52 protein-coding genes (2 of these 52 cut by a window edge) are annotated in these 56,568 nt (G+C 68.2%); 17 read left to right on the top strand and 35 right to left on the bottom strand.

Annotation, left to right across the window (positions count from 1 at the left end; genetic code table 11):
- A protein-coding gene (locus ncot_RS08100; protein WP_168617149.1) for an SDR family oxidoreductase crosses the window boundary here: on the bottom strand, positions 1-485 show its 5' portion. Its footprint begins 295 nt before the window's first position; 485 of the gene's 780 nt are visible here — the first part of the coding sequence; the start codon lies at positions 483-485; its stop codon lies beyond the left edge, outside the window.
- A gap of 69 nt (positions 486-554) precedes the next feature.
- Here ncot_RS08100 and ncot_RS08095 point away from each other — a divergent pair, with 69 nt between their 5' ends.
- Together ncot_RS08095 and ncot_RS08090 are read left to right on the top strand one after the other, a co-directional pair.
- Positions 555-1,355 carry a sugar phosphate isomerase/epimerase family protein gene (locus tag ncot_RS08095; protein WP_168617148.1) on the top strand — a complete coding sequence of 267 codons (801 nt, stop codon included), beginning with the start codon at positions 555-557 and terminating at the stop codon, positions 1,353-1,355.
- A gap of 178 nt (positions 1,356-1,533) precedes the next feature.
- Positions 1,534-1,959: a universal stress protein gene (locus tag ncot_RS08090; RefSeq protein ID WP_168617147.1), complete on the top strand. Its 426-nt coding sequence runs from the start codon at positions 1,534-1,536 to the stop codon at positions 1,957-1,959.
- A gap of 75 nt (positions 1,960-2,034) precedes the next feature.
- Here the strand turns inward: ncot_RS08090 and ncot_RS08085 are convergent, their stop codons facing one another.
- Positions 2,035-3,603, bottom strand: a complete 1,569-nt coding sequence (locus tag ncot_RS08085) for an ABC transporter substrate-binding protein (RefSeq protein ID WP_168617146.1) — start codon at positions 3,601-3,603, stop codon at positions 2,035-2,037.
- Positions 3,604-3,863: 260 nt separating this feature from the next.
- Here ncot_RS08085 and ncot_RS08080 point away from each other — a divergent pair, with 260 nt between their 5' ends.
- The 4 genes from ncot_RS08080 to ncot_RS08065 all read left to right on the top strand — a co-directional run bounded on the left by ncot_RS08080 (position 3,864) and on the right by ncot_RS08065 (position 8,523).
- Entirely contained in the window at positions 3,864-4,769 is a 906-nt protein-coding gene (locus ncot_RS08080) for an SDR family NAD(P)-dependent oxidoreductase (protein WP_206065236.1), read from the top strand.
- 217 nt (positions 4,770-4,986) lie between these two features.
- Entirely contained in the window at positions 4,987-6,726 is a 1,740-nt protein-coding gene (locus tag ncot_RS08075) for an amidohydrolase family protein (protein ID WP_168617145.1), read from the top strand.
- Positions 6,727-6,750: 24 nt separating this feature from the next.
- Positions 6,751-7,839, top strand: coding sequence for a TauD/TfdA family dioxygenase (locus ncot_RS08070; RefSeq protein WP_168617144.1), 1,089 nt, complete (start codon positions 6,751-6,753; stop codon positions 7,837-7,839).
- A 27-nt stretch (positions 7,840-7,866) separates the two neighbouring features.
- The gene (locus ncot_RS08065; RefSeq protein ID WP_168617143.1) at positions 7,867-8,523 is read left to right on the top strand and encodes a TetR/AcrR family transcriptional regulator; all 657 of its coding nucleotides are present in this window, start codon (positions 7,867-7,869) and stop codon (positions 8,521-8,523) included.
- Here the strand turns inward: ncot_RS08065 and ncot_RS08060 are convergent.
- The 5 genes from ncot_RS08060 to ncot_RS08040 are packed head-to-tail and all read right to left on the bottom strand — an operon-like array spanning position 8,507 to position 15,080.
- A complete protein-coding gene (locus ncot_RS08060) occupies positions 8,507-9,493 on the bottom strand; it encodes a transketolase C-terminal domain-containing protein (protein WP_168617142.1) in 987 nt (328 codons plus the stop codon). The genes ncot_RS08065 and ncot_RS08060 overlap by 17 nt on opposite strands.
- Positions 9,490-10,383: a transketolase gene (locus ncot_RS08055; protein ID WP_206065234.1), complete on the bottom strand. Its 894-nt coding sequence runs from the start codon at positions 10,381-10,383 to the stop codon at positions 9,490-9,492. The genes ncot_RS08060 and ncot_RS08055 overlap by 4 nt, the downstream gene beginning before the upstream one ends.
- Before the next feature lie 17 nt (positions 10,384-10,400).
- Complete coding sequence (locus tag ncot_RS08050) at positions 10,401-12,164, bottom strand: thiamine pyrophosphate-requiring protein (protein WP_277345804.1); 1,764 nt, start codon at positions 12,162-12,164, stop codon at positions 10,401-10,403.
- Positions 12,109-14,313, bottom strand: coding sequence for an arylsulfatase (locus ncot_RS08045; RefSeq protein WP_168617140.1), 2,205 nt, complete (start codon positions 14,311-14,313; stop codon positions 12,109-12,111). Before ncot_RS08045 ends, ncot_RS08050 begins: the two co-directional genes overlap by 56 nt.
- The gene (locus ncot_RS08040) at positions 14,310-15,080 is read right to left on the bottom strand and encodes an SDR family oxidoreductase (RefSeq protein WP_168617139.1); all 771 of its coding nucleotides are present in this window, start codon (positions 15,078-15,080) and stop codon (positions 14,310-14,312) included. Before ncot_RS08040 ends, ncot_RS08045 begins: the two co-directional genes overlap by 4 nt.
- Positions 15,081-15,371: 291 nt before the next feature.
- On the opposite strand from ncot_RS08040, the gene ncot_RS08035 reads away from it, so the two are divergent.
- Positions 15,372-15,683, top strand: a complete 312-nt coding sequence (locus ncot_RS08035) for a hypothetical protein (protein WP_206065232.1) — start codon at positions 15,372-15,374, stop codon at positions 15,681-15,683.
- The gene (locus tag ncot_RS08030) at positions 15,680-16,501 is read left to right on the top strand and encodes an SDR family NAD(P)-dependent oxidoreductase (RefSeq protein WP_168617138.1); all 822 of its coding nucleotides are present in this window, start codon (positions 15,680-15,682) and stop codon (positions 16,499-16,501) included. The genes ncot_RS08035 and ncot_RS08030 overlap by 4 nt, the downstream gene beginning before the upstream one ends.
- Here the strand turns inward: ncot_RS08030 and ncot_RS08025 are convergent.
- From ncot_RS08025 to ncot_RS08015, 3 genes are all read right to left on the bottom strand, one after another.
- Complete coding sequence (locus ncot_RS08025) at positions 16,489-17,964, bottom strand: AMP-binding protein (protein WP_168617137.1); 1,476 nt, start codon at positions 17,962-17,964, stop codon at positions 16,489-16,491. The two genes, ncot_RS08030 and ncot_RS08025, sit on opposite strands and share 13 nt — an antisense overlap.
- Before the next feature lie 94 nt (positions 17,965-18,058).
- Positions 18,059-19,696 (bottom strand): NAD(P)/FAD-dependent oxidoreductase, encoded by a 1,638-nt coding sequence (locus ncot_RS08020; RefSeq protein ID WP_168619236.1) that lies wholly within the window; start codon positions 19,694-19,696, stop codon positions 18,059-18,061.
- Positions 19,696-20,652: an alpha/beta hydrolase gene (locus tag ncot_RS08015; protein ID WP_168617136.1), complete on the bottom strand. Its 957-nt coding sequence runs from the start codon at positions 20,650-20,652 to the stop codon at positions 19,696-19,698. The genes ncot_RS08020 and ncot_RS08015 overlap by 1 nt, the downstream gene beginning before the upstream one ends.
- Positions 20,653-20,763: 111 nt before the next feature.
- On the opposite strand from ncot_RS08015, the gene ncot_RS08010 reads away from it, so the two are divergent.
- Positions 20,764-21,633: an SDR family NAD(P)-dependent oxidoreductase gene (locus ncot_RS08010; protein WP_168617135.1), complete on the top strand. Its 870-nt coding sequence runs from the start codon at positions 20,764-20,766 to the stop codon at positions 21,631-21,633.
- Positions 21,634-21,650: 17 nt separating this feature from the next.
- Entirely contained in the window at positions 21,651-22,301 is a 651-nt protein-coding gene (locus ncot_RS08005; protein WP_168617134.1) for a PadR family transcriptional regulator, read from the top strand.
- Between the two features lie 102 nt (positions 22,302-22,403).
- Here the strand turns inward: ncot_RS08005 and ncot_RS08000 are convergent, their stop codons facing one another.
- The 7 genes from ncot_RS08000 to ncot_RS07970 form a co-directional block, all read right to left on the bottom strand.
- Positions 22,404-23,180 (bottom strand): hypothetical protein, encoded by a 777-nt coding sequence (locus tag ncot_RS08000; RefSeq protein WP_168617133.1) that lies wholly within the window; start codon positions 23,178-23,180, stop codon positions 22,404-22,406.
- A gap of 147 nt (positions 23,181-23,327) precedes the next feature.
- Positions 23,328-24,557, bottom strand: coding sequence for an acyl-CoA dehydrogenase family protein (locus ncot_RS07995; protein ID WP_240938131.1), 1,230 nt, complete (start codon positions 24,555-24,557; stop codon positions 23,328-23,330).
- The gene (locus ncot_RS07990) at positions 24,554-25,552 is read right to left on the bottom strand and encodes an NADPH:quinone oxidoreductase family protein (protein WP_168617132.1); all 999 of its coding nucleotides are present in this window, start codon (positions 25,550-25,552) and stop codon (positions 24,554-24,556) included. Before ncot_RS07990 ends, ncot_RS07995 begins: the two co-directional genes overlap by 4 nt.
- A gap of 10 nt (positions 25,553-25,562) precedes the next feature.
- Positions 25,563-26,477 (bottom strand): SDR family NAD(P)-dependent oxidoreductase, encoded by a 915-nt coding sequence (locus ncot_RS07985; protein ID WP_168617131.1) that lies wholly within the window; start codon positions 26,475-26,477, stop codon positions 25,563-25,565.
- 41 nt (positions 26,478-26,518) lie between these two features.
- The gene (locus tag ncot_RS07980; protein WP_168617130.1) at positions 26,519-27,601 is read right to left on the bottom strand and encodes a nitronate monooxygenase; all 1,083 of its coding nucleotides are present in this window, start codon (positions 27,599-27,601) and stop codon (positions 26,519-26,521) included.
- The gene (locus ncot_RS07975; protein ID WP_168617129.1) at positions 27,594-28,367 is read right to left on the bottom strand and encodes a CoA-transferase; all 774 of its coding nucleotides are present in this window, start codon (positions 28,365-28,367) and stop codon (positions 27,594-27,596) included. The genes ncot_RS07980 and ncot_RS07975 overlap by 8 nt, the downstream gene beginning before the upstream one ends.
- Positions 28,364-29,218, bottom strand: a complete 855-nt coding sequence (locus ncot_RS07970) for a CoA-transferase (protein WP_277345794.1) — start codon at positions 29,216-29,218, stop codon at positions 28,364-28,366. The genes ncot_RS07975 and ncot_RS07970 overlap by 4 nt, the downstream gene beginning before the upstream one ends.
- Before the next feature lie 100 nt (positions 29,219-29,318).
- Here ncot_RS07970 and ncot_RS07965 point away from each other — a divergent pair, with 100 nt between their 5' ends.
- Positions 29,319-30,353, top strand: coding sequence for a phosphotransferase family protein (locus ncot_RS07965; protein ID WP_168617128.1), 1,035 nt, complete (start codon positions 29,319-29,321; stop codon positions 30,351-30,353).
- A 109-nt stretch (positions 30,354-30,462) separates the two neighbouring features.
- Positions 30,463-31,212, top strand: a complete 750-nt coding sequence (locus tag ncot_RS07960) for an SDR family oxidoreductase (RefSeq protein WP_168617127.1) — start codon at positions 30,463-30,465, stop codon at positions 31,210-31,212.
- 260 nt (positions 31,213-31,472) lie between these two features.
- On the opposite strand, the gene ncot_RS07955 is transcribed toward ncot_RS07960, so the two are convergent.
- The 9 genes from ncot_RS07955 to hsaA all read right to left on the bottom strand — a co-directional run bounded on the left by ncot_RS07955 (position 31,473) and on the right by hsaA (position 41,088).
- Positions 31,473-32,336: an ATP-binding cassette domain-containing protein gene (locus tag ncot_RS07955; RefSeq protein WP_168617126.1), complete on the bottom strand. Its 864-nt coding sequence runs from the start codon at positions 32,334-32,336 to the stop codon at positions 31,473-31,475.
- Positions 32,333-33,406, bottom strand: a complete 1,074-nt coding sequence (locus ncot_RS07950; protein ID WP_240938129.1) for an ABC transporter ATP-binding protein — start codon at positions 33,404-33,406, stop codon at positions 32,333-32,335. Before ncot_RS07950 ends, ncot_RS07955 begins: the two co-directional genes overlap by 4 nt.
- Before the next feature lie 11 nt (positions 33,407-33,417).
- Complete coding sequence (locus ncot_RS07945; RefSeq protein ID WP_168617125.1) at positions 33,418-34,362, bottom strand: ABC transporter permease; 945 nt, start codon at positions 34,360-34,362, stop codon at positions 33,418-33,420.
- Positions 34,359-35,303, bottom strand: a complete 945-nt coding sequence (locus ncot_RS07940) for an ABC transporter permease (RefSeq protein WP_168617124.1) — start codon at positions 35,301-35,303, stop codon at positions 34,359-34,361. Before ncot_RS07940 ends, ncot_RS07945 begins: the two co-directional genes overlap by 4 nt.
- 187 nt (positions 35,304-35,490) lie before the next feature.
- A complete protein-coding gene (locus ncot_RS07935; RefSeq protein ID WP_206065228.1) occupies positions 35,491-36,366 on the bottom strand; it encodes an IclR family transcriptional regulator in 876 nt (291 codons plus the stop codon).
- Positions 36,363-37,892, bottom strand: a complete 1,530-nt coding sequence (locus ncot_RS07930; RefSeq protein ID WP_206065226.1) for an FAD-dependent oxidoreductase — start codon at positions 37,890-37,892, stop codon at positions 36,363-36,365. Before ncot_RS07930 ends, ncot_RS07935 begins: the two co-directional genes overlap by 4 nt.
- 97 nt (positions 37,893-37,989) lie before the next feature.
- Positions 37,990-38,730: an SDR family NAD(P)-dependent oxidoreductase gene (locus ncot_RS07925; protein ID WP_168617122.1), complete on the bottom strand. Its 741-nt coding sequence runs from the start codon at positions 38,728-38,730 to the stop codon at positions 37,990-37,992.
- A 113-nt stretch (positions 38,731-38,843) separates the two neighbouring features.
- Positions 38,844-39,725: an aldo/keto reductase gene (locus ncot_RS07920; RefSeq protein WP_240938128.1), complete on the bottom strand. Its 882-nt coding sequence runs from the start codon at positions 39,723-39,725 to the stop codon at positions 38,844-38,846.
- A gap of 196 nt (positions 39,726-39,921) precedes the next feature.
- Positions 39,922-41,088, bottom strand: coding sequence for a 3-hydroxy-9,10-secoandrosta-1,3,5(10)-triene-9,17-dione monooxygenase oxygenase subunit (gene hsaA / locus ncot_RS07915; protein ID WP_168617121.1), 1,167 nt, complete (start codon positions 41,086-41,088; stop codon positions 39,922-39,924).
- A 165-nt stretch (positions 41,089-41,253) separates the two neighbouring features.
- Here hsaA and ncot_RS07910 point away from each other — a divergent pair, with 165 nt between their 5' ends.
- Both ncot_RS07910 and ncot_RS07905 read left to right on the top strand, forming a co-directional pair.
- Positions 41,254-42,402, top strand: a complete 1,149-nt coding sequence (locus ncot_RS07910) for a Rieske 2Fe-2S domain-containing protein (protein ID WP_168617120.1) — start codon at positions 41,254-41,256, stop codon at positions 42,400-42,402.
- On the top strand, positions 42,402-42,680 hold the full coding sequence (locus ncot_RS07905; protein ID WP_168617119.1) for a ferredoxin: 279 nt from the start codon (positions 42,402-42,404) through the stop codon (positions 42,678-42,680). Before ncot_RS07910 ends, ncot_RS07905 begins: the two co-directional genes overlap by 1 nt.
- 136 nt (positions 42,681-42,816) lie before the next feature.
- Here the strand turns inward: ncot_RS07905 and ncot_RS07900 are convergent, their stop codons facing one another.
- Positions 42,817-44,295, bottom strand: a complete 1,479-nt coding sequence (locus ncot_RS07900) for an FAD-dependent oxidoreductase (protein WP_168617118.1) — start codon at positions 44,293-44,295, stop codon at positions 42,817-42,819.
- Between the two features lie 210 nt (positions 44,296-44,505).
- On the opposite strand from ncot_RS07900, the gene ncot_RS07895 reads away from it, so the two are divergent.
- Positions 44,506-45,078 carry a flavin reductase family protein gene (locus tag ncot_RS07895; RefSeq protein ID WP_168617117.1) on the top strand — a complete coding sequence of 191 codons (573 nt, stop codon included), beginning with the start codon at positions 44,506-44,508 and terminating at the stop codon, positions 45,076-45,078.
- A gap of 88 nt (positions 45,079-45,166) precedes the next feature.
- On the opposite strand, the gene ncot_RS07890 is transcribed toward ncot_RS07895, so the two are convergent.
- The 4 genes from ncot_RS07890 to ncot_RS07875 all read right to left on the bottom strand — a co-directional run bounded on the left by ncot_RS07890 (position 45,167) and on the right by ncot_RS07875 (position 49,017).
- Entirely contained in the window at positions 45,167-46,324 is a 1,158-nt protein-coding gene (locus ncot_RS07890; RefSeq protein WP_168617116.1) for an MFS transporter, read from the bottom strand.
- 6 nt (positions 46,325-46,330) lie between these two features.
- The gene (locus ncot_RS07885; protein ID WP_168617115.1) at positions 46,331-47,203 is read right to left on the bottom strand and encodes a TIGR03619 family F420-dependent LLM class oxidoreductase; all 873 of its coding nucleotides are present in this window, start codon (positions 47,201-47,203) and stop codon (positions 46,331-46,333) included.
- Entirely contained in the window at positions 47,203-47,979 is a 777-nt protein-coding gene (locus tag ncot_RS07880; RefSeq protein ID WP_168617114.1) for an SDR family oxidoreductase, read from the bottom strand. The genes ncot_RS07885 and ncot_RS07880 overlap by 1 nt, the downstream gene beginning before the upstream one ends.
- Positions 47,980-48,129: 150 nt before the next feature.
- The gene (locus tag ncot_RS07875; protein ID WP_168617113.1) at positions 48,130-49,017 is read right to left on the bottom strand and encodes an LLM class F420-dependent oxidoreductase; all 888 of its coding nucleotides are present in this window, start codon (positions 49,015-49,017) and stop codon (positions 48,130-48,132) included.
- Between the two features lie 182 nt (positions 49,018-49,199).
- Between ncot_RS07875 and ncot_RS07870 the strand changes: the two genes are divergently transcribed.
- Both ncot_RS07870 and ncot_RS07865 read left to right on the top strand, forming a co-directional pair.
- Positions 49,200-50,267, top strand: a complete 1,068-nt coding sequence (locus tag ncot_RS07870) for a DUF1214 domain-containing protein (protein WP_168617112.1) — start codon at positions 49,200-49,202, stop codon at positions 50,265-50,267.
- 59 nt (positions 50,268-50,326) lie between these two features.
- The gene (locus tag ncot_RS07865; protein ID WP_168617111.1) at positions 50,327-51,166 is read left to right on the top strand and encodes a TIGR03619 family F420-dependent LLM class oxidoreductase; all 840 of its coding nucleotides are present in this window, start codon (positions 50,327-50,329) and stop codon (positions 51,164-51,166) included.
- A 127-nt stretch (positions 51,167-51,293) separates the two neighbouring features.
- On the opposite strand, the gene ncot_RS07860 is transcribed toward ncot_RS07865, so the two are convergent.
- The 4 genes from ncot_RS07860 to ncot_RS07845 all read right to left on the bottom strand — a co-directional run.
- Positions 51,294-52,724 (bottom strand): ABC transporter substrate-binding protein, encoded by a 1,431-nt coding sequence (locus tag ncot_RS07860; protein WP_168617110.1) that lies wholly within the window; start codon positions 52,722-52,724, stop codon positions 51,294-51,296.
- A gap of 452 nt (positions 52,725-53,176) precedes the next feature.
- Entirely contained in the window at positions 53,177-53,686 is a 510-nt protein-coding gene (locus ncot_RS07855; protein WP_168617109.1) for a VOC family protein, read from the bottom strand.
- A gap of 2 nt (positions 53,687-53,688) precedes the next feature.
- Complete coding sequence (locus ncot_RS07850; RefSeq protein ID WP_168617108.1) at positions 53,689-54,447, bottom strand: SDR family oxidoreductase; 759 nt, start codon at positions 54,445-54,447, stop codon at positions 53,689-53,691.
- A gap of 47 nt (positions 54,448-54,494) precedes the next feature.
- Positions 54,495-56,568: the 3' portion of an arylsulfatase gene (locus ncot_RS07845; protein ID WP_168617107.1), read on the bottom strand. Its footprint extends 122 nt past the window's final position; the window shows 2,074 of its 2,196 coding nt (coding positions 123-2,196); the start codon falls outside the window, past its right edge — the gene reads right to left on this strand; the stop codon is at positions 54,495-54,497.

The raw sequence follows: 56,568 nt of genomic DNA, 5'->3' as shown, positions 1-56,568 counted from the left end.
GGTGAGGCCTTCCAGCCCACCACCGACGCATTGTTGACGATGACGCCACCCTTGCGCGGCAGCATGAGTCGCAGCGCCGCGCGGGTGCAGCGGAAGGTGCCCTTGAGTGTCGTGTCCAGCACCGTGTCCCACTGCTCGTCGGTCATCTCCGCGACGGGTGCCACGCCGCCGACGGCCGCGTTGTTGACGAGCACATCGAGTCCGTCGAGCTGGTCGTCGGCCGCCGCGATCATGGCCTGGACCTCGGCCTCGATCGTGATGTCACAGCCGACGGTGACCGGCCGGGCCCCGACGAGCTTCTCCAGCTGATCAGCAGCAGACTCCAACTTCTCGGCGTTGCGGGCACTGATCGCGAGCCGTGCGCCTTCCTCGGCGCAGCGCAGTGCGGTCGCGAAGCCGATACCCGTTCCAGCCGCACCGGTGACGAGCACCGACCGGCCGGCGAGCAGGCCTCGCCCCGACCCTGTTGCGAAATCCTGTGACATCCCTATGACTCCTGTCGACGTGGTGGGTACACCGTAGCAACTCAACCAAGCGCTTGCTACTCTCATCCCATGGCCCTCACCAGCATCAGCACGATTGCGATGAGCACCTGGGACCTGCCCGACCTGCTCGCCGGCTCGGCCCGCCTCCCGGTGGACCGGGTGTCGATCGGGTCCAGGCAGCTCGCCGCATTCGGCTGGTCCGAGGCCGAGGTTGCCCTCGCCACGTCCGGGCTGCGGGTGGGGTCCATCGGGAGCGGCCTGACCACCCCGGCCTCCGTTGAGTCGGCCACCGGTACGGCGCAGTTGGAACTGGCTGAGCAGTCGATCGACTTCGCGTGCCGCATGGGCATTCCCGTGGTCACCCTCACCACCGGGCCGGCGGGCCAGCTGAGCTGGGAGGACGCGCTCGCCGCGGTCGGCGCACGACTGGCTCCCCTGGTCGCCCGGGCGGTCGACGCCGGCGTCACCCTGACGGTCGAGAACACCCACTCGCTGCGCAGTGACGTGTCGTTCCTGCACAGCCTGCGCGACGCCGTGGAAGCCGCACGCCATCTCGGGGTGGGTGTCTGCGCCGACCTCTACTGCTGCTGGGCCGAGCCGCACCTTGCTGCCACCGTGGCCGACGCACTCGACGTGATCAGGATCGTCCAGTACGGCGACTTCGTGCACGGCACGCTCGACCAGCCGAATCGCTGGGTGCCCGGTGACGGGGACCTCCCGCTCGAGCGACTCCTCCGCGACGTGGTGGAGGCCGGCTACACCGGCGTCCACGAGATCGAGATCCTCGGCCCGCGCATCGACGCCGAGGGCGTCGTGCAGGCACAGGTTCGCGCACTGGACTGGTTGAGGCGTCAGCTGGACAACGCCTGACGCCGGCCGCAGACCACGCGCCGGCACTTCTGGAACTTGCCCCGGACCAAGCACGGCAGGCGTGATCCTGGCCGGCGTCGGGGTGATCGCCCAGTCCTGCAGGATGGGACTTCGCCGCCGGAGGAGGGTCCGCAGGACTAGCGTCCCCGCTCCGAGCGACCTATCCGAGGAGCAGCACATGTCAGGTCTCATCGTCGTCGGAGTCGACGGCAGTCCCACCGCCACCAAGGCGGCCCAGACCGCGGCCGACCTGGCCGCGAGCACCGGTTCCCGGCTGCACGTGGTGTGCGCATTCGACCGTGACCGCGTGGCCGAGGTCGTCGGCGACGGAACCGACCACTGGCTGCTCTCGACGGCGGACCAGGCCGCGACCACGGCGCGAGACGTGGTCCAGTCCCTGGCCGTGGAAGGGCTGGAGGTGACCAGCACCTCCGCTGCAGGCAAGCCCGGCGAAGCGCTGGTCAACGAGGCCGAACGGCTCGGGGCGACGCTGATCGTGGTCGGCAACAGGCGCGTCCAGGGAATTTCCCGGGTCCTTGGCAGCGTCGCGGCGGCGGTGGCACACCATGCGCCCTGTGACGTCTACATCGTGAAGACCATCTGATCTCGCGAGGAAGCCCCTGACGTGCCGCTGGCCGGTCCACCTTCGCAGGTGGACCGGCCAGTGCTTCATCTGCGGCTACTTGGTCATGCTGAGGTAGCGCAGGTTGGCCACACCACCTGCAGCCGGGAGATCGTCGAGCCCCTTGACCTTGTGCGAGGCAGCCAATCCACCGACGCCCTGCAACAGCGGTGCGTAGAGCGCGTTGTCCGTCGCATACTGCACGGCCTCGGAGACCTTGGCTGCACGCTCATCGTCGCTGAGATTCGGGTCCTCGACACCCTGCATCAGCTTCGTCAGCTCCGGCGGGGTTCCGGCCGGGCTCCAGATGGGGTTGGCGAACAGGCGCTGCAGCCATGAGGAGCTGTCGATGGACGGCAGCGACATGTACATGAACTGGCCGGCGTAGTCACCCTGGGCGTACCCGGTGACCTGGGACAGGATGTCCATCGAGCGCAACTCGATCTTGATCCCGATGTCAGCCAGGTTGGCCTGCACGACCTCACCGATCTTGTCGATGTTGGCGCTGTTGTTGGTCAGGAACTCACCGGGAATCGTGAACCCGTCCGGATAGCCGGCCGAGGCCAGCAGGTCCTTCGCAGCCTCCGGGTCGAACTCGTACTGGCCCTCACGCGATTCCTCGAAGCCGGGCAGGCCCTTGGGCCACGGCTGGACGCGGGTCGCGTTGTTCGGCCCGAAGGCCGCGACGATTCCCTCACGGTCGATGGCCATGTTGATCGCCTGTCGCACCTTCACGTCGTCGAGCGGCTTGACCTTCGGGTTGAAGTACATGCCGACCAGGTTCAGCGCGGTGTCCAGGACGACGGTCTGGGCCTGTCCTTCGCTGACGACCGTCGGGTCACCGGTCAACGTGGTGAGGTCGATCTGACCACTCTTGAGCGCGTTGATCTTGGCATCGTCACCGGCGATCCGGTTGATGACCACCTTCGCCACGTTCCCGGTCTTCGGGTCCCACTTCGCGCCCTCGTCCGTGCGCCGGACGTAGACGGCCTGCTCACCGGGCTTGAAGGACTCGATCTTGTACGCGCCCGTCCCCACCGGCTTGCTGGCAAGATCGCCGGAGGAGAGCGCCTTCGGTGAGATCATGATGCCGCCGAGGTTGCTCGCGAGTGCTGCGAGGATCGCGGTCGTTGGCCGTTTCAGGTTCACCCTCACCGCGAGGTCCCCGGTGACCTCGACGCCCGCCACCGACTCCAGCGCCAGTTGCACCCCTGACTTGTCAGCAGCCAGGTAGCGGTCGAGATTGGCCTTCACGGCCTCCGCGTCAAAGGGAGTGCCGTCGCTGAAGGTCACCCCGTCACGCAGGGTGAGATCCAATGACTTCCCGCCCGCGGAGAACTCCCACTTCGTGGCCAGCATCGGCTCGTAGGTGGATTCCGCGCCGACGGTCAGCAAGGTGTCGTAGACCGGCCAGGTCGAGAAGGTCAACTGCCCGGGCTCCGCCGCATCGACCGGGTCCAAGGAGGCGGCCATGCCGTACATGATTCGCAGCGTGGCGTCGGGGTCGGCCTCGCCGGAGGCGGCTGCGTTGTCAACCCCACCGCACCCGGCCAGGAGCATGGCTCCGGCCACGACCGCGACAAGGGCTCCCTTCACCCTGCGAGTTGTTTTCTTCCCGACTCTCATGACTGTCCTCTCTCTGTTCCCCGAGCCACCGAATGTGGGTAAGAGGAAGGTAGGTTCCGGTGGCCGGTCAGGACGACGCGTCCCAGTGACCGGGAACGGACGACGAGCAGGCCCGGCCCCGCGGACCCATCCGTTGAGCGGGATCGTTCGGGGCGCCGTGCAATCGGTGAACTAGAACCGTTGCATGACGCCATCAACGGACATCCCGGCCGAACCACAGCACGCCACCGCCCCGGACTGCGGGAGCGAGGCTGCCTCCGATGACTTCGCAGTCCTGCGAAGCAGCGATGACTGACCCCCGGCAGGCCTTCGGTGGCCGGACCGCTGTCATCACCGGAGCCGGAGGAGGCATCGGTCGTGCCCTCTCCCTCCATGCGGCCGACCTCGGCATGCGCGTGGTCATCGCAGACCTGGACGCCGCGCGACTGGAGGAGGTGCGCCGCGAGCTGTCCGACGTCGGTGCGACCGTGCTGGCCGTGCCCACCGACGTGCGCGACGCCGATGCGGTGGACGCACTGGCGGGGGCGGCACACGCCGCGTTCGGCTCCGTGGAGCTCCTGGTCAACAACGCCGGCATCGAGTCCGTCGGCCGCATCTGGGAGACCTCCCCCGAGACCTGGCAGCGGATGCAGCGGGTCAACGCCGACGGCGTCTTCAACGGCATCCGATCATTCGTGCCCCGGATGGGCGCCAGTCCGCACCCGACGTACGTCGCGAACGTGGCCTCGGTCGCCGCCGTGACCAGCGGAACCATGAATGCGGCCTACTACGCCTCCAAGCACGCCGTCCTGGCGATGACCGAGTGCCTCTACCTGGAGGCCGGTGAACAGTTCCCACGGATGACCGTCTCGGCAGTGTGCCCGGCGGCGGTTCGGACCCGCATCTTCGAGGACGCACTGACCGACACGGCCGACCCGTCGTCCACCGACGAGGTCCTCGACACCATGCGCGGACACCTCCGCGAGGACGGCATCACCGCGGAGGTTGCGGCCGAGCGGATCCTTCAGGGTGTCGCGGACCGCCAGTTCTGGATCCCCACCCACCCCGAGCGGTTCGCGGAGCTCACGTCCAGGAGAGCGACGATGTTGAACCAGCTCACGCCACCGACGGCGAACGTGGCCAAGGAGATCCAGCAACGCGGCAACTCCCCCGCACCCACCGGGTGACCGCCGGTCGGCCGTCGCGTCCGCGCGGGTGCAGGCGTGGACGAGGGGTGAGGTCGAGGTCGCGTAGCGATCGCTTGGGTGCTGATCGCACATGTGCCGATACTCCTTCGTTGATTGAGCAAATGCTGGGTTGCAAACGCTTGCCGTTTTCTAGCCAAGTGGCTAAAGTCAGCTCGACGGGTCTTGCGACCGCAGGATCGTCGAAGGAGAGGCAGACATGACCGACTGGGATCTGGTGGTCCGCAACGGCACCGTCATCGACGGCTCCGGCAACCCCCCTCGACCGGCGGATGTCGCCGTGCGCGACGGCGTCATCGTCGAGGTCGGCACCGTCGTGGGCGCCGCCCGCGAGGAGATCGACGCCCGCGGCCAGCTGGTCACGCCGGGCTTCGTCGATGTGCACACCCACTACGACGGTCAGACGACGTGGGAGAACCGCTTGGTGCCGTCGACCAACCATGGAGTGACCACTGTCGTCATGGGCAACTGCGGGGTGGGGTTCGCGCCGTGCAGGCCCGAGGACCGCGACATCCTCATCAGGCTCATGGAGGGCGTCGAGGACATCCCCAACGTCGTGCTCAAGGAGGGCGTCGACTGGCAGTGGACCACCTACCCCGAATATCTCGACTTCCTCGACACGCGCGAGTTCGACGCCGACGTGTGCAGCTACGTCCCGCACGCTGCCCTGCGGACCTACGTCATGGGCGAGCGAGCCTATTCCCGCGCTCCTGCCACTGCCGATGAGATCCAGCAGATGGGCGACCTCCTCGAGGAGTCGATCCGCGCTGGCGCCTTCGGGTTCGGCACGTCGCAGACCATGTTCCACCGCTCCAGCGATGGCCAGCTCACCCCGACCCTGGCCGCGACCGAGGAAGAGTACGCAGGGCTGGCCGCCGCGCTCGATCGAGCCGGCACGGGCCTCATCCAGTTCGTCATCGAGTACGACGACGACTGGGAACAAGTGCTCGACATGGGCCTGCGCCAGGCCAAGGAGAACAACCGGCCCTTCAGCATGTCGCTGGTCCAGAGCCACGGCAACCCACGGATCTGGCGCACCATCCTGGACAAGTTCGACGCGCACAACGCCTCCGGCGGCACCGGCACGATGCAGATCCTGCCGCGGCCGTTGGGAGTGCTGCTGGGCCTCGAGCTGACCCTGAGCCCCTTCTACTCGACGCCCACCTATCTCGGACTTGCCGACCTGCCGTTGGCCGAGCGGGTCCGCGAGCTCCGTCGCCCCGAGATCAAGGAGCGCATCCTGGGCGAGGTGAACGACCCCGACCCCGACATGGAGATCGGGATGCGCGTGCGCGACTTCGACCAGCTCTACGAGATGGGCGCGGACTTCGACTACGAGCCGGCCAAGGACAGCAGCATCGGCGCGCAGGCCCGGCGCCTCGGCGTCTCCAGCGAGAGTCTCGCCTACGACAAGCTGCTCGACCAGGACGGGAGCAACATCCTCTACCTGGCCTTCTCGAACTTCGCTGACTTCACCCTCGAACCCTGCCGGGAGATGTTGCTCAACGATCATGCCGTCCCCGGCCTGGGCGACGGTGGTGCCCACCTCGGCGTCATCTGCGACGGCAGCATCTACACCCACCTGCTCGCCCACTGGGGCCGCGACCGCCACCAGGGCGAGCGGCTCGAGCTGCCCTACCTGATCCACCTGATGACCAAGCGCTCCGCCGAGATGCTCGGGCTGCACGACCGAGGCGTGATTGCGCCCGGCTACCGGGCCGACCTCAATGTCATCGACCACGACGGGGTCGGCCTGGGACGACCACGGGTGGTCCGCGACCTGCCCGCCGGCGGCCGGCGCCTGATGCAGGACGCGAGCGGCTACACCGCCACTGTCGTCCGCGGGACCGTCGTGACGCGGAACGGGCAGCACACCGGCGCCCTGCCGGGCCGCCTCGTCCGAGGTTCCCAACCCGCGCCCTCCCACGTCCCCGTCTGAACCCACCTACGACTGGAGAGACCCATGACTGACACGCTCAAGGCCGTCGGCGGCCGTTCTGCTTGGCTCGGCAGCACGCTGGACTACCGCACGGACGGCCTCTGGCAACTGTCCACGGACGAGCTGGCCGAGATCGACGCGGCCCTCACGATCCTCAAGGGCCACGGCGAGCTGGACCTGACCGAGATCACCCCGGACAGGTTCCCGTTGCCCCGGGTCGGCGACTTCCTCTCCCGCCTCCGCGACGAGCTCCGGGCCGGTCGCGGCTTCGTCCTGATTCGCGGGCTCTCTCGCGAGGCGTACAGCGATGACGACCTGGCCAGGATCTACTGCGGCCTCGGGGCCCACCTGGGTGAGGTCATTCCCCAGTCGGGCAACGGCGAGATCCTCGGGCACGTGCTGAACGTGGCCGACCTGTTCGACGAGCAGGTCCGCGGCTACCGGTCGGCACAGTCGATGAACATGCACTGCGACGGCCATGACGTCGTCTCACTGCTGTGCCTGCGCGCGGCGAAGGCCGGCGGGGCCAGCCGGATCGCCAGTGCCGCCGCGGTCCACGACCGCATGGTCGAGACCCATCCCGAGCTGGCCCGGGTGCTGTACACCGGCATGCCGGTGATGCGCGGGCAGATGGACGCCGAGCGCGGCGACGGCAAGATCGTCACGTCGGACAACGTCGCCCTGTTCACCAGGACCGATGGCGTGTTCAGCTCGTGCGTCCACGTCGCCCAGACCCGCGACGCCGCCCGGGCCGGACACTTCGACATCACCCCCGAACAGGAAGCCGCACTGGACCTGTTCTGCGAGCTCTCGGCCTCTCCCGAGTTCTACCTCGACATGGACATCGCTCCGGGCGACATCCAGTTCCTCAACAATCGACTGATCGTCCACGGCCGTACGCCGTACGAGGACCACCGCGACGTCAACCGGCGTCGCCACCTGATGCGGTTGTGGGTGAACATCCCGTCGTGGCCGCGTCGTCCGGCCAACCAGCAGGACGTCTACTCGATGGACGACCTGCCCCAGTGGGCCAGGTTCCGCACGCCGTTCATGGAGATGCCGGAGAAGTACATGGCAGAGGTCACCGCGAAGCAGCAACGGGCCACCGTGTGAGGCAGGCACCTCCACTAGGCTCGTGGGATGGCTGAATCCCCCTCCGGCAAGGCTGCGTCCGGCGAGGAGTCGCAGGCGCGCGCACGCGTGGTCCAGCGCCTCGTCGAGGCAGCTCGACCGCTCTTCGCCAGTCGCGGCCCGGCCGCGGTGTCGCTGCGGGAGGTGGCCCGGGCCGCCGACGTCAACTACGGCCTGATCTATCAGTACGTCGGCACGAAGGACGACCTCCTCAAGCTCGTCCTCCAGAGGTCCTCCGAGGACTATGCCGAGCGGTTCAGCCGGGCCGAGAGCACCGACGACGCGATCGGTCTCCTCATGCGCCCCAAGAGCTCGGAGTACGTGCGAATGGTGGCCCGCAGCATCCTCGAGGGCCGTGACCCGGCGGCGATCCTGGGCCGCTCCCCCGCCATGGCCGAGCTCAGCCGCCGGATCGCGGACGACGTCGTGGCCCCGGGGGACGAACACGTCGACTCCCGGGTGCAGGTGGCGGCGCTGACCAGCGCGGCACTGGGCTGGGGCCTGTTCGGATCATTCGTCAAGGACATCACGGGCCTCGACGACCAGTCCGACGAGGAGCTGACGCTGGCCGTCTACTCCCTCGTACGCCGGGGTGTCCTCGCTCCGTCGAGCGAGGACGCCCCCGAACCATCCGCCTCCGAAGGAACGACTACCCGCCCGTCGTGAGCAGCGCCTGCGCCTTCCGGGTCACGCCCTCGACCGTGATCCCGTAGTGGTCCAGCAGCTCGGCCGGAACCCCCACCTCGAGATCGGCGTCCGGCAGTGCGATGCTGCCCAGTCGAGTCGCGACGCCGTTGCGTCCGAGCACCTCGGCGACGGCGGCACCGAGCCCGCCGACCTCACTGTGCTCCTCGACGGTGAGGATCGCCCGGGTCGATGCGGCCGCTTCCAGGACGGCCGCCGCGTCGAACGGCTTGATGTACGCCGCGTCGAGGACTGCGACACTGATCCCCTGCTCCTGGAGTGCCTCAGCGGCTCCCAGTGCGCACCCGACGCCGGCACCGGTTCCGATGATGGTCAGGTCCGTGCCCTCACGCACCTGCACGAACCTGCCACGGGTCAGGTCCGGCACCGACGAGTAGACCGGCGCAGTGGCCTCGCTCACCCTGAGCAGCACCGGTCCCGCTGACTCGTGACTGGCCTCGAGCAAACCCAGCGTGGCGTGGTTGTCGGCCGGCGTCATCACCGTCAGGTTGGTGATGGAGCGGGCAATGGCAAGATCTTCCACGGCGTGGTGGCTGGCCCCGAAGTAGCCCATGGCCAGCCCCGACAGGCGGGTCACCAGCGTGACGGGCATCATCGTGGCAGCCAGGTCGGTGCGGATCTGCTCGGCGCACTTGATCATCCCGAAGGGCGCGAAGGCCACGACGTACGGTCGGAACCCGGAGGCGGCCAGGCCGGCCGCAACCGAGATCGTGTTCGTCTCGGCGATGCCCAGCTCGACGTACCGGCTGGGGTGGCGCTCGCGCAGCTCGGACAGCGCGGAGCCCAGGTCTGCGGAGATCACCACGACGTCGTCGTGGCGGTCGGCGAGCTCGGCCATGGCCCGACCGAGCAGGTTCAGTGATGACGCCTGGCCCTCGTCGGAGAACACGTCCTCCATGGCGGCCGACCGGTCCGTGGTGGTGCTGGTCATGCGGACACCTCCTGCATCCTCGCGCTGATCTCGGCGATCGCTTCATCTCGCTGTTCGGGGGTCAGGCAACCGACGTGCCATGCCCGTGGAGCCTCTTCCATCAGTGAGACCCCCTTGCCCTTCTGCGTGCGGGCCACGACGCACACCGGACGCCCGGACTCCGGTGCTGGCAGGTCGTCGAAGGTGGCCACCAGCGTCTCGACGTCGTGGCCGTCGAGCTCGATGACGTGCCAGCCGAACGCGGCGAACCGGTCGGCCAGTGGCTCGATGCTCATCAGCTCCGCGGTCGGACCGCTGCCGATGAAGCCGTTGGCGTCGACGATCGCGACCAGATTGCCCAGCTGGTAGTGACTTGCGGCCATGGCCGCCTCCCAGACCTGACCCTCGTTGATCTCGCCGTCACCGGTCAGCACGAACGTGCGGTGGTCGGAACCGCGCAGCCGGGCCGCCATCGCCATGCCGAGGCCGACGGAGAGGTTGTGACCCAGAGAGCCGGAGCTGAAGTCCACGCCGGCCGCCTTGCGCATGTCCGGGTGATCACCCAGGTTGCTTCCGATGTAGCCGAAGGTGTCCAGGTCCTCACGAGGGAAGTAGCCGAGGTCACTCAGGATCGGCCACAGGCCGACTGCCGCATGCCCCTTGCCCAGCAGGAAGCGGTCGCGGTCCGCCCAGTCAGGAGCAGAGGGGTCCAGGCGCATCGACCGGTAGTAGAGGACGGAGAGGATCTCCGCGCACGAGAACGTGCTGGAGTAGTGGCCCAGGCCGGCCTTGTCGATCATGTTGATCACCTCGATCCGCAGCCAGTCGGCGCGGACCCGGAGATCCTGCACGGAGGTGGGTCGGGCCCTGTCCAGCCTTGTGGTGGGGCCTGCCATGGGTGCGGTCGTCATGTGGTCGAGTCCTTGTCTCATCGGAAGTTGTCCGGCACGGGCGACATGTAGGAGTCGCCGCCGTGGGTGGAGACCCGCAGCTCCCGGGAGGTGATGAACTCCAGGAGCACGGGACGACCGGCCTCGGTCTGCTCGATGCCCCGCTTGATCGCATCGGCGATGTCGGCGGGGTCGGTGACCTTCTCGGCGTACAGGCCCAGGGACTTGGCCATCGCCGTGTAGTCGCCCGAGATCTCCATGGTCTGGTACTTCGACTGCGACAACCCCATCGCGTTGGTCTCCATCGCCATGTAGGAGTTGTTGAACAGGATCGAGAGCACCGGAAGCCGCTCGCGGACACAGGTCTCGAGCTCGAGGCCGGTGAATCCGATGGCCGCGTCGCCCCACAGGTTCACGCACAACTTCTCGGGGTGCACGAGCTTCGCACCCATCACCAGGCCGAGTCCGTAGCCGAGCTGGGTGGTCTTGCCCCAGCCGAGGTAGCTCAGCGGCGTGGTGCTCTTCCAGAACGGGGAGAGCTGGTCCCGCGGCGAGCCGGCATCGTGCGTGATGATCGTGTTCGCCGGATCCGTCGCCGCGATCAGCTCCCAGATCACCCGGTACGCCGTCATCGGGTTCTCGTCCGAGGTCAGGATCGGCATCCACTCGGCGATCCAGTCGTCGTACACGTCCTTGATCTCGGCCACGACGGACGTCGCGTCCCTCTCACCTTCGACCAGCGCGTCGACGGCGGCCAGCAGCGCATCCAGCGTGAGTGCCGCGTCGCCGATCAACCCGACGTCAGCCTGCACCACGGTGTCGAGGTGCGACGGGTCGAGGGTGGCGTGGATGACGGTCTTGCCGGTGGGCATCGCGGTGGCGAAGTCGGACGGCGTGAAGCTGCAGCCGACACCGAGGATCAGGTCCGACTCCGTGAGGAAGTGGTGCACCGTGCGCGGCACGGCCCGGCCACACGATCCTAGCGACAGCGGGTGGTCCTCGGGGAACGCGCTCTTGCCCTGGAGGCTGGTGGTCACCGGGATCGCAAGCTTCTCCGCCAGCTGCTTCAGCTGCGGCCACGCCTCGGCGTAGTGCACGCCCTGGCCGGCGTAGATGACGGGCCGCTCGGCAGCCACGATCAGCTCCGCCGCGCGTCGTACGGCCTCAGGATCGGGGCCCGAACGGGTGGTGATCACCGGTCGGTAGTCCAGCGGCACCGTCACGTCCTCGAACCACATGTCGCGCGGAATCTCGACGACCACCGGTCCCCCACGGCCGTTGCGCAGCCGGCTGAACGCACGCCGGAAGACGGCGGCGACCTGGTTGGCGTCGTTGAGCGGCTCGACCGACTTGGCGATCGAGCGCAGGCTGATCGTGGAGTTGAAGTTCGGCGCGATGTGCGCCTCGTCGCGGCGATAGCCCATCGGCAGCACCAGGATCGGCACCGACTCCCCGTAGGCCTGTGCGACGGCACCCATGCCGTTCTCGATGCCCGGTCCGTGCTGGGTTGCGTACACCCCGATCTGCTTGCCACTGGTCACACGCGAGATCGCGTCGGCCATGTGCCCACCCGTGCGCTCGGCCCGCGCAATGACGGGTCGGATGTCGGCGTCGGCGGCGTACTCGAACACGTAGTTCAGCGGGTAGCCGCACACCATCTCGATGCCTTCGGCCCTGAGGATCTCGGCGATCGCCGCACCCAGTTTCATCGTTCCTGCCTTCGTGGTTGAGCTGTGAGGTTCTTCGTCATTCGTGGACTCGTGCCAGGTCGGAGTCGTCGGGCTCGAGGAGGCCGGCAGCACCACTCTCGACGTCCACCCGTTGCAGCACCCCCGGCTCCATGGCGTACGGCGGTGCGTAGCCGTCGTCGACCGGGAACCCCGCGTCGAAGCCGATGCGCAGGCCCGGACCGCCGATCTGCCAACGCACGGGCAGGGGTCCGTCGACGTCCAGCTCGACCGCGTCCTCGCCCGGCTGGTGGAGTGCGAACGTGCCGCCACCCTCACGGAGCCGGTAGGTGAGCCGGACCTCCTGTCGCCCCGGGGCGAGCGGCACGGCGGACCGGGTGCGGTGGCCGACTCCGGCGTAGTTGGCGGAGACCAGCATGTGCCCGTCCCGCAGGTACCACGCCAAGCCCTGGGTCCAGTCGCCGATGGCGGCAATGATGCCGTTCGACGGCTCGTCGGGCACCTCGAGGTGCGCGGTCATCGTGAACCCCTCGGTGAGCACGGGGTGCATGAACTCCGACACCGCACCAGGGCCGGGGCGGTAGGACATCCGCGCCGGCTGACGGTGCCCGGCCGGTCGCTCCATCTGGGGTCGGCCGGTGTAGCCGTCGTTGAGTGGCAGCACCTGGTTGCGACCCGCCTCGGTCCACCACATCTGGACCATCTCGCGGACCAGCTCGGGGTGGCTCGCGGACAGGTCCGTGGTCTCCGCGTAGTCCGTGTCGAGGTGGAACAACGCCCAGTGGTCCTCGTCGTACTCATGGCTTCCCGGGATCAGCTCCCGCTCGAGAAGGGGCGTCGGGCCGACGTGGTCCGTACGGATCTTCCAACCGCGGTGATAGAGCGACCGTGAGCCGGCGCACTCGAAGTACTGCGTCTCGCGCGGTGCGGCCACCTCCGGAGCGAGGAACGAGTCGAGGATGCTGGCGCCGTCGAGCGACATCTGCTCGACACCGTTGAGCCGCTCCGGCACCGGCACACCTGCCGCCTCCAGCACGGTCGGCATCAGGTCGGAGACGTGACAGAACTGGTCGCGCACCTCCCCCGGCGTGCCCACGCCGTCGGGCCAGTGCACGATCAGCGGGGTGCGTACGCCGCCCAGCGCTGTGAATCGCTTCCAGAGCCAGAACGGGGTGTTGCCCGCCCAGGCCCAGGGCCAGGCGTACTGCATGTAGGAGTGGTCGCCGGCCATCTCGTCGAGGTTGGCGAAGGTGAGCTCGCGGTTGGCCGCCCGGTCGCGGTGCAGGCCGTGGTAGTTGAAGGAGCCGTCGGGGCCCCCTTCAGCACTCGTGCCGTTGTCCGAGATCAGCATCACGATGGTGTTGTCCAGCGTGTCGGTCTCGCGGAGATGGTCGATGAGCCGGCCGATCTGGGCGTCCGTGTAGCTCAGGTACGCCGCGAAGATCTCCATGCTTCGTGCCGTGACCCGACGCTCCCCCTCACTCAGCTCCTCCCACGGACGGACCCACGGAGGTCGCGGTGTCGCATCGGCGTCCTCGGGAACGACCCCGAGCTCCTTCTGGCGCGTCACGATCGCGTCGCGCCACTCGTCCCAGCCCTGGTCGAAGGCGCCCTCGTAACGGCGTACCCACTCCTCGGGCGCCTGGATCGGCGCGTGCATGGCACTCGCGGCGTAGTAGAGGAAGAAGGGGCGCTCAGGGGTGTTCTGCTGCTGGTCCCGGATGAACCCGATCGCCTCATCGGTGAGGTCCTCCATGAGGTGGTAGCCCTCATCAGGGGTCCGCGGCTGGGGGACGTAGGAGTTGTCCCGCACGAGCGTGGGGGTGCGCTGGCTGGTCTCGGCGCTGAGGAACCCGTAGTAGCGCTCGAAGCCGAGGCCGAGTGGCCACCGGTCGTAGGGGCCGGCCGGATTGACCTCCCAGCGCGGGGCGAGATGCCACTTGCCCGCGGCGAACGTGCTGTAGCCGGCCTGCTTGAGCACCGCCGGCAGGGTTCCCGCGGCAGGCGGGATGGCGCAGGTGTATCCCGGATCAGGTGTGGGGATGTCCGTCAGGTAGCCCATGCCGACCCGGTGGTGATTGCGACCGGTCAGCAGGGACGCGCGGGTCGGCGAGCACAGGGCCGTCACGTGGAACCTGTTGTAGCGCAGGCCGTCCCCGGCCAGGCGGTCGATGTTCGGGGTGCTGATGTCCGAGCCGAAGCACCCCAGCTGGGCGAAGCCGGTGTCGTCGAGGACGATCATCACCACGTTGGGACGCGTCATGCCAGCGCCGCCATCGCATCGTTGGCCAGCACGCCACCGTCGACGTTGATCGTCGCGCCGGTGACGAAGCTCGCCTCGTCGCTGAGGAGGAAGCGCACCACGGCGGCGACCTCGTGCGGCTGCCCCACCTGCTTGAGCATGGTCAGGGCGGACATGTTCGCGGCTCGACGTTCGTCGGCGAGGCTGCGCTTGAGCATGGGGGTGGCGATGTAGCCGGGGCAGACGGTGTTGACACGCACCCCGTCCGGGCCCAACTGGGCCGCCAGCGATCTGGTCAGGCTCAGCACGCCGCCCTTGGAGGCCGTGTACGCCGGGATCGCGCCCTGCCCGATCGTGGCGTTGATCGAGCCGATGGCCACCACTGCCGACCCCGGCTGCGCCCGGAAGTCGTCGGCGAGGGCCGCCACCAGGAATCCGTACGCCGTCAGGTTGACGTCGATCACCCGCTGCCAACCCTCGATGGTCAGGTCCGTCATCGGCGTCGAGTCGACGACCCCGGCACAGTTCACCAGGCCGCCGAGAGGTCCGACCACGGAGCGGGCCTGTGCCAGTGCTTGGTCGAAACCCTCGACCCGACGGACGTCGACCGCCTGTCCGCACGTGGTCACGCCGTACTTCTCACCCAAGGCCTCCGCAGCCGCGGTGACTGCCTCGTGGTCGAGGTCCCACAGGACCACCGGCCGGCCCGACTCGGCCAGTGCCGACGCACAGGCCTCACCGATCCCAGAAGCGGCGCCGGTGACGAGCACGGGCGTCGTGGTGGTCATCGGTCGAGCCCTTCATGAGCGGTCCGAGAATCTACGGGCAGGGAGGGCACGGGAACCTCTTCTCAGCAGCCGCACGCGAGTGCGGGAACGGTCGGTTCGACCCTAGGGAGCGGACCCGTCCGACCCTGAAGCATCCCAGTCAGCGGGAGCCTGACAGCCCGACCCCGGCGGCCGGACCGGAAGCCGGGCCCGCACGGCACTCGAGCCTCTCAGCCAGCGGGAGTCACACGGACAGGACTGGTCGTTGGCGAAAGACTGCCCCCGACACCCCCGAAGACACCAGGAGTCCTCATGAGCGAGCCCGTGGCGGTCCGACCGGACGTCCGACTGGACGACAGTCCGATGCAGCCGGTGACGTGCACGAGGTGCAGCGCCAGGGTCGAGGCCCGCAAGAGCAGCTGGGAGCAGACCACCATCCAGTGGAGTGCCGCGGCGATCACCGCCTGCCAGGAGCGACGGGAGAACCCCGGGGCCTCGGACGGCGTCGGGTTCGCAGGCTGCTCCAGCCTCGCAGAGTCGATCCGGGAGGCAGCCGTGAGCGGCAGCCTCCCGGTCCAGTCCGGCGACCCCCTGCCCGTCAACGACGAAGCAGCTCACCCGTGACCGACCTGACCACCTACGGCCCCTGGGCCGTCATCGCCGGCGGGTCCGAGGGAGTGGGCGCATCGTTCGCGACCCAGCTCGCCGAGGCCGGCATCAACCTGGTTCTGCTCGCTCGCAAGCCCGGGCCCTTGGAGGAGACCGCGGCTGCCGCGCGCGCGAAGGGGGTCGAGGTCCGCACCCTGTCGGTCGACCTCATCAGTCCGGACGCCTTGGCACGGATTCGGACGATCACCGACGATCTCGAGGTCGGCCTCCTGATCTACAACGCCGGCTCGAACACCTACGGCCACGAGTTCGTCAGCGGCGACCTGGCGGCGTTCGGTGCGGTGATCGACCTGAACATCACCGCCCAGCTGGTGCTGGTGCAGCACTTCGGCGCGGCCATGAAGGACCGCGGCCGCGGCGGGATCCTGCTGGTCGGATCGATGTCGGGCTACATGGGCGCTCCCCAGATCGGGATCTACGCGGCCGCCAAGGCATTCGGCCGGATCTTCGCCGAAGGCCTGTGGCTGGAGATGCGCGAGCACGGCGTGGACGTCCTCGAGCTGGTCCTCGGCGCGACCCGTACGCCGGCGATGGCACGGGCAGGGCTCAACTTCGACATCCCCGGCCTGCACGTCTCCGATCCGGAGGTCGTCGCTCGGGAGGGCCTGGACCATCTCGCGGACGGTCCGATCCGTCTCGCCGACGGCAACGGCCGCAACCTCGCCAAGCGCAATGACCTCGACCGCGCCCCGATGCTGATCGCCGCCGCCGAGGCGTCGAAGCGGATGCTCCCCCAGTCCGGGGCTCGACCCCGACCCGATCAGGACGGCTGATCAGCCCGATCTCCTTGTGGCTCCAGGTGCGCGAGCACGAGCTCGCGGGCGGCCGCGCGTGAGAGCTTGCCGGTTGACGTGGTCGGCAACGCATCGACCGCCATCAGGACGGTCGGGACCTTGTAGTCGGCCAAGCGGTCGCGGCAGTGCTCCCGGAGCGCCGCCGGATCGATGACCCGACCGCCGGCCGGAACGACGCATCCCACCAGGCGCTCACCGCTGCGCGCGTCGGGCAGCCCCACGACGATCGCGTCCTCCACGTCGAGGCCCTCCCGCAGGACGTCCTCGACCTCACCCGGACGGATGTTGAACCCGCTCACCATGAGGGTGTCGCTCAACCGGGAAAGGATGCACAGCTCGCCGGAGGCGGACAATCGACCGAGGTCGCCCGTGTGCAGCCAGCCGTCCGGGCCGGGCACCACACTGGCACCCCGGACCAGGACCTCGCCGTGGCCGCCGGGCGGCACGTCGGCCCCGTCGTGGTCGACGATGCGCAGGTCCAGGCCGGGCATCGGGGTCATCAACGGGGTCGCGCCGACGACGTCGGTCACGTCGCCGAACGCGATCGTGCCGTAGGCCTCCGTCATTCCGTAGCCGACGTACCGACGCTCCACCCCGAGCAGGTCGCAGGTCTGGTGGAACCGCTCGAGTGAGACCTCGGCGCCACCGGTCAGCGCCATCCGGCACACCGGTCCGAGCCGACGGCCGTCCACCCGGAGGTCGTGGAACACCGTCGGCGGCGCGAACAGCGCGGTGATGCCCTCGTCCCGGACGGTCTGTGCGATCAGGGTCCGGTCGTAGCGGCCCACGAGGCGTACCGATGCCCCGGCCAGCAAGGCATCGAGCAACACCCCGAACAATCCGAAGCCGTGTGCCAGCGGTGCCACGCCGAGCAGGACGTCGTCCGGGGTGAGCCCGAGCCGGGGGGTGAGTGCGGTGTAGAGGTCGAGCAGCGCGCCGTGTCGCATCGGCACAGACGTCGCCTGTCCGGTGGTTCCCGAGGTCTGCAGCACGACCGCGGTGTCGCTCGGGAGGACGGACGGCAAGCTCACCCCGGGGCCTTCGGTGGCAGGGACGAGCCGGTCCGGCGCAATCACCGGGACCCCGGCGTGCGACCAGACGGTGGGGTCACCGATCACCGCCGCTGGTGCATGCGTGCCGGTCACCCGCACTCGTTCGTCCGGCCCGGCCCGGTGGTTGACCGGGGCGCACACAGCGCCGGCGAGCAGCGTGCTGAAGCAGGCGATCACCCAGTCCACCGAGTTCGGAGCGCTGAGCAGCACCCGGTCACCGGGACGGACCCCGAGCGCGATCAGGGACCGGGCCGCGCGGAGCGCTGCGGCAGCCAACTGAGCGTAGGAGACCGCGCGGTGGTCGTCGACGATCGCGACGGCAGGGCCGTGACGGTCTGCCTGGTGCAGGCAGAGGTCGACGAGGGTCGCCGGTGGCCGGGCCGTTGCCATGCGCCCCATTCGACCACCCCACGTTCCCGGGGTCCCAGCCCGTCCCATTGACCGGTCGCTGTCACGGGGTCGGTCAGGGCTGGCCCCGCGACGCTCATGACCTGCTCGTCAGCACGAACCCCTCGTAGCCGTTCTCGGCAACCTCGGCACAGATGCCCAGGTAGGCACCCATCCCGCCGGTGTAGAGCATGAACTTGCGCGGCTTGCCCTCGATGTTCGAGCCGAGGTACCACGAGTCGGCGCGGACGAAGACTGTGCCCGCTGCCGCTTCGTCGACGTGCGCGGTCCACTTGTCCGCGGCATCCGCACGCGCTTCGATCTGGTCGGCACCTCGGGCCGTGGCCTCCTCGATCATCGCGAGGATCCAGTCGAACTGCAGTTCCGCGTGCATCACCATGTTCGCCAGCACTCCGGGTGACCCGGCGCCGTTGACCAGGTACATGTTCGGGAAGCCCGGCACCTGGATGCCGAGGTAGGTGTGGGGTCCGTCCTTCCAGGCGTCCTGGATCCGCACACCACCGGTACCGCGCAGGTCGATCCGGGACAGGGCACCGGTCAGCGCGTCGAAACCAGTCGCGAAGACCACCACGTCGAGCTCGTAGGACGACGCAGCCGTCTTGATCCCCCAGCCCGTGAAGGTCGTGATCGGCTCGGTACGCAGGTCGACGAGCTCGACGTTGTCACGGTTGAAGGTCTCGTAGTAACCGGAGTCGGTGCAGATCCGTTTCGCACCGAGAGGCTGCCCGGTGGGAATCAGCCGATCAGCGACGGCGGGGTCCTTGACCCGGGCTCGGATCTTCTCCTCGGCGAACTCGCGGGCGAAGTCGTTGGACCCGATGTCGGTGTACTGGTCGGGGAAGGTCTTTCCGAACAGCACGCCTCCGGTCGTCCAGCCCCTCTCGAGAGCAGCGCGGCGCTCCTCGGGTTCGCAGTCCGCGGCCTTGCGGGGATGGGCGACATGGGGCGAGCCGCCGCCGCTCCCTCGTGACTTGCGACGGCGCTCGGGATACTCGGCCTGGATCCGGAGCTGGTCCGCATCCGTCAGCGGTCGGTTCAGGGCCGGGACGCTGTAGTTCGCGGTGCGCTGGAAGACGGTGAGGTGTGCCGCCTGCTCCGCGAGCACCGGCACGGACTGGATCCCCGAGGAACCGGTTCCGATCACGCCCACCCTCTTGCCCTCGAACGTCGGCGGCTCCTCCGGCCACTGGGCGGTGTGCAGCACCTCCCCCTCGAAGTCCGAGACCCCGGCGATGTCAGGGAGGTTCGGGATCGACAGGGACCCGGTGGCGAGGACCAGGTGGCGGGCGAGGATGTCTTCCCCGGCATCGGTGCGGAGTCGCCAGAGCACCTCGGACTCGTCGAAGTGCGCCTGGGCCACCCGGGTTCCCAGCCGGACGTCGCGAAGCAGGTCGAAGCGCTCCGCGACGTGCTCGATGTAGGCGAGGATCTCTGGCTGGGTGGCGTAGCGTTCGGTCCACCTCCACTCCTGCTGCAGCTCGTCGTCGAACGAGTAGGAGTAGTCGATGCTCTCCACGTCGCAACGGGCGCCGGGGTAACGGTTGAAGTACCACGTCCCTCCCACCCCCTGGCCGGCCTCGAGGCAGAGCACGTCCCGGCCCGCGCGGCGAGAGGCGTGCACGGCATAGAGCCCGGCGAATCCGGCGCCGATCACCACGATGTCGCGGATCGCGCCCGGCTCGGGCTGGGGACGGGGCGGGTTCTGGGTGGTCATCATCGTTCTCCTCGTGTCGGTGTCTCACCTGCGGCGACGAGCGTCGCGAGGTCGTGCCAGAGCAGGTCGCGGGCGGACTTCGCCGCGCCCAACCCCAGGATGGTCAGGAAGCCGTGGAACAGTCCGGCGTACTCGCGGTGCACGACCGGCACCCCGGAGGCGCGCAGCGCCTCTGCGTACCGGCGCCCGTCGCCGGCGAGCGGGTCTCGTTGGGCGGTCACCACGATCGCCGGGGGCAGCCCGGCCAGGCTCGTCGACTCCAGTGGAGCGACGTGGTGCGTGGGTGTCCCGGTCCCGTCGGGGAGGTACTGCTCCCAGTACCAGCGCGTCGCGGCGAGTGTGTTGAAGTGCCCAGTGGCGTACTGCTGCATGCTGGGCGAGGAACATGCGGGATCGATCATCGGATAGGCCAGCACCTGGGCCGCGATCGCGGGCCCTCCTCGCTCCCGCGCCATCAGCGGCACCACCGCAGCCAGGTTGCCGCCGGCACTGTCCCCCATCACCACGAGGCGGCGGGGATCGGCACCGAGAGCGAGCGCGTTGTCCGCCGCCCAGACGGTGGCCGCGAGGGCGTCCTCCGCGGCAGCGGGGGCCTTGTGCTCGGGAGCGAGGCGGTAGTCGACGGAGATCACCACCGCGCCGGTCGCACGCGACATCGCGCGAGCGAACCCGTCATGGGTCTCGACGCTGCAGAAGACGAACCCGCCGCCGTGGAAGAAGACAACCAGCGGTCGAGAGTGGTCCACGGATCCGTGCGGGTGATAGATCCGCGCTCCGACCGGACCCGCGGCGGACGGGATCTGCACGTCCTCCACCCGCTCCACGTCGTCGAGGTTCGTCACCGGTGCGCGGCGCGCTGCCACGGACTCGCGTGCCTGGGCGCCCGTCATCTCCTCCACCCGGGGGAAGCCGGCGTTCAGCGCGTCGAGGAGGTCAGTCACCTCGGTGTCCCACATCGTCCCACTTCCTTCCACTCGCAATCTGACGCGACTATACCTATTCGGTATAGTCGCGTTCACAATGATCCTGATGGTCGGGACGGCCTCGGAACAGATGAAAGGAACGCCATGACAGACCTCGCGAAGTGCTTCGGAGAGCGCACGGCTGTGGTGACAGGTGCCGGGAGTGGGATCGGCGAAGCGGTGGCCCGACTGGCGGCCAGCATCGGGATGAACGTGGTGCTGGCCGACCTCGACGAGGACCGGCTCGAGAGCGTGCGCGCTGCCCTGGCAGGTGATGGCCGGCGGGTCCTGGCCGTGCCGACCGACGTACGGGACCCCGAGGCGGTCGAGCGTCTCGCCGAGCGGGCCCACCAGGAGTTCGGCAGCGTCGAGCTTCTGGTCAACAACGCCGGGATCGAGTCGATCGGTCGGATCTGGGAGATGGACCCGGACACCTGGCACCGGGTTCAGGGGATCAACGCCGGCGGAGTCTTCCACGGCATCCGGTCCTTCGTTCCGCGGATGGGCGCGAACCCCCGACCCACCTACGTGGTGAACACCGCGTCCGTTGCTGCGATCAGCAACGGCACGATGAATGCCGCCTACTTCGCGTCCAAGCACTCGGTCCTGGCGATGACGGAGTGCCTCTACCTCGAGGCTCTCGAGTCGTTCCCCTCGATGACCGTCTCCGTGGTGTGCCCGGCCGCAGTGAGCACCCGGATCTTCGAGGACGCGGTCACGGATGCGGACGAGGACGTAGCCACCGGGGCGATGCTCGAGGCGATGCGTGGCCACCTGCGGCACGACGGGATGTCCTCCGACGATGCGGCCCGGACCATCCTGCAAGGGGCGGCCGACGGCACCTTCTGGATCATGACCCATCCCGAGGCGTTCACCCAGATCGCCGCACGTCGGGCCGACATGCTCTCCTCGATGACGCCTCCACAGCCCTATGTGCTCCGGGTGGGCCAAGCCTCGCCGGCCCGGGCTCGCTGACGCGATAGCGTGCCGCCATGGCAGTGACGAATGACGACGAGGACTTGCCCAACCTCAGGACCACCAGCTGGGCGGTGCTCGGACTGCTCTCCTTCGGCTCCGAACTCTCGGGCTACGACCTGAAGAAGTGGGCGGACTGGAGCCTGCGATTCTTCTACTGGGCGCCGTCCTTCAGCCAGATCTACAGCGAGCTGCGCAAGCTCGAGGAGCTCGGCTACGCCACTTCGCGTGTGGTCAGCAAGGACGACGTGCGCGGCAAACGGCTCTACTCGATCACCGCGACCGGCACCCGGACGATGGCCCGGTGGGTCGCTGAGTCCCCCGTCGAACCAGTGGTGCTCAAGCACGGCGTGATGCTGCGGATGTGGCTGGGGCACCTCGGTGACCCGGCATCGCTGCGGGAAGCCCTCGCCGAGCACCGGGAGCTCTCGGAGAAGATGCGTGTCCGGGCAGCAGCCGATGCCGTGGGCGCAGCCGCCGAGCCCGGTTGGGCCTTCCCGGAGCTGGTGCTGCGCTGGTCCGAGCAGTACTACGCCTCTGAGCGCGACCGCACGGACTCCATGCTGGCCGATCTCGATGCGCTCCTTGCGCGTCCCCGACGCTCGCGTCGGCGCGAATCCAGTCCGACGCCCCTCTCCCCCGACCAGCTGCGCCAGCACGACGACTGATCCGTGTTCGCGTCGCGCGAGGACGGACCCAGCGCGCTCGCGGGCACGGGGTACGCCGGTCGGGTTGCGCCGGTCGGGTTGCGCTCACTCAGGCGAGTGAGCTCACCAGTCCTGCCAGGGGATGATCGTGCTCAGCGGCGTGGAGAGCAGCACCTCCGCGACTCCGTCGGCCCCCTCGTCACCGAGGTGGCTGTCGATCGCCGTACCGGTCTCCACGGGGTCGCCGTCGAGGTAGAGCAACCGGATCCGCAGCTCGCCCGGCGCATGGTCGCTGGGGTCGTTGAGGCCCAGGGTCGGATGCCGCTGGGAACCGAGGAAGCTGAACGTCCAGGCGCCGGCGACACCGTCCAGCTCGAGCAGCTCCGGGATCGTCACCCGGTCCTGGCGGGCGAAGTGGTCGTGAGCAGCCGCACCATGGTGGTCCGCGAACCGGGTCAGCGTCAGGTGCAGCCCACGGTTGGGTCGGAACGGCAGAGCGTCAGGCGAGACCAGCACCCGCGGCGCGACGTAGCCCTTGACCGGTGTGAAGAAGGCGGTCAGGGGGCGACGGACGCCGGACAACCGTGGCCCACGGCCCCACTGGTGCGAGGCCTCACCCAGGGCCGTCCACTCGGCGACGCTCTCCTCGTACGGCGGCCGGAACCAGTACATCGCCACGTAGTCGGTCCCGGCGAACTCCTCGGTGGCCCGGTCAGGGCCACCGGACGCGCTGCCGACCTGTGCGCACCTGTCGGTGCGTGCCCACCGGTCACCCCAGGCGACGCCGTCGAGCAGGAGGTTCTCGGGGCGATGGTCCAGCTGGTGCCACTCGTTGTAGGCGCGGTGGCTGCTCTCGGGGGCCAGGTCCACGAAGGAGAAGAACGCACGTTCGGAGAACACGGATACCTCGAATCGGGTCGCCGGCGCCCGTCTGAGCGCCGGTGACCCCCATGCTGGCGGTGCCACCGGCCACTCCGGTCGCTCGTCCCGTGCAGCGGGACCGTCACCTCACCCGGGCCGTGTGAGCAGATCCGGCACGGTCCGGCCTCAACCCACCGGGCTGCGGTGCTTCCTGATCTCCACCCTGGCGACGCTGCGAATGTGCACCTCGTCCGGACCGTCGGCGATGCCGAGGATCCGCGCCGTAGCCCACATCCGCGCGATCGGGAAGTCATCGGTGACGCCACCGCCACCGTGGCTCTGGATCGACCGATCGAGAACCGACCGTGCGATCCGGGGAGCGATCACCTTGATCGCGGCGACCTCGGTGGCCGCACCCTTGACCCCGATCTTGTCGATCAGCCAGGCGGTCTTGAGGACCAGCAGCCGCGCCTGCTCGATCTCCATGCGCGACTCGGCGATCCAGGTCCGCACCACACCCTGGTCGGAGATCGGGCCACCGAAGGCGTCCCGGGACAGCGTCCGGCGAACCATCATCTCCAGGCCCCGCTCCGCCATGCCGATGCACCGCATCGCGTGGTGGATCCGGCCGGGACCGAGCCTGGCCTGGGCGATCGCGAAGCCGGAGCCCTCCTCGCCGAGCAGGTTCTCGACCGGCACGCGGACGTCCTCGAAGATGATCTCGCCGTGTCCGTGCTGGTCGTGGTAGCCGTAGATCGGCAGTGACCTGACGACCGTGACACCCGGGGTGTCCAGCGGGACCAGGATCATCGACTGCTGCCGATAGGTCTCGGCCTCCGGGTCGGTCTTGCCCATCAGGATCAGGATCTTGCAGTTCGGGTCCGCCGCCCCGGTGGTCCACCACTTGCGACCGTTGATGACGTACTCGTCCCCGTCGCGGGTGATGGAGGTACTGATGTTGCGGGCGTCGGAGGAGGCGACCTCGGGCTCCGTCATCGAGAACCCCGACCTGATCCGGCCGTCGAGGAGCGGCTCGAGCCACTCCTTCTTCTGCTCGTCGGTGCCGAACAGGTGCAGCAGCTCCATGTTGCCGGTGTCCGGCGCTGCACAGTTCAGTGCCTCGGGCGCCAGGTAGGGCGAGCGACCGGTCAGCTCTGCGATGTAGGAGTACTCGAGGTTCGACAGGCCGGAGATGTCAGGCAGGAAGAGGTTCCACAGACCACGCTCGCGCGCCTGTTCCTTGAGCTCCTCGACGACCGGAGGCGAGACGTGCAGGCCTTCGGGGCCAGCGGCCGCGCGCTGCTCGGCGTACACCGACTCGGCCGGGTAGACGCAGTCGTCCATGAAACGCTGCAGCTTCACGAGGAGCTCGGTGACCCGCGGAGAGGGTCCCAGATCCATGCTGGAGGTGGTCATTGCGTGATTCCGTTCTGGTTCGAGGTGAGCAGGACGAGCTTGCCGAGTGCTCCGCGGTTCATCACCACGTCGAGCGCCTTGACCCCGTCCGCGAGGTCATGGGTGCCGCCAATGTGCGGACGCAGCAGTCCTTCCTGGTGCCAGTCGAAGAGTTGCGCCATGTTGGCGGCGTCGCGCTCCGGGTTCCGTCGCGCCCACGCGCCCCACAGGACTCCCATCAGGTTGCCCTCGTTGAGCAACAGCCGGTTCATCCCCACCCGGGGGATGTCGCCCGAGGCGTAACCGACGGTGAGGTAGCGCCCTCCCCAGGTCAGACGGCGTACGGCGGCTTCCGCGGCCGCTCCGCCGACGGGGTCGTAGACGACGTCCACACCGGAGCCCCCGGTGATCTCGTTGATCCTCTCGGAGAGGTCGTCGCGGCGGTAGTCGATCAGCTCGTCGGCGCCGTGGGCGGCACACAGGGCAAGCTTCTCGGCGCTCGAGGCGGCCGCGATCACCCGGGCACCGAGCGCACGCCCGATCTCGACGGCGGTGAGGCCGACGCCTCCGGCGGCTCCGAGCACGAGCACGGTCTCCCCTGCCGCGAGCCCGGCCCGGTCGACCAGCCCGTGGTAGGACGTGCCGTACGCGACCGGCATGGCCGCTGCGTCGGACCAGGGCATGGTGTCCGGGATCGGGTGGACGTGCGCTGCTGCCACCCGGGCCTGTTCGGCGTAGCCCCCGATCCGGCAGAACGCCGTCACCCGCTGACCGACGTGCAGGGCAGTCACGTCGGCACCGAGTGAACGGACCACACCGGCGACCTCCGAGCCGGGCACGAACGGCAGCTCCGGCTTGGTCTGATAGTTGCCGGCGACCATCAGCCCGTCGGGGAAGTTCACCCCCGCAGCACGGACGTCGACGACCACCTCTCCGAGGCCCGGCTCCAGGTCGGGCAGCTCGGTCAGCTCGAGGACATCGGGCGTCCCCAGCTGGTTGCAGACCAGTGCGCGCATCGTGTGCCGCTCAGCCGTGCGGGTTGGAGTCGGAGTCGGACCCGGCGGCCTCGGCGCGTGCGCGAAGCTCCTTGTCCAGCTCGGCCACCGTCCAGCGCTCGCCCTTGTCCATCTGCCACTCGTAGCTCCACCCGGCGAACCGCCGGATCTCACCACCCTTGGCGTACCAGACCGATCCGTTCTCCGGGCAGTCCTCCGTGAGCAGCCACGCGACCAGGGGCGAGACGTTGCCGGGGTGGTAGACGTCGAACTCGTCGGGGTCACTCGGAGCGGCGACCATCTCACCGATCTTCGGCAGGTCCTCGGTCATCCGGGTCCGCGCCACCGGAGTGACCGCGTTCGCCCGGACCCCGTAGCGGACCAGCTCCTGCGAGAGGATTCCTGTCAGTGCCGCGATGCCGGCCTTGGCGGCACCGTAGTTGCTCTGCCCGACCGCACCGATCAGGCCGGACGTGGACGGCACGTTGACCAGCGAGGCGCTCGGCTGACGACCGGCCTTGGACTCGTCCCGCCAGTGCGCGGCGAAGACCCGACTCGGCGCGAAGGTCGCCTTGAGCTGGCCCTCGATCACCGCGTCCCAGTCGTCCTCGCTCATGTTGGCGAACATCTTGTCGCGCAGGATGCCGGCATTGTTGACGAGGCCGTCGACGCGGCCATACGTGTCCAGAGCAAGGGCGAGGAGCTCTTCGGCACCGGACATGGTGCGTACGTCGGCGGTGCTCGCCACGGCCGCGCCACCGGCAGCGGTGATCTGCTCGACCACCTCTGCCGCGAACGACGGGTCGCTCCCCCGGCCGTCGGGGCCGGCGCCGATGTCGTTGACCACGACTCGGGCGCCCTCCGCTGCGGCCAGCAGGGCGTGCTCGCGACCGATGCCGCGGCCGGCTCCCGTGACGACGACTACGCGATTCTCCAGTGAAGACATGACGAACTCCTAGGTACGTTGAAGGATTGGAGGTGCAGGAATCAGGCCCCGAGGCGCGCCAGCGCCTGGTTGGCCTCACCGACGATGCGGGAGACCAGTTCCTCGCAGGTGGGAATGTCGTGGATCATGCCCACGACCTGGCCGGTCGCCATCACTCCGGCGTTGACGTTCCCGTCAATCAAGGCGGTCCGGTAGAGCATCGGCGCGTTTGCCGCCATCACCACCTGGCTCCAGGTGAGATCCTCGTGCTTGCGCATGGCCACGCCTTCACGGACCATCGCGGTCCAGCGGGTACCCGAGATCTTGCGGAACTCCCGGGCGTTGCGGCCGGCGCGCAGCAGACGGCCCGCGTTGCCACTCTTCTCCAGCTCGGCGACCGGGCCGGTGCGCACCACCCGTTGCGGCACGCCGTCGACCTGGGTGGTCCGCACGGTGTCGTCGACCGACTTGGTGAGGTAGACCTGCTTGACGGACTCGGCGACCGGTGACTCCGCGGTGAGCATGAAGCGGGTTCCCATCGCGATCCCGTCGGCCCCGTACGCCAGGGCGGAGACGAGGCCACGGCCGTCGAAGTAGCCACCCGCGCCGATGACCACCATGTCGGTGGCGTCAGCGACCTGTGGCAGCAGCAGGCTCGTCGGCACCTCACCGGTGTGCCCACCACCCTCGCCGCCCTGGACGATGACCGCGTCAGCTCCCCAGGAGGCCACCTTCTCGGCGTGCCGGCGTGCGCCGATCGAGGGCATCACGACCAGCCCGGCGTCCTTGCACTTGGCGATGAGAGCCTGCTTCGGCGCCAGCGCGAACGACGCCACCCGGACGCCGGCGCTGATCATGAGGTCGATGCGCCTCTCCACGTCCGGCTGGTTGGCACGGACGTTGACCCCGAACGGCTTGTCGGTGCTCGCCTGGATCTGGTCGATGGCTGCCGCCATCTCGTCGTAGGAGAGCAGTCCCGCAGCCAGGATGCCGAGTCCGCCGGCGTTGGCGGTCGCGGCGGTGAGCCTGGCGTCGGACACATTGCCCATCCCGGTCTGGACGATCGGGTACTTCACGCCGAAGAGCTCGGTGGCACGGGTGCTCAGCGCCGGGTGAACCTGCTCATTCAGTCCGAGATCACTCATTCGGCACCTCCTTGTTGCGAAGCCCCCGCGGGTCGATGACGTCGCGGATCAGGGCCAGCTCCTCATCGGTGGGCAGCCTGGTCTCGGGAACGTCGCCGTCGACCTCGAGCTCGAAGCCGGTCGCCTCGCGCACGTCGTCGATGCTCACGCCCGGGTGCACGGAGACCAGCCGCATGGCTCCGGAGTCCGGGGCGAAGTCGAGCACTGCCAGGTTGGTGACCACCTTGCGGAGGTCGTGGTGGCGGCTCGCCCCGGTGCCGGCCTTGGCCGCCGAGTCGGTGCCGGCTCCCGCGACCATGTCGACCTTGGGGACGAACGTCCGGGGGCTGTGACTGGCCGCCCAGTAGCTGGTCGGGTGGTAGACCGTGTTGCCCGGGGCACCTCGGACACCGACGAGCTGCACCGAAGGCTTCTCGTGGTCTCCCAGTGCGGAGATGTTGACGTTGCCGAAGCGGTCGATCTGGACCGGGATCATGATGATGTGCCTCTTGCCGCTCCAGACCACGTCGAAGACGTTCCGGAAGGGCGACCATGCCTCGACAACGCCGTCGGCCGGGCTGCCCACGGGCCAGGTGCCCTTGACGAAGCTCGACTCGCCGTCGGTGAGCATCAGGTCGGGCGAGAAGGTGTGCCGGGCCAGCCGCAGCCCGATGCTGGGGATCGTGCCGAACGCGCTGGCGAGGATCTCACCGTTGTCGCGGAACACCTCGGCGCACGCGACCGCGCAGACCTCAGCCCGGGTGGCGGAATTCGATGACTGGCTCATGCCGACTTCTCCTCTGTCTCACGGGCCGCAACGGCCTGCTGGTAGGAGGCCTCGTCGCCGGACAGGTAGGTGTCGACGAAGTTGGTCCAGGCCTCGGGGCTCTTGGCGGCCGCCGCGTACTCACGTTGGAACGACTCGTCGGTCCCGTAGTCGGGAACGCACGAGGTGAAGTGTGCCCCGTTCGGCGCCTCCACGACCCCGTCGACGTAGAGCCGCCGGATCGCGACGGTGACGGGGTGGTGCTCGGCGGTCAGCTGCTCGGTCGGCACGATCTTCTCGCACGAGACGAACGTCTGCTCGGCGGCCATCGCGAACAGCTCGTCGAAGTAGGGGTCAGGTCCGAGGAACTGGGCGTTGCCCGCGGCATCGGCACGGTTCATGTGGATCAGGGCCGCATCCAGAGGGATCGCCGGCATCGCGACCAGTTCGTCGCCACTGCCGTAGGGGTCCGCGATCGTCCGCAGGGACGGGTTGGTGTCCATCACCAAGGTGCCCAGACCCCCTCGGGTGGGCAGGAAGGGCAGCCGGGTGGCGGCGGCCTGAAGGCCCCACTGGAGCATGCCCTCGTCGTACTCCGCGACCTCGATCGAGCCACTCTGTCGCGCGGCCCGGAAGTGTGGGTCGAGCGGGATCGAGTCCAGGGTGACGAATCCGAAGACGACCTTGCGGACCTTGCCGGCTGCACACAGCAGGCCGACCTCGGGACCGCCGTACGCCACCACCGTGAGGTCCTTCAGGTCCGAGCGCAGGATCTCTCGCACCAGTGACATCGGCTTGCGGCGCGAGGCCCAGCCGCCGATCCCGATCGTCATGCCCGACCTCAGTCGGCCGACGACCTCGGCCTCTGTCATCCGTTTGTCCGCCATCATCTCTCCTATGTAGCAAGCGCTTGATTCCGAGATACAGTAGCGTGGTTCCCGCATTCGTCAAACCCCCATCCCAGGAGTCCCCGTGGATCACGACCCCGCCGGTGTCCCCGGCATCGACCTCGACCGGGTGACCGAGTGGCTGGCGCCGCGTCTCGACCTGGTGACCCCCTTGTCCGTGCAACGCCTCGCCGGCGGCCGGTCGAATCTCACCTACCTGGTGACCGACGCCGCCGGGCGTCGAATCGTGCTGCGTCGACCCCCACTCGGGAACCTGCCCCGAACCGCCCACGACGTGCTCCGCGAGGGGCGCCTGTTGCGGGCCGTCGGTGACGGCGTGCCCGTGCCACGGGTACTCGCGGAGTGTGCGGACCCGGACGTGACCGGTGCACCGTTCATCGTCGTGGAGTTCCTCGACGGCACGGTGCTCCGCGACCCTGAGTCGGCCGAGTCGTTCCCCGAGGCGAGTCGGGCTGCGGTCGGTCCCGCACTGATCGATGCGATGGTCTCGCTCCACGCAGTCGACCCGGCGCGCCTGGGCCTTGGCGACCTGGCCACGCGCCGAGACTACGCCAGCCGCCAGCTGCGCCGCTGGGACGAGAACTGGAGGCGCACCCGGACGCGTGAGCTGCCCGACCTCGAACGCACCCACACCTGGCTGGTCGCGCATGCCCCCGAGCAGCGCGGATCGAGCATCGTGCACGGCGACTTCCGGGTGGACAACTGCATCCTCGGGGACGACGGACGGGTGATCGGCATCCTCGACTGGGAGCTGACCACGATCGGAGACCCCCTGGCCGATCTCGGCCAGCTCCTCGTCTACTGGGCCGAGCCGGACGACGACTTCACCGCTCTGCACAGTCCCCCGACCGTCGTTGCGGGGTATGCGACCCGCGACCAGCTGAAGGAGCGCTACCTGGCCGCCACGGGCGCCAGCGCCTCGGACGTCGACTTCTTCGTCACCTTCAACTGGTGGAAGACCGCTTGCATCGTCGAGGACGTCCACTCCCGAATGCTGCGCGGAGCGATGGGCGCCACGGACCGTACTCCGGAGTCCTTCGGGGACCAGGCACGCTCCCTGGCCGCGAGGGCACTGCGGGAGACCACGCGAACCGCCTGAGCCTCAGGAGCTTCGTGCCCCACCCCCGTCCCGACCATCGGGACTCCAGCGAGGACGAAGGCCCTGAGGAACGAGGGTCGTCCTGGAAGTTCGACGAGAGGGAGATGCGATGGAGCGCTTCGAAGGCAAACGAGTGCTGCTGACCGGCGCCGGGTCCGGCATCGGCCGGGCGACCGCCGTCCGACTGGTCCGGGAGGGCGCGTCGGTCGTCGGGCTGGGTCGTAACGAGGAGGCGCTCGCGGGGACCGCGACGCTGGTGCCGGACACCGGCCGGTTCCGGTGGCTGCCCGCCGACCTCTGCGAGGAGACGGCCGTGGTCGATGCCGTCGCCGGGGCTGCGGAGCTCCTGGGAGGCCTCGACGTGGTCGTCAACGTTGCCGGCATCACCGAACCGATGCCGGCTGACCAGCTCGACCTCGGCCATCTCCGTCATGTCTTCGCGACCAACACCTTCGGACCGATGCTGGTGTGTCGGGAGGCCCTGCCGCACCTGGCCGACGGCACGGGCGTGATCGTCAACGTCAGCTCGACAGCCGCCACCCAGGCAGCTCCCGGCATGACGGCATACTCCGCGTCGAAGGCCGCTCTGCTGGCCTATTCCGGGAGCCTGGCCATCGAGCTGGCCCCACGCCGGATCCGGGTGGTCACGATCTCGCCCGGAGGCGTCAACACGGCGATGTTGCAGGGCGAGATCAAGGCCCTCGACACGAACTGGTACCCACGTCTGGCACCCCCCTGGGGGCAAGTGGGAGAGCCCGAGGAGATCGCAGCTACGATTGCCTACGCGGCCTCGGCTGACGCCAGCTATCTCAACGGCACCGAGATCCGGCTCGACGGCGGAGCCCGCAGCACCTGGTGACTCCCCCCGCGGAGAGCTGCCGGTGGCTGCTCCCCGGTCGATGACTCCGGTCGATGGCCGGTCGATGGCCGCGGGCGTGGGGCCGGGCGCGGGGCCGGCACCCGCAGGAGTCGCGTCTCCGTCGCCCCGCACCATTCGTGCAGCCGTGCACGACCCGTGCCGACCGCGTCGCGGAGGTCGGCACGGGCCGAACGATCGAGGTTTGTCGTGGACAGCGCCGCGGACGGGGCGCACAGCGGTCCCGGGACCGCGAGGCTGCCTCAGCCGACCGGATCCGGGGAACGCAAGGTGGTGTCGCCGTCGAAGCGGCGCTGGCGCGGGCTCCGCCCGGGGATCGCGGAGAGCAGCTCCTGGGTGTACTCGTGGCGGGGATCCTCGAACAGCTGGACTGCCGAGCCACGTTCCATGATCTGGCCGCGACGCATCACCGCGACCTCGTCCGCGATCAGTCGGACCAGCCGCAGGTCGTGGGAGATGAACAGGTAGGAGATGCCACGCTCGGCCTGGAGATCGTTGAGCAGGTTGATCACCTGTGCCTGGGTCGAGACGTCGAGGGCTGCGACGGGCTCGTCGCACACGATGAATGCCGGGTCGGTGATCAGCGCACGAGCAATGGCGACCCGTTGCAGCTGCCCACCGGACATCTCGTACGGGAATCGCTCCATGTGGGCGATGTCCAAGCCCACCCGACGGACCATCTCCTTGGCCTTGGCATGGCGGACGGAACGGGAGTCGTTGGTGTGCACGAGAAGCGGCTCGGCGACCGAGTCCTTGATCAGCATCCGTGGGTCCAACGAGGTGTACGGGTCCTGGAAGATCATGGTGGCCCGCGAGCGCATTCGCCGCAGCGCGGAACCGGACAGCTTCCCGATGTCGGTGCCCAGCAGGTTGATCTCCCCGGCATCGGGTTCGATCAACCTGAGCACCAGTCGCCCGACGGTGGACTTGCCGGCGCCGCTCTCCCCCACGAGCCCGAGCGTCTTGCCGGGGGCGATGTCGAGATCGACGTTGTCGACGGCCCGCAACTGGTGCGGGTGCCGTCGCAGGATCGTGGCACGGCGGCCGTAGATCTTGGTCAGTCCGCGGACCGAGAGGGTCGGTGCGGGCGGCGGTGTGGTGGTCATGTGGTCACTCCCGGGAGCTCGAGCTCGTCGATCCGTGCGCAACGACTGGACTGGACGGGTGACACCTGGTGCAGCTCGATGGGCTTCGTGCACACCGAATCCACCGCATGGACGCAACGCTCCTGGAATCGGCACGTTGCTGGGAAGAGGTGCGGGGCCGGCACCATGCCCGGGATGAAGCCGAGTGGCTCACCACGGCGAGTCGGCTCCAGCATCGACTGGAGCAGCGCACTGGTGTAGGGATTGCGTGGTTGGTGGAACAGGCTGTCGACGTCGGCCTCCTCCACGACCTGACCGGCGTACATGACCGAGACCCGATCACACATCTCGGCAACCACACCCAGGTCGTGGGTGATCAGCAGTACGCCGAGTCCCAGCTCGGCCTGGAGCCGCCGGATCAGCTCGAGCACCTGCCGCTGCACCGTGACGTCGAGCGCCGTGGTCGGTTCGTCGGCGATCAGCAGCATCGGGTCACATGCCAACGCCATGGCCAGCATCACCCGCTGGCACATGCCCCCGCTGAACTCGTGGGGGTACTGCGTGACGCGGTGGGCCGCCTGTGGGATCTCGACGAGCTCGAAGAGCTCGATCGTGTGCTGCTTGGCCCGTTTGCGGGACCAACCGCGATGCCGCCGCAGCGACTCCGCCACCTGGTCCCCGACCGTGAACGCGGGGTTGAGACAGCGCCTGGGCTCCTGGAAGATCATCGCGGCCTTCACGCCTCGGACGTCGCTGAGCTGGCGTTCGTCCATCGTGGAGATGGTCTCGCCCATCACCTCGACCTTGCCCCGCTTCACCCGGGCGTTCTTCGGCAGGAGTCCCATCACCGAGAGTGAGGTGACGGTCTTGCCCGAACCGGACTCACCGACCAGCCCCACGATCTCGTTGCGGCAGACACTGAGGTCCACACCATCGACAATGGTCACCCAGCCGTGCTCGGTGCTCACCTCGACGGTCAGGTCAGTGGCCCTCATGACCACTTCGCCTTCCGGACTGCTCAGGGCGTCGTCGGCATCGCGGTCATCGCCGTGCGGTTCGTTGCGCGGGGCGGACCCGTTGCGCGTGTCCATGGAGGTCATCCTCATCTCCCGTCCGTGGTCTGCCGGCCGAGCGCGTCTCGCAGGCCGTCACCCAGCAGCGAGAGGGCCAAGATGGTGATTGCAACCATCACGGTCGGCGGATAGATCAGATAGCTGCTGGTGGTCAGGTTCGAGGAGGCCTCGTTGAGCATCAGGCCCCAGGTCGCCTGCGGTGCGCGGGCGCCGAGTCCCAGGAACGACAGGCTCGCCTCGGCGACGATCACGACCGAGGCCGAGAACGACGCCTGCACCAGCAGGGGTGGTGCGACGGCCGGGAGGATGTGGCGCCACAGGATCCGCCAGCTCGTGCAACCACTGGCCCGGGCGCTCTCGATGTAGAGCTCACTCCGCGCGGACTGGGTCGAGGCTCGGACCACGCGGTAGAAGCTCGGCGCGATGAGAACCGCGATCGCCAGCATCGCGTTGCGCAGGCCCGGGCCCAGGATCGCAACGATGACCACTGCGAGGATCAGCGGCGGCAGGGTCATCAGTGCGTCGATGACCCGGCTGAGCACCGCATCGACCCACCCCGCGAAGTAGCCTGCGGCCACCCCGAGCGGGACACCAATGGCAAGGGCCAGGCCGACGGCTTGCAAGGAGGCGAGCAGGTCCACCCGGGTGGCCACGATCAGCCGGCTCAACACGTCGCGGCCCAACTCGTCGGTGCCCAGCCAGTGATCGCCGGAAGGACCCATCAGGCGCAACGACAACGACACCTTGTTGGGATCTTGCGGTGCGAGCAGATCACCGAAGATGGCGACCAGCACCAGCAGGGCGAGCACCACCATCGAGGTCACCGCGACCTTGTTGCGCAGCAGCCGCTTCAGCACGCGGCTGCGCTGCCAGGGACGGACCCTGCTCCCGCGGTCGGGAGGAGTCGCGTGGTCACGCGGCGTGAGGGCCTCGTCGTCCGGGGACAGCGCGCCGATCGGTTCGGGAATCGTCATCGGATCCTCAATCTCGGGTTGAAGTAGCCGTAGGAGGCATCGATGACCAGGTTCACCACGGTGACCAACACGGCCACGAGCAGCACCAGCCCCTGCAGCGTGATCAGGTCACCGTTGAGGACCGACTCCACGCTGACCGATCCCAGTCCGGGGATCGCGAAGATCCGCTCCACCACCACGGCGCCGCCGAACATCGAGGTGAACACGAGCCCCAGGACGGTCACGACGGGCACGGCCGCGTTCTTCGCCGCATGCTTGCCCACCACCATCCGACGTCGCAGGCCCTTGGCCCGGGCCGTGCGGATGTAGTCCTCCTCGAGCGCGTCGATCAGGGCACCTCGCACCTGTCTGGTCAGCAGTGCGGCAGGAATGATCGCCAAGGACAGCGCCGGCAGCGTGCTGAATTGCAGCCATGGTCCGATTCCGGCCGACATGTTCGCGTATCCGGTGGCCGGGAACATCGGCGACATGATCGCCAGGAACAGGACCAACAGGACCGCTGCCACGAACGGCGGGACCGCGAGCAGCAGGTTCGCGAAGGAGTTGGTCAACCAGTCAAGGACACCGCCCTTGTTCAACGCTGCGATCGTGCCGAGACCGACCCCGAGGACCAGCGCGAAGATCATCGCGAGCAGCACCAGCGATGCCGTGATCGGCAGCCGGAACATCAGGTCGGAGATCACCGACTGGTGGGTCACCGGGGAGATGCCCAGGTCGCCCTGCAGGGCATTTCCTCCCCACTCCAGGTAGCGAGTCAGGAACGGCCGGTCGAGGCCGAGCTGGTGGTGCAGCTCAGCGAGACGCTCGGGCGTCGGATTGTCCCCGGCCAGTGCGGCCGCCGGGTCGGTCGGCGAGAGCTCCATCAGCGCGAACACGAAGAAGGTCACCAGGATGATGGTGGGCACGGCGAGCAGGAGACGCTTGCCGATGAACTGAATCATGAGAACTCGCCATCGATGTCGGCCGTACTACTCGTGACGGCACTGTGCGGACAGGATGTCTGCGGCCAACCCCCGTGCCGCAGATCGAACATAGTTCGCCGGATGTGGCCCACTTCACGCGATCTCACTGACCGGGAGCCGTGCGCGGGGCGGCCGGACCACAGGTCTCGGCGAGGATCGCGCACGGTCAGATCCAGTCGGATCCGACGGACAGCAACGAGTCCATCGCTTCGGGAGACCAGCCCTGTTCGGGGACCAGGGTGGGGGCGGCCCGTCGGGCACGTTGGCCGGCGCGTTGGGGGTAGAGGTCGAGGGAAGCCTGCTTGGCCGCGTGCGCCACCAGCGGTGCGACCCGCTCCAGATGGACCCCGCTGTCGCCGCACAGCGAGATGCTGCCGACAGGGCCTTCCGGAGAACGGATCGCCGCGGCGACACAGGCGACATCCGGGAAGCACTCGCCCCTCTCGAACGCCAGTCCGCTCCGTGAACGAATGCGAGCCAACTCCTGGTGCAACGTCGAGATCCGACAGATCGTGCGGTTGGTCAGCCGTCCCATCGTGCCCTCCAGCTGGAGGTCGACCTGCTCAGGCGCGACCCAGGCCAGCATCGCCTTGCCCAGCGCCGTGGAGTGCGCCGGAGCCCGGCCGCCGACCCGGGAGGGGACCTGCGTGGCGAACCTGCCGCCGACCTTGTCGAGGTACAGGATCTCGGCATCGGCCAGCACCGCGAGGTGGACCACCATCCCCGTCCGCAATGCCAGGTCGTGCAATGCCTCCGCGGTCGCCTCGCGCAGCCGACCGTGCCCGCTGTCCCCGCCACCGAAGGCCAGGGAACGTCCGCCGAGGCAGTAGCCATGAGGCGTCTGCGCCAGCCAGCCGAGACGGACCAGGTCGACCAGGATCCGGTGCGTGGTGGAGCGCGGCAGCTGGGTCTCGGCGCACACGTCCTCGAGAGTGCGCCGTTCTGCCCGCATCGCGAAGCACTCCATGATCAGCGTCATCCGGTCAAGCATCGATTGGGGCGCAGCGGGCGCCTCTTCGGGAACGACGGTGAGTGTGGTCATCGTGATCCTCCTGCGTGAGTCGGCTGACCAGCTTGTCCGGTCATGGCCGTTCGAGTTGATGCGTTCCTGCCCGCGATGCGACCGAAGGCGAGCGCGTCGCCGATGTGGAAGCCGCCGTCCTTCCCCCAGCTGTAGGTCGAGCTCACGCTTCCTGCTGCGAAGAGTCCCGGGATCGGCTCACCGAAGGGGTCCAGGACCCGACAGTTCTCGTCGCGTCGCGGACCTCCGTTGGTCCAGCCGAGCATCGGCCCTGAGGTGAAGGCGTAGTACGGGCCCTCGCCGAGCGCCTCCAAGGTGTCGGCACGGCGTCCGAACTGCTCGTCCTCGCCGTTGGCACAGGCCGCGTTCCAGCGGGCGACCGTCCGGACCAACACGTCAGGATTCACCTCGATCTTCTCCGCAAGCTCCTCGAGCGTCTCCCCCCTGTGGATCCAGCCGTTGTCGATCTCGACACTGTTGTCGGCACTCCAGGCGTAGCCGTCGACCAGCAGGCTCCAGCCCACCGGAAGCATGTCGGGGTTCGGCGAGATCGGACCGGACAGCCGGGTCGCCTCGTCGAAGACGACATGCACTCGGCGTTGCGGGACATGCTCGTACTGGCCGTTGACCCAAGCCGTGCCGTGACCCGTGCGGGGCAGCTCGTCGACGCAGCGCTTGCCGTCGGTGTCGACGTGGATGAAACCCTGACGGAAGGAGAAGCGCGCATACATGCCGCTCTCGTGACCGGGCACACGAAGGCCTTCGATCGCCATCATGTTGTCCATGTGCCACAGATCGGCACCGGCCTTCATCGCCATCTTGTGGCCGTCGCCGGTGTTGCCCGGCGATCCCCACTGGACCGAGTGCGGCAGGCGGAGGAAGTCGCGAACCATGTGGGGGTTCGCCTCGAAACCACCCGTCGCGAGAACGACGCCGCGCCGCGCTGCGATCCGCAGCGGGGATCCGTCCTTCGCGGTCGCCTCGACCCCGATGACCTCGCTCGTGTGCGGATCCTGGACGAGGGTCTTCGCGGGAGTCGCCATCCGGACGTCGATGCCGCGCTCCTCGAGACCGCGTGCCAGCGCCTTGAAGAGCCGTGAGTTGCCGAGCTTGCCGTCCACCGCGATCTGGCCGCCGTAGACATCGCTGCCCTCGAGCTCGGGGAACTCGACCGGCATCCCGGCGCCGTCCTCGAACGCCCCCCGGACCTGGTCGGTGGTGACGCCCAGCTTCTTCTCGACCCATTCGGTGTTGTGACTCGTCTCCTCGGCCCAGGCCTTCACCACGGGCTCGGAGACCGGATAGTCACCACACAGGCTGCGCAGGTAGACCGCGGCCCGCTCGGGGTCGACGTTGTGCCACCAGGCGCCACCGGAGACCCGGGTGTTGCCACCCTCCCGGCCAGGGGGCATCTTCTCCAGGACGATCACGGAGCACCCGGCCTCGTGGGCTTCGATGGCGGCAGCGCTTCCTGCCGCGCCCATCCCGAGAACAACTACGTCCACCTCGACGTCCCATGCCAGGTCGCCGTCTGTCGTGCTCGTCACGCTGGTGCTCACATTGCTCTCCATTTCAGGTGGCCTCACCGGTTGGTTCGACCGTTGCGGGATGTCGGCGGGGTCGTCGCCCACCAGTTCGCGCCTCTCAGGACGATTGGCCGCCGTCGATGACGAAGTCCTGACCGGTGCAGTAGCTGCTCGCGTCGCTGGCCAGGAAGGCGATCAGCGCCGAGACCTCCTCCGGCCGGCCTGCTCGGGCGATCGGCTGGCTGGCGACGGAGCCACGCCCGGCGCGGGTCTCCTCGCTGATCATCTGGGTGTCGATCGCTCCAGGACACACACAATTGACACGGATGCCGTGGGCGCCCAGCTCCTTGGCCGCAGAGCGCGACGCTCCGCGCAGCGCCCACTTCGAGGCGCTGTAGGAGATCGCCCCGGGATAACCGCCGAGCCCGGCGACGGAGGAGACGTTGATGATCGATCCGCCGCGCTCACGCATCAACGGGACGACCCGTTGCATCCCGAGGACCGGCCCGATCACGTTGACGGCCATCGCTGCCTCGATCTGACCACGTTCGAGGTCCTCGAGACCACCCAGACGGTAGAGCCCGGCATTGTTGACCAGCACGTCGACGCGCCCGAACCTGTCCCCGACCCTGGCCAAGGCATCGTCCCAAGCAGCCTCGTGGCTGACGTCGAGTGCGACCGCCAGACTCGGGCCCGGAAGGTCGGACGCGACCTTCTCCACGGCCTCGAGACCGAGGTCCGCCAGCACCACCGTGGCGCCCAGCCGCGAGCAAAGTCGAGCGTGCTCGGCACCCTGGCCGCCGGCGGCGCCGGTGATCAGCACAACCTTGTCGTCCAGCTCCACCAACGGTTCAATCACGAGCCACTCCTCAGGTTCGGCGAGTCCGAAATGACTCACGTAGCAAGCGCTTGGTTCCGGCACCGTACCAGCAGATCCGCCGACCCGGAAGCACTACTGACGAGAAACCTTCGTCAGTTCTGGGGAGTGCCGCCGTCACGATCCAGGACCGCCAACTCGGCCGACGTGAGTCGCAGTTCCAACGCCGCGATCGAGTCGAGGATCGACTCCGGCCGACTGGCTCCGGGGATCGGCACCAGGTGCGGCGCACGATGGAGTTGCCAGGCCAGGCAGACCTGCTGCGGACTCACCTCGCGCTGCTCGGCGACCTTGGCGAAGCCCACGAACGCGGCACCCAGGTTCTTGGCCGCGCGCATGCCACCGAATGGGCTGTAGGCCAGGTAGGCCAGGCCCAGCTCAGCGCACAGGTCGATCTCCCGGTCACCCCGATGGGCGGGGGAATGCTCGTTCTGAACCGACACGAGGGCCGCTCCGAGGGCGGCGTGGGCGGCCCGGATCTGGGCCTCATCGGCGTTCGAGATTCCGACCCGAGCGACCAGCCCCTCGTCGTGCAGCTGCCGCATCGCACCCATGGTCTCCTCGTAGGGAACCTTCGGGTCAGGCCGGTGATGCTGGTAGAGCGGCAGAACGTCGAGCCCGAGCCGTCGCAGGGAGCCCTCACAGGCCTTCCGCAGATGCGCCGGAGAACCGTCCACCCACCAGGTCCCGTTGGGGTTCTGGACGTGACCTCCCTTGGTGGCGAGCAGCACCGCCGAAGCATCACCGCTCCAGGTCGCCAGGGCACGGGCCACGAACTCCTCGTTGACGTGCTGCCTGCCGCCCGGCCCGTAGGCGTCCGCGGTGTCGACCAGGGTCACCCCGGCATCGAGGGCAGCATGGATGGTACGGAGGCTGCGCACCTCGTCGTACCCCTCGACCTGCGTGAGGGTCATGGCGCCCAGACCGATGCCGGACACGGCCCGGTCGCCGATCATCCGGACCGCCAGGCCGGTCACCGGTTCACCTGTCCGGTCGGCAGCGCACTGCCCTGCCCGCCGCGGGCACGACGGATGGGCGCACGTTCTACGGAAACGATGACTGGTTCAGGCATCGGATGTCCTCCATCGGGTTGGCTGCGTGCAGAATCGGACCACCTGGTCAACTGGCCACGGACCTGCTGGCCAGTCCCCGACCCGGTGGTTCCGCGTTTCCTCAGATCAGGTTGTCCTCGACCGTGAAACCGAACTCCTGGCGGCCGTACATGGCCAGCGCCCGCTCCACGTCGTTGGCGACGTGCACGCTGCCCGCGTGCGCGTCGCGCCACGAGCGTTCGATCGGATTGCCCCGCTTGAGCGAGTTGCCCCCCGCGGTCTTGAACAGGATGTCGATCGCATCAAGTGCACGTTCCGTGCCACGGACCTGATCACGGCGGGTTCGCAGTCGCAGCTCCATCGGGATCTCCTCACCGCGGCTGGCGTAGCCGTAGAGCTCACTGATGTTGCGGTCCATCTGGAGGATGGCTGCGTCGACCTCGGAGGCAGCACGCGCCACCGCGACGTGGGCGTACTGGTCCTCGGAGAATCGCCCGCCTCCCATGCTGAGCCGGATGCGATTGCGCATCGCCGAGATGTACGCCGCATAGCAGCCGGACACTGCACCGATCACCGGAGCCGTGATGGTCGAAGTGAAGATCGACGCGAACGGCATCCGGTAGAGCGGGCCGGTGTTGACCTTCTGGCCCGGACCCCGCAGCTGGGCCTGCTCATAGTTGCGCATCGTCCGGTGCTCGGGGACGAACGCCTTCTCGATCACGATGTCGTTGCTCGCCGTGCCGCGCAGCCCGATGACGTCCCAGACGTCCTCGATCCGGTAGTCGGAGCGCGGTACCAGGAGCGTGATGAAGTCGACCGGCTTTCCCTCGGCACCCACCACCAGGCCACCCAGAAGAGCCCAGGACGCGTGGCCGCAGCCCGACGAGAAGCTCCAGCGTCCGCTGAGCTCGTAGCCCCCGTCGACCAGCTTCATCCGGCCGACGGGTGCGTAGGAGGAGGAGACCAGGACATCGGGATCAGTCCCCCAGACCTCCGCCTGCGCACGTTCATCGAACAGGCCGAGCTGCCAGGGGTGCACGCCCAGCACCGAAGTGACCCATCCGGTGGAACCACAGACACCCGAGATCGCTCGAACCACCTCGTAGAAGTCGACCGGGTCCGACTCCAGGCCACCGAAGCGCTTGGGTTGGAGCATCCGGAACACGCCGGCTGTCTTGAGCTCTGCGATGGTCGCGTCGGAAACGACCCCGTCGGTGTCCGTCGCCCTCGCTCGCTCGGCGATGCCCGGCAGCAGCGGTCGCACCGCTTCAAGGATCTCGTTCGTCATGGTCTCCACTTCCTTGCCTATCACCGACATCCGATCTTCCGGCCCCTCCCGAATTATGACTGGAGGGATCCCGGACAGTGGGACCCAGGTCACACCGGTGCAACTGCCTACCTATTTTGAGGATGCACCCAGGTGCCAATCAACGAACTGCGAAGGGATCCGAGCATGACCATCTCCGAGGACGAAATCCGTTCCATCGAGGCCGAGGCCGCCCCAACCCGGTTCGCGCGGGGTTGGCACTGCCTGGGACTGGCCCGGAACTTCAGGGACGGTGAGCCGCACTCGATCCAAGCGTTCGGCCAGAAGCTGGTCGTGTTCATGGGCGAGGACGAGAAGGTCAACGTTCTCGACGCCTACTGCCGCCACATGGGCGGTGACCTGTCCCAGGGCACGGTGAAGGGCAACGAGGTCGCCTGCCCCTTCCACGACTGGCGCTGGGGTGGCGACGGTCGCTGCAAGGCCATTCCGTACGCCCGCCGGGTGCCGTTGCGTGCCCGCACCGCGACCTGGCCGACGATGGAGCAGGACGGCATGCTCTTCGTCTGGAACGACCCGGAGGGCAACCCGCCGATCGAAGAGCAGGCTCCACCCCGCATCGAGGGTGCCCTGGAGGACGGGTGGACCGACTGGGTCTGGTACGAGACCCTGGTCCAGACGAACGCCCGGGAAGTGATCGACAACAACGTCGACATGGCCCACTTCTTCTACGTCCACAAGAGCTTCCCGACGTACTTCAAGAACATCTTCGAAGGGCACGTCGCGGCCCAGCACATGAACGGACTGGCTCGCGAGGACGTGTCCATCTCGGCTGACGACCGGCCCCAGATGCGCGGAAACACCTCGGTGGCTGCCTACTACGGCCCTTCCTTCATGATCGACGACTTGACCTATCACTTCGACGACATGGACATGAAGACGACCCTGATCAACTGTCACTACCCGATCGACGAGAACTCGTTCATGCTGCAGTACGGCATCATCGTCAGGATTCCGGAGGGACTCGACAACGAGGCCGCCCTGGCGATCGCCCGTGAGCAGGGCGGTTTTGTCAAGGCCGGCTTCGAGCAGGACGTGGAGATCTGGAAGAACAAGACCCGGATCGACAACCCACTGCTGTGCGAGGAGGACGGCCCCGTCTACCAGCTGCGCCGGTGGTACCAGCAGTTCTACGTCGACGTCGCCGACATCGAGCCGGAGATGACAGAGCGGTTCGAGTTCGAGCTCGACACGACGAAGCCGGTCGAGGTGTGGAAGAAGGAAGTCGCGGAGAATCTCGCCGCACGCGGTTCCGCGCCAGCCAACGAGCTCGTCTGATGGCGGCGCCCACGACCCGGCCCGACGTCCGCCTCGACGACCTGCCGATGACCCCGGTGGAGTGCCAGACCTGTCGCGCTGTGGTCGACGTCCGCAAGGCCAGCTGGCACCAGACCAGCATCCAGTGGAACGAGCGCGCGGTGCGGATGTGCCCCGAGCGCAGCGCGATTCCTGAGCGGGTGTCGTCCTCCGGGCTGCCCACCTGCCCCGCCCTGCGCGACTCGATCGCACGGGCAGCCGTCTCCGGTGACCTGAGCGTCGTCGACGCCGGCATCTGAGCCATGGCCTGATCGCCGAAGACACCCATCTGGTCCGCTCCGGGGATCCGCATGGAAAGGCGGGCTGAAGACTTCATCGGAAGTCTTCAGCCCGCCTGTCTCGTGCACTGTCGCGTTCAGGCACGCGAGGTCAGGCTCAGTGAGCTGCGGCCGCCCGGCCCGCCCGACGACCGAAGAAGGTCCCGTCGCCCAACGATGTGCCGCTGATGTAGCCGTCGCCGTGCATGCCGGCACTCGCGCGGCCAGCTGCATAGAGGCCCGGGATCACATCGCCGGCGAGGTCGACGACCTCGCCGTCCACGGTGGTGTGCAGTCCACCGAGGGTGAAGCCGCTGATTCCGTGACCGCTGCCGCCACCCTCGCCGACGACCGCCGGAAAGGCCGTGGACGGGTCCATCGCGGCGAACGGCCCCTCGAGCGGACGCAGCCAGGTGCTGCTCTTGTGGAAGTAGGGATCCTCACCGTTGGCGGCGTGCTCGTTATAGGTCGCAATCGTGGTCTCGAGCGCACCGGCCGGCATGCCGAGCTCCTGCTCCAGCTCGGCCACGCTCTCGCAGACATGGGACGGTCGCACGCCCCAACGATCTGCCTCTGGCATCTCCTCGAATCCCTGCTGGTCGATGATCACCCAGCAGCGACCCTCCTGGTGCCGCACAGCAGCAACGCTGGCCAGGCCCGGATAGACGTCCTCGTTGATGAACCGCTGCCCGAGGGTGTTGACCAGCATGCCGCGACAGATCATCCCGGGAACGACGGACAAGGCGATCTGGGTGTTCGACATCCGACGCACAGCGGCCCCGATCGCCAGGCCCATCGTGATGCCGCTGCCGTCGTCGAGGCCGTCGCTCACCTTGCCGTGACCGGAGAGCACCGGAGCGTGAGCAAGGAGCATCTCCTCGTTGTCCACGAAACCGCCAGTGGTCAGCACCACTGCCTTGCGCGCTCGGTAGCTGACCTGCTTGCCGAACTTGCGCGCGATCACGCCGATCACCGCCCCGGTCTCGTCCAGCACCAGTCGGCTGGCCAGGGTGTCGGTGTGCGTCTGCACGCCGGCATCACCAGCCGCCGCGACGAGGCGCTCCATGATCAGCCAGCCACCGAAGGACTCGGCGTCCGGGCGGTGACCACGCGGGACCGCACGCGCGACCTCGTTGTAGGGCCAGGCGTTCTCGCCCAGCCACATCAACCCGTCGCGAGTCGGCGGCATCCAGCTCGGGGACTCGTACATCCCCGGGTTGAAGGTGATCCCGTGCTTCGTGAACCAGTCGAAGTGCTCCGCGCTGCCCTCGCAGTAGAGCCTGATCTTCGCGTCATCGGCGTTCGGCCCCAGCGCGGCACTCAGGTACGCGTACATGTTCTCCGCGCTGTCCTCGAACCCGCAGGCCTGCTGGACCGGGGTGCCGCCTCCGAGGTAGAGCTCTCCGCCGGACATCGCCGACGAACCTCCGGGGCCGCTCGCACGCTCCAGGACGATCACCTCCGACCCCGCAGCAGCGGCTTCGAGGGCCGCAGCGGCGCCGGCACAACCGAAGCCGACGACCAGAACATCGACCTCGTGGTCGAAACTGCCGACCTCGTCGACGTGTGCAGGAGCAGATCCGCGGCGTTTGTCCATGCTCGGCACGCTAGTCAGCGACACTCCCGGGGAGCGATGGGATCCCGGTCATCGGGATGTCCGCGATCCTTCGACCGGGACAGCTGGCACGGGCACCTCGGCCTCCGTTTCAGTGAACGGGATCCTCTCGGTCCGCCCTCACGACCACGCCTACGTTGCCACAATGAAGCCTCCCGAGACGGGCAACCACGACACGAGCACAGGTGGCCCATGAGCATCGAGACCACTCCCCTGCCGCGTGACGGCTCCGGCACGGCGCCGACCCCCCAGGAGATGCGGGAGGCAATGAGCTCCTTCGCCAGTGGCGTCACGATCGTGTCGGGAGTCGACGACGGCGAGCCGGTGGGGTTTGCCTGTCAGTCCTTCGCCAGCGTCTCGTTGGAGCCACCGTTGGTCCTGTTCTGTGCAGACCACCGTGGTCGCGCCTGGCCGCGGATCCGTCGCTCGGGCTTGTTCAACGTGAGCGTGCTCGCCGAGGACCAGAGCGAGGTGTGCGCGCGATTCGGCTCCAGCCGTGGACGCAAGTTCGAGGGACTCGAGTGGCAGCCCTCCCCGTGGGGAACCCCGGTCCTGGGCGATGTGCTGCTGCGGGTGCACTGTGCCGTCGAGGACGTGCACGTCGCTGGTGACCACGACGTGGTGATCGGGCGGGTTCTCTCGGTCGAGGTTCCCGAGAACCGCGCCCGGCCGATGATCTTCTTCCGTGGCAAGTTCGGCGTCGAGAGCAAGGAGCCCGAGAAGCCGGCTCCGGATCTCTGGGGCTGGGGCGACCACTGGGGCTGATCCCGGCCGACCGGGGTCTCCCCCACCGCGCTGCCGGTGCCATGACGCCCCTGCGCACCGGGCAGATCGAGAGGCCGAATGCTTCTCCTCAGACCCGGGACACCACCGGGGCCACGACCTCGCGCCCCATCAGCGCGAGCACCAGCACCACCGCCACGATCGCCGAGATCGCTCCGAACAGGAAAGGCGCGTGCACATTGAGCGACTCCCCCAGTGTGCCGGCCAACCAGGGTGCCGCCGCCGGCCCGGCGTTCCGCATCAGGTTGTAGGCGGCTGATGTCGTCGTGTGGTCCGTCGACGACGAGGCCATCGCCGCCTCGGTCATCATCGTGTTGCTCACTCCCAGCGCGAGTCCGGAGCTGATCACACCTGCGACGAGCACGGCGTCCCGGTCAGCGAACACCGCCATCACCACGAGCACCACGGCGAACCCCGTGGTGCCTACGGTGAACGAGGCCAGGGTGCCGATGCGGCGTTGCACTCGCGGACCGACGAACGTCGAGGAAAACACCAGGGCAAGACCCCAGCCGCAGTAGACCAGACCGACGAACTCCGGGCCGCGGGCGAGCGGGAACGGCGTGAAGGTGAACATCATCAGGAAGCCGACGTTGTAGAGCAACGACGCCAGCCCCAGGACGAGGAGCCCGGGCTGGAGCAGGGCACGGAACGGCGCGAACACCCCCGTGGCAAGGGGCCCGCGCTCCGCCCTCGGGAGCAGGATCATCAGGCTGACCGCGGCCACGAGCATCATCGTGGCCGAACCGAGGAAGGCCGCACGCCAGGAGATCGCACCGAGGACGCCACCGGCCAGCGGACCGGCGGAGATGCCGATGCCCACCGCGGCCTCGAAGTAGCGGATCGCCCTTCCTGAGAGTGCTCCCGCCTCCTCGATGACCACGGCCAGGACCGTGGCCAGGAAGAGGGCGTTGCCCAGCCCCCATCCGGCACGAGCGCAGATGACCACGCCGATGTCGCCGGCCAGGCTCGAGACCACCCCGCAGACCACGTTGAGCAGCAGTGCGCCGACAAGGGTGCGGCGGACACCCAGTCTGCTCGAGACCGCACTGGTGAACGGCATGGCGGCCCCCAGGCAGACCATGTAGACCGAGACGAGCAGCAGGGTCTGGGCCGGGCTCGCGTCGAAGGCCACGCTCAACGGGCGCAGGATCGGCACCACCAGCCCCATGCCGATGGTTGCTGCGACGAGTGCGAAGAGGGACGCCCACACCGAGCGCGGGAGCGTCACCGCTCCTCAATACTTGGCAATGACCTCGTCGGCGAACCGACGCAGTGCCGCGATTCGGCCGGCGGTGGTCTGCCCCTCGTCGTAGATCCGCCAGGGCGTGACCCGGCAGATCGTCGCTCCGGCCGCCTCGATGTCGCGATAGCCGGCGACGTCGCGCACGTCGGTGGGTGAGACGTCGATCTCGAAGGGCACGTCGGAACGCCCGTACTCCGCCCGCAGCTCGTCCAGCCTGGTGATGGCCACCTTCAGCTGGTCGGCCGGGACGTTCACCGAGATCCAGCCGTCACCGAGTCGAGCGGCCCGCTTGAGGCCCGCATCGCTGTGCCCGCCGACGTACACGGGAACGGGCCGGTCGGGCGCAGGGCTGATCATCAACCGATCGAAGTCGTAGTGCTTGCCGTGGTACTCCACCCACTCGGGCCCGTTGCCGGCGCAGACGGCCTTGAGGATCTCGATGGCCTCGTCCGTGCGTGCGCCACGCGTGCGCATCTCGGTCCCGGTGAACGTGAACTCCTCAGGGATCCACGAGAGTCCGACACCGATGCCGATCCGGTTGTCCGACAGGACCGCCATCGTCGAGACCTGCTTCGCCGTCAGCAGCGGGTCCCGCAGCGGCAGCTTGAGGACGGTCGTGGAGAACCGCAGGCGCTCGGTGACCGCGGCCATCGCCGTCATGATGATGAACGGGTCCGGCATCGGCACCTCCGCCGCCCACATCCGCTTGCCGTCAGGGGTGTAGGGGTAGTCCGCGGAGACCTTCTCGGGATAGAACACCGAGTCGGGCAGACCGATGCCGTCGAAGCCGGCCTCCTCTGCGGCGGGGGCGAGCTCGAGGAGCTCGCGGGCTCCGATCATCGCTCCGGAGAGTGCCCACTTCATCAGAAGGCCTCCTCGCCACGGACCACGGCCTCGGCGCCGCCGTCGACGAACAGGATCTGCGCGGTGGTGTGGGTGTTCTCCGGACGCACCAGCCACACCAGCGCGTCGGCGATCACCTCCGGCCCCATCCAGCCGCCGAACTTCGAGGGCACCGCCTTGTTGATCATCTCCACGCCCTGCTCCGAAGCACGCAGGGCCTCGGTCATCGGGGTGACCACCACGCCGGGTCCGACGGCATTCAGGGCGATGCCGGCACCGGCCCACTCGTCCGTGATCGCCGTACGCCGCAGCCAGCGAGCCACTGCATTCTTCGAGCTGGCATACAGCAGACTCCCACGGCCGTCGGCGTGCACCTTCTCCGCGAGTGCCACGGCATGGTCCTCATCGAGGGCGAGGCAGGCTTCGACCACCTCTGGGTCAGTGGTCTGCGTCGAGGAGATCGACGCGGTGACCGACACCCTCGGAGCCGACGCCTTGGCGAGCGCCGGTCGCAGGCCGTCAAGGAACTCGACCACGCCGAAGAAGTTCACCTTGACGTCGAGAGGTGAAAGTGAGGAGGTTCCGGCGCATGCGACCACGGCATCGACAACGCCACCACTCACCTCCAGGACAGCGGCCACGGCCTGTTGCCGTCCGTCCCGGGTCGACAGGTCGGCGACGACATCCGCCTCATGCAGGTCGACGCCGATCACCTCATCGCCCTGTGCGGTGAGGATCGCAGCCGTGGCCGCACCGATCCCCGAGGCTGCTCCGGTGACGACGACCTTGCGGGACATAGGGGCCTCTTTCGTGTGCGGGGGCTGGATGACGACACGCTAGGGACGCCCTTGCGGGCGCGGCCCGGTGATCCCGATCACCGGGATCACTGCCGCGATCACCCCTCGCAGTCCCGGGCCGGGACCACGGCTGGATCCTGGCCGACCTGCTCAGCCAGTGACCAGCGGCTCGAAGAGGTCGAGGCCGGCAACCGCCTCGAGCTGTTCCAGGTAGCGGTCCAGCGACCGGTTCACCGGCCGGAAGGGCACCATCGTCACGCCCGCGGCGGAGGCTCGCTCGAACGCTGCCTCCACGCCGGCCGGGTCGGCGAGAGGGTCGAGCGCGCCGCCGACGCCCGAGACCACTTCGAAGCCCTCCGGGCGGTCGGGATGGTTGGCAAGCATGGTCCTCAGCACCTCGGGATCGGGAGCGCCGGGAACCCATCCGTCACCGAGCGTCACTGCTCGGCGCAGTGCACGCTTGCTGTGTCCGCCCACCCAGATCGGGACCCGTTGCTGCACGGCGCACGGATCGACGACCAGGCCGGAGAAGTCGAAGAACTCGCCGTGGTACTCTGGGTCGTTGCGCGACAGCGCCGCCCGCAGCGCCCGGATCGCATCGTCCGCCCGCGGGCCACGGTCCTCGAAGTGCGCCCCCAGGGTCCGGAACTCCTCTTCTGCGGTGCCCACTCCGACCCCGAGACGGACTCGGCCGCCGCTCATCATGTCCAGGGTTCCGTAGCGCTTCGCGATCGCGAGCGGATGGTGGTAGCCCAGCACCAGCACGTTCGTCATCAAGCCGATCCGGGTGGTGCGCGCCGCCAACCAGGACAACGTCGCGAGCGGATCCCAGTAGCGGGTGCCGCGTCCCTGCGGCAGCTGGGGTGATGGTATTCCCGGAGGCATGGCGATGTGTTCGCTGCACGTGAGGAAGTGGAAGCCGAGCCGGTCAGCGAGCTCGGCAACGCGAGTGACCTCGCCGACCCCCGCTGTGTCCTCCCACGCCGCCGTGACGCCGGGGACCCTGACCACCGCTGGCGTGCTGATGCCGAGCCGCATGTGCGCTCCCACTGTCGGATGCCTCGGCGTCCTTGCCGTCCCGTCGACGGTAGCCAGTCCCGACCGGCGTGACCCCGGGGATCCCGGAGGTCGGGACGTCCTGATCAGCGGGATTCCGGGATCGCCACGCGCGATCCGCCCGTACCTTCCAAGGCATCTGCCGACCCGACCAGGAGGACCAGATGGCGACCAGTCCGATGTGGGACGACTTCTGCGACCAGCTCCGGGAGGCCGGGCAGGGCTTGCTCGACGAGGCGGCCCCCCAGGACCCGCTGAACCAGGCGGAGGGCGTGCGTTACCTGATCCGGTTGTTGCGCTATGCCTCGATCAACGCGATCGAGAACTCCGATCCGCTCCACCCGGCGATCACCAACGCACTCGACCCCAACCTGAAGTGCAAGATCGGCGCCGACAACCCGGACAACATCTACATGCGTGCCAACGTGTCCGGCAAGCACAGCTACCGGATCAGCGGCACCCGGGGCACCGTACCGCTGATGACCTTCGGCTCGAAGGCCAACCGCTACCACATCGACGGCACGATGGCGTCGACAGGCGAGATCGGCAACGACGAGATCCCGGTGGACGACCAGGGCCGCTTCAGCTTCATCGCCAGTGCCAACAAGCCGGCGGAAGGTGCTTGGCTGCCTCTCGCGGAGGACACCACGAACCTCGTCGGACGGCAGTCGTTCCAGGACCGGGCCAGCGAGACACCCGCGCAGGTGAGCATCGAGCTGATCGATGAGAAGCCCACCCCGGAACCGCTCGACCCGGACGCGTTCGCCCGCCAGCTCCGGATGGCGACCGACTTCGTCAAGGGAACCTCCACAACCTTTTCCCGGTGGACCAAGATGTTCATGGAGAAGCCGAACGAGTTGCCCGACTGGGGCCAGGAGTTCTTCCAGAACGCCGGAGGTGATCCGACGATCTTCTACCTCCACGGCTACTGGAAGCTGGCCCCCGACGAGGCATGGGTGATCAACACCGAGGTCCCCCACTGTGAGTACTGGAACTTCGTGCTCCAGAACTGGTGGATGGAATCCCTCGACCATGACCGGATGAACACCTACATCAACAACCACAACGGCAAGCTCAACGATGACGGCACCCTGACGATCGTGGTCTCCGCCAAGGACCCCGGCTACGGCAACTGGATCTCCACCGGCTTCCATGACGAGGGAACCGCGCTGATGCGCTGGGTCAAGTCGGACCGGCACCCGCTGCCGACGTGCAAGGTGGTCAATCTTTGAGGATCGGCGGCTCCGTTCCGGCACGGGGTCACGACGTCCTCGCGAGAGGCTTCGGCAGCATGGCCCGAGACCTGGAGCGAGCGGGCTTCGAGTCCGCGTGGGTGGGCGACCACATCGCCATGCCACTGACGACCACGTCGCGGCACCCATCGTCGGCAGGTCGGCCACGGGCTCAACGGGCGAGCGGCGCGCCCCAGGACCTGCCTTGGTCGCCGACCGAGCCCTGGGCCGATTCGGTGGTGGCACTGGCGACGATGGCCGAGGCGACCTCGACGATCCGAGTTGGTACGGGTGTGATGGTCGCCGCCCTGCGCAATCCGGTGATCCTTGCCAAACAGATCGCCACGATCGACGTGCTCAGCGGTGGCCGGGTGGAGCTCGGCGTGGGTGCCGGGTGGCTCACCGAGGAGTTCGACATCGTCGGCGTGAATGTCCACGACCGCGGCCGGCGACTCGATGAGCTTCTCACCGTGGTGAAGCGATGCTGGGAGGGCTCACCCGAGGCCTTCTCGGGGAAGTGGTACTCGCTTCCCTCCGGGGCCCAGTTCCATCCGGTCCCGACACGCTCCGTGCCGATATTGATCGGCGGTGCCTCGCCGCGTGCCTACGAGCGAGTGCTGCGCTGCGGCACCGGATGGATCGGCACGGCGTCCGTGGCCAACCTCCGGGAGGGGGCACTGGACCCGATCGCTCGGATCAAGGCCCTGGCGCGCGAGCGGGGACGGGAGCCCGACAGTCTCGACTACGTGGTCCGGGTCAACCTCGCGGGCGCCCCACTCGACTCACTGACACGCGTCTTGCCCACCTTGGCGGAGGGCGGCGTCACCGAGCTGGTGGTGGAGATTCCCTGGTCGACCGACATCGACCTCGACGAGTGGAACGACCGGCTGCGCGAGTGATCCGGCCACACGACGACGAGCGCCGGCTCCACCCTGCTCGGCGACACCAGCGTCGAGGTACCGACCCAGCGCCGGACTGGCCGGCCGACCCACGAGGGGCGGGCCGGCCAGTCTCGAAAGCGTGGAGCTATTTGGTCATGCTCACGTAGCGCAGGTTCGCCACACCCATGTAGGTGCCGACGATCTTGTCGAGGTCCTTGACCTTGCTTGATGCGGCCAGCCCGCCCACTCCCTGCCACAACGGGGCAAACAGCGCGTTCTCGGTGACGTGGTCGACGGCAGCCCCCACCATGGTGGCGCGGTCCGATTCCGAGATGGTCGGGTCGTCGGCGCCCTTGACCAGTTCCAGGAGCTCCGGCGAGGTGCCACCCGGGTTCCAGACCGGGTTGACGAACAGCCGTTGCAGCCACGCGTAGGCATCGATCGACGGCAAGGACATATAGTTCACCTGGCCCGGCTCCTTGCCACCGGAGTAGGAGGTGATCTGGGACAGGATGTCCGTCGAGCGCAGGTTGATCTCGATCCCGACCTCGGAGAGATTCGCCTGGATGGCCTCGCCGGTCTTGTCGATGTTGGATGAGTTCGAGACCAGGAAGTCACCCGGGACGGAGAATCCGTCGGGATAACCCGCCTCGGCAAGAAGCTCCTTCGCCTTGGCTGGATCATATGAGTAGGCGTCCTCGCGCGACGTCTCGAAGCCCGTCAGCCCCTCCGGCCAGGGCTGCACCCTCGGCTGGTTGACCGGAGCGAATGCCTCGACGATCGCGTCTCGGTCGATCGCATAGTTGATCGCCTGGCGCACCTTGACGTTGTCCAGCGGCTTCACCTTGAGGTTGAAGTACAACCCGACCAGGTTCAACACGCCGTCCATGGGCGCAGTCTGGATGCTGCCCGCGGACACCTCCGAGCCGTACGTCGCGTCATCGCCTTCCCAGGTGGTCAGGTCGATCTGACCACTCTTGAGGGCGTTGATCTTGGCGTCGGGGCTGGCAATCCGCGCGATCACGACCTTGGCGACCTTGCCTGTCCCCGGATCCCAGATCCCGCCCTTGTCCGACCGCCGGACGTAGACCGCCTGCTCACCGGGCTTGAACGACTCGATCTCGTAGGCACCGGTGCCCACCGGATGACTGGCCAGATTGCCGTCGGTCAGGGCCTTGGGAGAGATCATGATGCCGCCGAGGTTGCTCGCCAGTGTCGAGAGGATCGCGGTGGTCGGCTGCTTGAGGTGCACTGCCACCGTCATCTCACCGGTTGCCTCCACGCTGGCCACCATCGTCAGATTCGCCTGGAGCGCGCTGCCGTCCGCAGCCATGCTGTGGTCGAGGTTCGCCTTGACCGCTTCAGCATTGAACGGAGTGCCGTCGCTGAAGGTGACCCCGTCCCGAAGGGTCAGGTTCACGGTCTTGCCGTCGGGAGTGAACTCCCACTTCGTGGCCAACATCGGCTGATAGTTCGCGTCCTTGTCGACCTGCAAGAGGGTGTCGTAGACCGGCCAGGTGCCGAGTGACATCTGGGCCGGCTCGGCTGCATCCGCCGGGTCCAGTGATGCGGTCATGCCGTACATGATCCGGAGTGTTGCGTCCGGGTCGGCCTCCCCGTCCGCATCGCCGCTCGATGGGCTGCCGCAACCAGCCAGCACCGTCGCCAGCGAAAGGAGAACCGCCAGGGCCCCAGCACCCCTGCGCACCGCCAATCGTCCAATTCTCATCTTGTTCCTCTCACGTGAGCCCCGTCACATTCCACACTCACTGAACTTAGGCACAGTCGGATGATCCGCCCGTTCCGTCCCAGTGACCGGGAGCGGCAGTCGCGCACGATCGTCCCTTCGGAGTCGCGCTGTCGACCGCCCGAGGAACCGGCCGCGTGGTCCACCCATGCCGCCTCTGCTCGGGCGGCGGTCAGGGACAGTGCTGGCGTCGAGTCAGCTGGCCGGCCTTGGGGCCTCGGCTGAGCTGACCACCCTGACGATGATGGTGCCGGTGAACGGCTTCATCTTCCCGCGGCCACTCAGGCAAGCGTCTCCGGAACGGCTGCCGCCGCTTGCATCGCTGCGAAGCCCTCGCGCATCTGCGGTGAGAGCCGCATCAACTCGACGAAGTGCGTGCCCATCCCGGGCGTCTCCAGGTAGGCGAACTCCATGCCGTTCATCTCGCCCTGCTGCACCACCACGAGTCCAGTGGCCCGCGCCCGGTCGAGCGCGTCGGCCATGTTGTCCACAGCCCAGGCAAGGTGGTGTACGCCGGGTCCGGATCGTTCGAGGAACTCGGTGTAGATGCTCCTGCCGCGGACCGGCTGGATCAGCTCGACCTGCTGGGTGCCGGAGTAGCCCAGGGACACGTCGATCTCCAGGTCCGCTGGCGCTCCCCGATAGGTGGTCCGCTCCGGGGCGAAGGCGACTCCGGTGAACCTGGACCAGCGAGTGATCCCGAAGCTCGCCGAATAGGTCTGCTCGGCCTTGTCGAGGTCGTCGACCACACAGCCGATCTGGATGATCGGGCCATCCGCAACCATGGACATGATCAGAACCTCGCCTGTCCGCCGTCGAGCGGAATCGTGGCTCCGGTCAGGTAGCGCGCGTCGGGCCCGACCAGCATCAGCACACCGCGGCCGATGTCGTCGTGACAGTCACCGACCCTGCCCAGCGGCACGGTGTCCAGGAACGCCTCGGCCTCCCTCGGTCGGGCTTCGATCCACCCGGCCAGGGCGGGCGAGAGAGCAAGTGGCGCGATGCAGTTGACCCGGATCCCGTCACTCCCCCACTCCGAGGCAGCCGTGCGGGTCAACGACTCGACGGCGACCTTGCAGGCGGCGTACGCACCGTAGCCACTCTGGTCCCATCGCACCATCGCCGACGTGACGAGGTTGATGATGCTCGACCCGTCTCGCTGCTTGAGGAACGGATGTGCGGCCTTCATCAGGGCGAAGGTCGCGAACGGTCCGCTCAGGAAACCCTGCTGGAAGCCCTCATCGTCCAGCGACAGCAGCGCTCCGAGCCGCCCACTGTAGGCATTGTTGACCAGGATGTCGAGACCTCCGAACGTTTCGACGACCTGTGTCACCAAGCCGGGGAGGGCCGCGGTGTCCATGACGTCGCAACCGAACGGCTCGGCCCGGACGCCGATCTCGCGCAGCAGCGCACAGGTGTCCTCGAGCTTCGCCACCGTCCTACCGACCACCGCGACGTTCGCGCCCTGTCCGGCCAGGGCGAGGGCGATCCCCTGGCCGACCCCCTGACCCGCGCCGGTGATGAGTGCGACCTTGCCGTCAAGCGTTCCCATGGTTTGCTCCTCCTGTCGGCCAACCCGCTCTGCTGTGATCGGTGCAATCAGTGAAGGCTGAAGTCGATCCGGTCCAGCCCGCCCACGAACGGGAAGACGTGCGGGTAGTCGCCGACGGGCGAGCCCGAGGTCATCGCGATGTCGAAGGTCTCGTCGATCGAGTAGAAGCCGCGCGGGGTGCGCTCGGTCCTACCAGTGCCGATTGCCGTCCCGTCGACAAGCAGGGTGATGGTGGCGCCCTTGCCCACACCACCACCGTCATAGTCGAGGTCCACCTCGACCACGTGTCCGCCGGGAGTCAACGCAGCTTCCCCGGCGATGCTCACGGTTCCCGCCTCGAAGGCACGGAGCCGGAACTCGGGACGACCGTCCTCGGTGAGCCACACTGCCCAGCCGGCGGTGTTCCCACCCATCGTCGCCAACACGCCCCGGGCACCGTCCGGTGGCACGTCGATGTGCGCGCGCATCGTCCATGACCGGCCTCGCAAGGGCGGGCCGTCGGTCTCCGGGACGCCGAAGAAGCCGCGCCGATAGCTGAACTCGGTCCGGCCAGCCGACAGGTTCGGCATCATCGTCCGGTTGGCACGGGCGTCGCGCAGTGGGGTGATCTCCACCCGCTCCGCCTCGCTCTGGAAGATTCGTCGCAGCTCCACGAGCTTCTCCGGCTCGTCGGCGGCCAGGTCGTGTGCCTGACTGAAGTCACAGGTCGTGTCGTAGAGCTCCCAGACGTCGTCCTCGAAGGGCGCGTCGATCGGCGGCAGTCCCACGCTCCAAGGCATCCCGGCGCGGTGGAAGGCGGAGGCGATCCAGCCCTCGTGATAGAGCGAGCGGTGCCCGAAGACCTCGAAGTACTGCGTCGTGTGCCGCTCGGGTGCCTGCGCGTCCGCGAAGCTGTAGAGCAGGCTGGTGCCGTCCATCGGCGTCTGCTCGACACCGTTGACCACCGCCGGCGCCTCGATCCCGATCGCTTCCAGCACGGTCGGCACGATGTCGTTGACGTGCGAGAACTGGCTCCGCAGTCCGCCGGCGTCCTTGATGCCGGCCGGCCAGGTCACCACCATCGGATTGCGAGTTCCGCCGAAGTGCGATGCCACCTGCTTGACCCACTGGAACGGCGAGGTCATCGCCCACGCCCACCCCGCGGGGTACTGCGGGTAGGACTTCCTGCCGCCGATCTCGTCGAGGCGCTCGAGCTGGGTCTCCACCGACTCCTGCATGCCTTGGAGGGCACCGAAGTAGTTGATGCTCCCGACCAGTCCCGCCTCGGCACTGCTGCCGTTGTCACCGACGACGTAGACGAAGATCGTGTTGTCGTACTGGCCGCTGCGCTTGAGCTCGGCGACCAGGCGACCGATCTGGGTGTCGGTGTGCTCCAGGAACCCGGCATACACCTCCATCAGGCGCTCGGCGACCTGCTTCTGGTCGGCACTCATCGAGTCCCAGGCCGGCAGCTCTTCGGGTCGCGGGGTCAGCTCGGTGTCCTCGGGGACGACGCCGAGATCCTTCTGGCAGGCGAGGATCTCTTCTCGGACGACATCCCACCCTTGGGCGAACCTGCCGCGATACTTCTCACTCCACTCCCCCGGCACGTGCAGCGGAGCATGGGTCGCACCCGGCGCAAGATAGAGCAGGAAGGGCCGTTCAGGAGCCAACGCGTCCTGCATCTGGATCCACTGGATCGACCGGTCAACCAGGTCCTCGGTGAGGTGGTAGTCGTCGCCGTCAGGTCGGTGAACCGGTGTGGTGCCTTCGTAGAGTGTCGGCTCGTACTGGTGGGTCTCACCACCGAGGAAGCCGTAGAACGTGTCGAACCCGCGGCCGGTCGGCCACCGATCGAACGGACCGATCGGCGAGCACTCCCACGGCGGCGCGAGGTGCCACTTGCCGAAGCATGCCGTGCTGTAGCCGTTCTGCTTCAGCACGGTTGCGATCGTCGCGCTGCTGTCCCGCAGCAGGCCCTGGTAGCCGGGGTACTTGTTCGCCGAGTTCATCACGGTGCCCACGCCCGCGACGTGCGCGTCCCGACCGGTCAGCAGCGAGGCACGGGTCGGCGAGCAGATCGCGGTGGTGTGGAAGCGGTTGTAGCGCAACCCGTCAGCCGCGAGCTCATCGATCGCCGGG

It is taken from the genome of Nocardioides sp. JQ2195 (assembly GCF_012272695.1).
GTDB lineage: Bacteria > Actinomycetota > Actinomycetes > Propionibacteriales > Nocardioidaceae > Nocardioides.
Note: the sequence above shows the minus strand (reverse complement) of the source record. Positions and strands in the feature narration are given on the sequence as shown.

Excerpts from the sequence above, each read along its gene's own strand:
- ncot_RS07875 (WP_168617113.1), bottom strand. The coding sequence starts at position 49,017 with ATGCGGCTCGGCATCAGCACGCCAGCGGTGGTCAGGGTCCCCGGCGTC.
- ncot_RS08095 (WP_168617148.1), top strand. The coding sequence starts at position 555 with ATGGCCCTCACCAGCATCAGCACGATTGCGATGAGCACCTGGGACCTG.
- ncot_RS07905 (WP_168617119.1), top strand. The coding sequence starts at position 42,402 with ATGGCGGCGCCCACGACCCGGCCCGACGTCCGCCTCGACGACCTGCCG.
- ncot_RS07895 (WP_168617117.1), top strand. The coding sequence starts at position 44,506 with ATGAGCATCGAGACCACTCCCCTGCCGCGTGACGGCTCCGGCACGGCG.
- ncot_RS07975 (WP_168617129.1), bottom strand. The coding sequence starts at position 28,367 with ATGAGCCAGTCATCGAATTCCGCCACCCGGGCTGAGGTCTGCGCGGTC.
- ncot_RS07935 (WP_206065228.1), bottom strand. The coding sequence starts at position 36,366 with ATGACCACACTCACCGTCGTTCCCGAAGAGGCGCCCGCTGCGCCCCAA.
- ncot_RS07900 (WP_168617118.1), bottom strand. The coding sequence starts at position 44,295 with ATGGACAAACGCCGCGGATCTGCTCCTGCACACGTCGACGAGGTCGGC.
- ncot_RS07885 (WP_168617115.1), bottom strand. The coding sequence starts at position 47,203 with ATGAAGTGGGCACTCTCCGGAGCGATGATCGGAGCCCGCGAGCTCCTC.
- ncot_RS07985 (WP_168617131.1), bottom strand. The coding sequence starts at position 26,477 with ATGTCTTCACTGGAGAATCGCGTAGTCGTCGTCACGGGAGCCGGCCGC.
- ncot_RS08010 (WP_168617135.1), top strand. The coding sequence starts at position 20,764 with ATGACAGACCTCGCGAAGTGCTTCGGAGAGCGCACGGCTGTGGTGACA.
- ncot_RS08025 (WP_168617137.1), bottom strand. The coding sequence starts at position 17,964 with ATGGCAACGGCCCGGCCACCGGCGACCCTCGTCGACCTCTGCCTGCAC.
- ncot_RS08020 (WP_168619236.1), bottom strand. The coding sequence starts at position 19,696 with ATGACCACCCAGAACCCGCCCCGTCCCCAGCCCGAGCCGGGCGCGATC.
- ncot_RS07955 (WP_168617126.1), bottom strand. The coding sequence starts at position 32,336 with ATGACCACCACACCGCCGCCCGCACCGACCCTCTCGGTCCGCGGACTG.
- ncot_RS08045 (WP_168617140.1), bottom strand. The coding sequence starts at position 14,313 with ATGACGCGTCCCAACGTGGTGATGATCGTCCTCGACGACACCGGCTTC.
- ncot_RS08065 (WP_168617143.1), top strand. The coding sequence starts at position 7,867 with ATGGCTGAATCCCCCTCCGGCAAGGCTGCGTCCGGCGAGGAGTCGCAG.
- ncot_RS08055 (WP_206065234.1), bottom strand. The coding sequence starts at position 10,383 with ATGACGACCGCACCCATGGCAGGCCCCACCACAAGGCTGGACAGGGCC.
- ncot_RS08090 (WP_168617147.1), top strand. The coding sequence starts at position 1,534 with ATGTCAGGTCTCATCGTCGTCGGAGTCGACGGCAGTCCCACCGCCACC.
- ncot_RS08035 (WP_206065232.1), top strand. The coding sequence starts at position 15,372 with ATGAGCGAGCCCGTGGCGGTCCGACCGGACGTCCGACTGGACGACAGT.
- ncot_RS07980 (WP_168617130.1), bottom strand. The coding sequence starts at position 27,601 with ATGAGTGATCTCGGACTGAATGAGCAGGTTCACCCGGCGCTGAGCACC.
- ncot_RS07940 (WP_168617124.1), bottom strand. The coding sequence starts at position 35,303 with ATGATTCAGTTCATCGGCAAGCGTCTCCTGCTCGCCGTGCCCACCATC.
- ncot_RS07860 (WP_168617110.1), bottom strand. The coding sequence starts at position 52,724 with ATGACCGCATCACTGGACCCGGCGGATGCAGCCGAGCCGGCCCAGATG.
- ncot_RS07945 (WP_168617125.1), bottom strand. The coding sequence starts at position 34,362 with ATGACGATTCCCGAACCGATCGGCGCGCTGTCCCCGGACGACGAGGCC.
- ncot_RS07970 (WP_277345794.1), bottom strand. The coding sequence starts at position 29,218 with ATGACAGAGGCCGAGGTCGTCGGCCGACTGAGGTCGGGCATGACGATC.
- ncot_RS07990 (WP_168617132.1), bottom strand. The coding sequence starts at position 25,552 with ATGCGCGCACTGGTCTGCAACCAGCTGGGGACGCCCGATGTCCTCGAG.
- ncot_RS08060 (WP_168617142.1), bottom strand. The coding sequence starts at position 9,493 with ATGACCAGCACCACCACGGACCGGTCGGCCGCCATGGAGGACGTGTTC.
- ncot_RS08070 (WP_168617144.1), top strand. The coding sequence starts at position 6,751 with ATGACTGACACGCTCAAGGCCGTCGGCGGCCGTTCTGCTTGGCTCGGC.
- ncot_RS07855 (WP_168617109.1), bottom strand. The coding sequence starts at position 53,686 with ATGTCCATGGTTGCGGATGGCCCGATCATCCAGATCGGCTGTGTGGTC.
- ncot_RS07870 (WP_168617112.1), top strand. The coding sequence starts at position 49,200 with ATGGCGACCAGTCCGATGTGGGACGACTTCTGCGACCAGCTCCGGGAG.
- ncot_RS08085 (WP_168617146.1), bottom strand. The coding sequence starts at position 3,603 with ATGAGAGTCGGGAAGAAAACAACTCGCAGGGTGAAGGGAGCCCTTGTC.
- ncot_RS07995 (WP_240938131.1), bottom strand. The coding sequence starts at position 24,557 with ATGACCACCTCCAGCATGGATCTGGGACCCTCTCCGCGGGTCACCGAG.
- ncot_RS08005 (WP_168617134.1), top strand. The coding sequence starts at position 21,651 with ATGGCAGTGACGAATGACGACGAGGACTTGCCCAACCTCAGGACCACC.
- ncot_RS07865 (WP_168617111.1), top strand. The coding sequence starts at position 50,327 with ATGGCCCGAGACCTGGAGCGAGCGGGCTTCGAGTCCGCGTGGGTGGGC.
- ncot_RS08080 (WP_206065236.1), top strand. The coding sequence starts at position 3,864 with ATGACTTCGCAGTCCTGCGAAGCAGCGATGACTGACCCCCGGCAGGCC.
- hsaA (WP_168617121.1), bottom strand. The coding sequence starts at position 41,088 with ATGACGAACGAGATCCTTGAAGCGGTGCGACCGCTGCTGCCGGGCATC.
- ncot_RS08075 (WP_168617145.1), top strand. The coding sequence starts at position 4,987 with ATGACCGACTGGGATCTGGTGGTCCGCAACGGCACCGTCATCGACGGC.
- ncot_RS07850 (WP_168617108.1), bottom strand. The coding sequence starts at position 54,447 with ATGGGAACGCTTGACGGCAAGGTCGCACTCATCACCGGCGCGGGTCAG.
- ncot_RS07910 (WP_168617120.1), top strand. The coding sequence starts at position 41,254 with ATGACCATCTCCGAGGACGAAATCCGTTCCATCGAGGCCGAGGCCGCC.
- ncot_RS07960 (WP_168617127.1), top strand. The coding sequence starts at position 30,463 with ATGGAGCGCTTCGAAGGCAAACGAGTGCTGCTGACCGGCGCCGGGTCC.
- ncot_RS07950 (WP_240938129.1), bottom strand. The coding sequence starts at position 33,406 with ATGGACACGCGCAACGGGTCCGCCCCGCGCAACGAACCGCACGGCGAT.
- ncot_RS08040 (WP_168617139.1), bottom strand. The coding sequence starts at position 15,080 with ATGACCACCACGACGCCCGTGCTCGTCACCGGCGCCGCTTCTGGGATC.
- ncot_RS08015 (WP_168617136.1), bottom strand. The coding sequence starts at position 20,652 with ATGTGGGACACCGAGGTGACTGACCTCCTCGACGCGCTGAACGCCGGC.
- ncot_RS07880 (WP_168617114.1), bottom strand. The coding sequence starts at position 47,979 with ATGTCCCGCAAGGTCGTCGTCACCGGAGCAGCCTCGGGGATCGGTGCG.